The following is a 54,466-nucleotide window of genomic DNA, read 5'->3' as shown; positions in this document are numbered from 1 at the left end:
GCCGCCCGGCCCGCCCCCGCCCCCCCCGCCCGCGATTTCCTCGCGGCCCGCCCCCCCCCCGCCCCCCCCGGGGGGGGGGGGGGGGGGGGGGGGGGGGGCCACCCCCCGGGGGGGCCCCCCCCCCCCCCCCCACTACCGCCGAGCCAGGTCAGCCGGCCTGGTTCTTCTCGCTCCGCTTCTTCTCCGGGTCGGGGCGCCGGGCGACGTCCCGCTCGATCCAGTCGAGCAGGCCGTGGTCGGCGAAGTCGTCGAGAGCGAGGGCGTCCTTCCCCTGCTCCGGAATCGCGTGCAACGGCTCACGCAGTTTCTCCGGGTCGATGTAGCCGCACTCCTGCAGTTCCTTCTTCATGAAGATCTCGACAGCGGGCCACCACCGCATGTGCCATTCGGCCGCGCGGGTCGGTGGCGCCCCCTTCTCGTACGCCCAGTGCCAGTAGGCGCACAGCCACGTCAGCTGGATCCGCAGCTGCTGGTGGCGGTACCAGCATGGCCGCCAGACGTCCTGAGCGTAGACGGGGAGGAAGACCTTGTTGCACCAGGTGTTCAGCCAGTGCCACAGCTCCCGGCACTGCTCCTTGTCCAGCTCCGCCCAGTTCGGCGCGGTGCCCGGCCCCTCCCCTTCCTCCTCTTCGGCGTTGGCCTGCAGCTTCTCGACCGCTTCGGAGAGGTTGCCGAGCGCCTTCCGCAGCCCGGAGATCGCGTCGCCGTACTCGGCGGCCTCCAGGGTTTCCATCCGTTCGGCGAGGTTCTCCAGCCCGGAGGTGAGCGTGGTCCGTGTCTCCGAGAGGTCCCGTACCAGCGCGAGGAGCATCTCCCCCGGCTCCAGCTTCATCAGAAGGCCCCCATCTCGTCAGCGTCGCGCCGACGGCGGGTCGGCTGGGCGGGTCCGGCCGGCTTGCTCGGTCCGGCGGTGCCGGTGTCACGCAGCTGCTTGGGCTGCTCCTTCACCGCCGGCTGTTCGGCGGGGGCGGGCTGCTCCGGCACCAGGTGTGCGGTCGGCTTGAACGAGGGCTTCTCCGGCGTCGGCTGGGGGGCGGCCGGCTTGACGACCTCCCCGGGCAGGATCCGCAGGTGGTCGCGCGGGCCGGGGAACCCATCGGTGCTCCAGCCGCTTGCCGCCGGGTCGGAAGTCCAAGGACTGACCTCCGCCGCCGGGGCGGGCGGCGCCCAGGGCTCTTCGCGCCGGGGCCCCCACAGATCCGGTGCCGGAGCGGCCGTGGACGGGTTGTATGGCGGCGCGGTCGGCGCGCTGACGGGCTTGCGCTTGCGTGCCTTGAGTTCGGCCTTGGACACCTTCTTGCTGTCCCGGACGACGTTCTTGACGTCCTTGCGCTCCCACACCGGGGTGTAGGTGACCACGACCGGACCGCCGAGGTGCTTGCGGAACATCAAGATCTCGCCCCGGTCGAGGTACATGATGTCCGAGATCGTCATGGTCGGCTTCTCCACCCAGGTGTGCGAGGAGGAGCGGTTCGAGGTGGCGTTCAGTCCCCCCGAGTTCGACTCCGACTGGCTCTCCTGCCTGACCCGCTTCAAGCCGGTCAGCTTCGAGAGGTCTTCCAGGTGCTCGCCGTTACTCAGGCCGCCGAGGACCAGCTTTACGCAGTTGTCCCAGATGGTCTGATAGGCGAACTTCCCGTACCGTTCGTGGATCTGCGCAGGGGACTGGAACACGGCGTGGATCGTGATGCCGATGCCCCGGCTGTCAGCCGTCCACCGCTGCAACGGCACGCTGCAGATCAGCGCCGCCTCATCCAGCACGAACGTCATCGGCGGGTCCAGCCGGCCGCCGCGCGAGCGGGACGCCATCGTCCGCGCCCCCGCGTACACCTCGCTGGTCAGGCAGGTGAACAGCGGGCCCATCCCGCCGACGTCGCTGTCGTTGCCGAGCATGTAGAGCGTGTCCCGCGAGCGCAGGTAGGCTTCGGTGTCGAACTGCGCGTTGGGCCGGTGTGCCGACAGGATCACGTTCTGGATGTCCGGGGAGTCGAGGAACATGAAGGTCTGGGAGAGCGTGCCGAACACGTTCTCCAGCGTCGTCGCCTTGCCGTCGACCTTCTGCTGCTGCTCCAGGTCGTCCTGCCACCCGCGCGGCGCGATGTCCGCGTGCTTCTTGAAGATCTCGATCGCCTCGTAGCGATGCGGCTGCTTGCTCCACCGAGCCACGTCGATCAGGGACAAGCCCTCGATGTCAGCGGCCCACATGAACGCCTTGAGTACCCGGTACGAGCTGGAGGTCCAGAAGCTCCGGTTCTCCATGCCCTTGGTGAAGTCGGAGCCCTCCAACAGGGACTTGGCCCGCCGCTTCGAGCGCTCGATGCCGAGCTTCGGGTCCGAGCAGCCGATGACCGGGTCCCACGCGATGTTGGAGGGCCGGTCGGCCAGACCCTCCGGGTTCCAGATCAGGATGTTGCCGACCCGGGCCCTGATCGCTTCGGTCAGCTCGACGATGTCGTACTTCGTACTGGTGGCCAGCACGGCACCCACCGCGTCCAGCAGCCAGTTCCCCAGCTTCGCCGTCTTGCCCGCACCCATCGGGGCGAGCATCAGGGAAGACTCCTCGATCGCCGCGTACAGATGCAGGCCCGTCTTGCGGTCGCGTCCGATGTAGAAGCCCACGGCATCGGTCGGCACCCTCCGGGCGGGCACGTCCTTGAGGCTGGGGCGCAGGACATCGCGCTGCTTGACCAGCGCACGGCGGGTCATCTGGTTCTTGAGCCGCCTCCTGCCCGCGAATCCGTCGCTCTCGCGCCCGAAGTGCACGCTCGCCTTAACGTACATGCAGGTAGAGCCGGCCAGGCCGACCACGAGTCCGGCCGCCAGTAGCGGCTGTGTGGCGAAGAGTTGCCCGGCGCCGTCGATCAGACCGCCGAAGATCGTTCCGACCATGTCGCCCGGGTCTTCGGAGGGGTCGGCAGGAGTGATCTCCCCGGTCGCGAGGAAGGCGGCGGGCGGCACGCTGAGCGCCATGAGGCGTACGCCTGACTCGCGCCAGATGGGGGTCGCGCTGAACAGCGGGCTGCGCGGGACCGGCTGCTGGTGGTGTTCAGTCATCTCCGGGATGTCTGCCGGGAACGTCGAGTCGATGTGCGTGATGCCCTTACTGTTGTTCTCCACGAAGGTCTCCTTCGTCGGGGCCCCGGTGCTGCAGCCGCCAAGCTCAGCAAGCACCGGGGCCACTCCTGTCTGTATACGTCCCTGCACCGACATGTGCGGCATGGTTATCGCCGATCGTTACGGACCTACCGCGCACGGCTGCGCGGCTTCCCGCCGGACGGGATGACCTGGGCAGATCGCCCGCCAGAGTGGACGTTTCCGTGTTCGGCCCGCCCATCCCGCCGGTAGCGGTCACCGGTCCGTCGATCATGAAGAGCCGAGCCTGTGGACAGAGTCCGCCGGTCTCCGGGCTCACTTCTCGACGCCCTCGAACTCCCGCTCTTCCGTGCTCTCAGGTGACCGAGGGTGGGGCAGGCCCGCTGCCTCCGCGTCTTCTTGGTCGATGGCGCGCAGGTGGTTGCGGACCGCATCCAGGCCGAGCCCTACCTGGTCCATGAGCTGCGCGGCGATCTTCCGCTGCGACTGCTGCCGGTCTTCCGGGCTCATCTCGGCGAGCAGCTCACGGATGCGGTGACGGGTGTCCCCGCTCCCCGAGCCGATGCGGGCATCAACCCGGTTGGGATGCTGGGCGCGCGCCGGGACGCCGGCGATCGCCTGCTGGCGTTCGATCGTGGCCAGGCGCTCCTCCAGGCGCAGCTCGTTCTCGCGAGCTGCCCGGGCTTCCTTCTCCGCGCCGGCCGCCACGGTGGACAGCCGGTTGCGTTCGTCCACGAGCGTGTCCAGACGTTCGCGCAACGCCTTCTGCTCACCTTCCAGCCTCAGGACTTCTTCCCGGGCGTGGGCCGCCTCCTGCTTCAGGCTGCCAGTCGAGTCGGTCAGTCTCCGGCGCTCTTCCGTGAGGGATGTGAGCTGCGCGCGGGTGTCCTCTAGCTCTTTGACCGCCCGCTGGTAGAGCTGGCCGGCCGTGGCATCGCTGCTCTCCAGCAGGGCCCGCTCATCCCGGAGCGCCTTGAGGCGCTTCTCTTCGGTCTCCCGTTCGGCCGTCACCTGCTGCTGGGCCTCCTCCGCCTCCTCCTGGATCTGCTCCAGCTGCTCCTTGACGGCCGCGAGCTTGCGCGCGGCTTCCTCGACGGCCTTCTCAGCCTGGCGCCGGGTTTCCTCCGCCTCCTCCGCGGTCTTGCCCGCTTCGATCGCGCGCCTGTGGGACTTGAGGAAGTCAGCGTTCGCCGCGATGTTCAGCTGTTCCAACTTTTCCATCGCCGTACTCTCGGGTCCGTAGTCCAGCAGCGCGACTTCGTCGGCGTTTGTCAGCCACGCCATGCGCTGCATGAGCTGCAGCCCCTGCTCAGGGTCGTAGGTGTCCGCCATCTCCAGAGCGGTCTGCGCCTTCGGCCGGATCTTCTTTTCCAGGCCGCGGTCGAGAACGGCGAGGCGCTTCTTGGCGCGGCTGATGTCCGCCCTGGTCCCGCCCTCCGTGACGGCCTTCTCCAAGCGCTCCTTCTCATGCAGAGCCTGGCGTAGTGCGTAGGAGGCGTCCGCGGCGTCCCGGGCTCGCGCCCGGCGGACCATCTCGTCGGCGCGATCGTTGACGTCCAAGCCGAACAGGCCGAACACCGCAGCCCAGAGCTTCCGCCAGACCAGGCTGATCAGCAGGAACGGGCCCGGCTTGCGACCCTCGGGGCGCTGCTCCTCCAGAAGCTCAGCCTCGCCGAGCGCGCTGTGGAGGGGCACGTAGATGACCCAGGCCGCACCGATCGGCATGATCGCTAGGAAGGGAGCCGCCCACGGGGTCGGAGCGTGGACGACGTTGGCCACAGCCGAAGCGAACACGAGGCCCCACGCGGTGACCCGCAGCCACTTGAGAGACCGCGTCCACCTCCGGCGCGGGTCTGCGTTGGCCATCCTGAACATCTGGGAGAACAGCCGGATTTCCAACACATCGAACATCGACACAAAGCCGAGTGCGAAGAAGAACGACAGACCGACCTGATCCTGGGCGAAGTGCCACAAGCCGTTCAGGGACACCGCGAAGCCGCCGAGCAAGGGCTTCGTGTCCATGTACAGAGGCTTCGGAGGGATGGGCCTATCCCGCTGCTGGGCGAGATCGACAGCGGCCTGATGCTCCTTGTCCCGGCGCTCCTGGGCCTTCGCTGACCGGGAGAAGGCCACAAAGGCCGCGACCAGCAGCGTGACGAGCACGGCGCCGGCAACGACCAGCAGGATCCAGGTGGGCGCGTCGCTCAGGATGCTTTCAGCCTTCGCCCGCCAGTCCAGCTGACCGAACTCGGCTGCGGACCAGTACGGACCGGTGTCCATACCCTGGTCGTGGCGCATCTATCTCCAATCCTTGCGTCGGTGGTCGTCATTCATGCGTTGCGGCGAGCCAGGTATTCGTCCAGCGCGGCGTCGACCAGGTCCTGCAGGTTGACGTCGTGGCCAGCGGCGTAGACCTTCGCCCGCTTACGCACCGACACCCGGACGCGGGCGGAGAAGTTGACCCGGTCCTCGCCGGACGCCTGCTGGGGCTCCTGCGGTTCGCCCTGCGTCACTTTGGCTCCTGTTGCTGCTCGTTCCAGTGTTGCGAGCACCCTATGACCCCTCCGTTGGCTTCGTGGCTTGTGGACTTGCACGACAACTGTACTGCCAGCAATCCAGTTTGCCAACAATCCAGAAATCGGGGATCTATGATTGTTGACAATCTGGCCGAGGAAGAGGTTAATGGAAATGCGAGAGGGCCGGACCCCGGGATTGCCGCCCGGTGCCGACCCTCTCCGCCGGGGCTTGCCGGCCCCGGCGCACCACCCGGAACAGGCGCACGAACGCCGCCCGGGCCAGGACACCCCTAGTGGAAGGGATCTCCGTGAACCAGTCTCGCATCCTCCCCGGCATCACCCTCCAGGTCGACGACCTCCCCGCCTTGCGCCTCTCCCCCGAGGGCGAGCGCGCCCTGCCGGTCGTCGCCGGACCGCGCCGCCTGGCTGTCATCGGCCGCATCGACGCCCGGCCCTGCTCCAACTGCCGGGGATTCGAGCGCGTCGTCACCGGGACCGGCATTGCCGTCTGCGACAACGCCTCGCACAGCACAGCCAAGGACCCGCTGCCGATGCGCCCGACGCCGCACGAGCGGGACGGCCGCACCGAGCCGCAGCCGCAGCCCCTCCGCCCGCGCTCGCTGCTCGCCGGCTGACGTAGTCCCGGACCCCGCGAACACGCCGCGGAGGGCCAAGGCCCCACGCGTGCCGGACAGGCCGCTCCGTCGCCCCAGGTGACCGCCGGCCGCTGGCCCACCCCTGTTCGCCCCGGGCGGTTGAGGTACGGCCCCTGCCCGGGGCGGACGGCACCCCCTTCTTCTCCTTGCGGAGGCTGCTGTGCCCTCGAAGATCACCACGACGCTGGCGACGCTTCTGTTCGTCGCCCAGGCCCCCACCAGCGAGTTCGCCGCCAACCCGGGCCGGACCTGCGCGCTCATCCAGGAGACCGCCAACCGGCTGGGCGCGGACGCCGCTTCCCTCGCCGTCGCCAAGTACGCCTACTGGTATGGCCAGGACCCCGAGACCGCCGCCCCCTACATGCGGGCCTGCCTGGAGGCCGTCGAGCTGGCGAGCATCCACGCCCCGGTCCCCGCCCAGCGCACGGCGGTGACCCGATGAACGCCGCCTTCGCCGCCGAGGTCACGGTCGAGCGCGTGACCGCCTTGCTCGCCACCGTCGCCGGCGTCCTGGCCGCCGTCGTCGCCGTGAAGGTGGGCGCCGGGATCGGGAACGCCGCCGGAGCCGGGCTCCTCGCCTACGCCGCCGCCGTCGGCGGAATCGCCTGGAAGCGTCCGCTGCAGCTGGGCCGGGTTCTCGCCGCCACCAGCAGGGGAGCCCTGATCACCGCCGTGGTTACCGTCCTGGTCCTCATCGGCTTCTGGCGCGCCATCAAGGGGGCGTGATGGCAGCCAAGACGCGCAGGGGCACGGCCACCCACCGGCCGGCCGCCAGGCATCGGAGCTTCCGCCACGACGAGTACGTCGCCGTCGATCTCTTCAGCGGCTTCGGCGGGCTCACCAAGGGAATCGGGGACGCCGGATTCACCACGATCATGGCCGCGAACCACAACGCCTACAAGGTCGAGGTCCACGAGAGGAACCACCCCCACGCCGAGCACTGGATTGCCGACCTGGTCGACCCCGAGGCCGCCGACTACCACTCCGCCCGCGACCTCCCGCCGGCCGATCTCCTGGCCGCCGGGGTGAGCTGTGTGAACCACTCGCTCGCCAACACGGTCAGGGCATACGAGCAGGGCCTGACCCTGTTCGAGCTTGAGGACCCGGACTACGAGGCGCGGGTCACCCGGTCCGAGCGGGACCGGGCCACCGCCAACTGCGTCCTGCAGTACGCCGCCCAGCACCACCCGCGGCTGATCCTGGTCGAGTGCACCACCCAGCTCACGTCCTGGGGGCTGGCACTGCCCGGCCGCTCGTCGGTCGGGGACGGCTCGACCTACCGGTGGTGGCTCAAGCAGTTCGAGCTGCTCGGCTACCACCCCGCCAAGGTCCTGTACCTGAACAGCCAGTTTTTCGGGGTCCCGCAATCGCGGGACCGCGGCTACTGGGTGTTCGTCGACAAGGCCCTGCCGATGCCCGACCTGGAGCACCGCCCGGTGTCGCACTGCGGACGCTGCGACAAAGACGTCGAGGCAGTGTGGACCTGGAAGACCGGCATCCCGCCGTCCGGCACGGTGATGTACGGCAAGCAGTACGAGTACCGGTGCCCGTCCTGCCGCCGCCCGGTCATCCCGCCGATGACGCCGTCGCTGGCCGCCCTCGACCTGAGCAACCTGGGCACCCGCATCGGCGACAAGCCGATCAAGACGTTTAAGGACGGCTTCGTGGGACCGCTGGCCCGGTCGTCGATGGCGCGCGCCGAGCGGTGCCGCCAGCGGTTCGCCGACTTCCCCGCGATCCTCATGCCGGCCAAGGGCGTGCACGGCTCGGAGAGGCTCCTGCTGCAGCCGATGGCGACGCAGACCAGCCAGCAGGAGACCGCGCTGTTGTCGACCGGTCCGGTCGTCCAGCCGCTGTGGACACCGGACGCCGCCGGCGCACTGCCGCCGATGGCACTCGCCGTGGACAACTTCCAGGGGGCGGCGCGCGGCGCCGGGGACCCGCTGCCCACCCAGGTCGGCTCGGAGACCCTGGCCGTGCTGTCTTCCGGGGTCCTGCCGTACCGGAAGCACACGCTGCCCACGCTGCACGCCGAGGCGATGCCCACCTTCACCTCCGAACAGATTCCGGCGGTGCTGACGGCGGCCGGCTGGTACAAGCAGAACGGTTCCACCGGGACCGAGACCGCACCGCACCCGGTCACGGACCCGCTGGGCACCCTCACCTCGCGCGACACGACCGCGCTGCTCAGGGCCCAGTGGCAGGCGTCGCTCGCCGAGCTCCCGCTGGAGGACTGCTTCTACCGGATGATGGCGGCGCACGAGATCGGCCGCGGCTGCGGCTTCGACGTCGATTTCCACGACTACCGCGGCACCTTCACCGTCTGGGGATCGGCCCGCGACCAGGTCGACGGGTTCGGCAACGCGGTCTCCCCGCAGGTCGGCACCTGGATCGGATCCCGGCTGCGGGCCGTCCTGCACGGGGCGGAGGCGGCATGACCCGCGCCCCGTTCGACCCGGAGATGAACGGCGGGCTGCAACTTGGCCTCGACCTGGACCTGCCCGGGGCCCAGCAGGAAGACGCCGGACCGGTGGAGCCCGTGGCCCGGGCCGGCCGTGGTCCGGCCGAGGACGAGCCGGAAGCAGTCCAGTGACCCGGCGGACCCGGCGGGCCGAGGAAGCGCTGCTCGGGGCGATGCTCTTTCGCCCCGAGGCGCTGCCGGCGATGAGGTGGGTTCCCGCCGGCGCGTTCTCCAGCCCCGACCTGGGAGCCCTCTGGACAGCGCTACAGGACATCGACTTCCGTCAGGTGCCCACCGGCGAGGTGCCGTCCGCCGTCACCGCGGCCGTGGCCCGGATCGAAGGCCAGGGGTTACGGCAGTGCCTGAGCCCCTTGCGGATCGGGCAGCTGGCGGACGCCTGCCCCGACCCGCGCAACGCCGCCCTGTACGGCGGGATGACGGTGGAGGCCGCGATCCACCGGTCCGTCGAGCACGCGGGCAACAAGCTACGGCACACCGCGCAGCACGCTGAGGTCGACCAGGCCCGGCAGGCGCTGGACCAGATCGAGCGGACCGGGAACCGGCTCGCAGCCCTGGACAGCGCTTGGAAAGCGGCACCGGAGATGGTGCGCAACCTCCTCGACACCCCCACCGAGGAGCCGATCCAGATGGCGCCACGCACCGCACGGGCCCGCGTGGACCTGCAGGCCGAGGCGGAGACCGTCGCCTCCCTGCTGTGGCAGCCGAGGCAACTGCCCGAGGTCACCGGATGGCTCCGGCCCGCCGACTTCTCCGACAAACGGCTGGCCGCCGTCTACGAGGCGATGACCACCCTGCACGACCGGCACGCACCGATCGACAAGGTCACCGTCGCGTGGGAGGCAGCCCGGCGCCCGGGCGCCCAGCCCAGCAGCCAGGTCCTCGACGAACTGGAACGCGCTGGCATGGGCGGCACCGCCGCCTACACCGGCGAACACGTCCTGGGCGCCGCCGTGCTGGACCGGCTCGATGCCACCGGCCACCACATCCGCGACCTCGCCCTGCACCCCCAGCTCGCCCCCACCGCGCTCGTCGGCCGTGCCGGGCAGGCGATGCAGCCCTCCATCGCCGACCGCGAGCGGGTCCACCACGCCGAGCGCGAGCCGGAGCGGACCCGCGATGCGGAGCCCGCCCCAGCCGGACCCGCCCGCCCCCGACCTACAGCACCCGAGCATGAGATGGAGATCAACCTGTGACCGAGCCCGCCCGCTTCGATCCCGCCATGCACCTGCTCGCCCGCGAGCACCAGATCACCGCCCCCTACATCGCCTATGCCGAGCCGCTCCCCCCGGTGCGCTCCGCCGCCCGCGTGCTGTGGGAGCATTTCGGGCGCATTGCGCCCGGACTGGTCACCACGGCCGCCACCGGGCTGGCCTGGGCCTGGCACGACCGCCTGCCCGACGGCTCCACCGAGCCCCTCTGGATCACCGGCGCGCTGGCCGCGCTCGCCGCCGCAGCCGGGACCGTGTCGGCCGCCAAGCAGAACGGGGAGAGGGAGACCACCCGGTTCGCGTTCGCGGCGGGCGGCACCCTCGCCCTGCTCGGCATCACCGCCTGGACGCCCGACTGGCCGCTGCGCGCCCTGATGTGGCTGCTGGGCACCGCCGCCGTCTACGCCGTTGCCGCACCCCTATGGCGTGGCGACCGCCGCGCCGAGCGCGAGCAGCGCCACGAGCGGGTGATGGAGGAGAGCAAGGGCCGTACCCAGCAGGTCCTCGCCGTCATCGACGGACAGACCCGCGTCGCCGAGGCCCAGTGGAGGCACAGCACCGAAGTGGCCCGCGTCGAGGCCATCAGCCGGACAGTCGACGCCCTGGTCGCCGCCAGCCAGGCCCGAGACTCCCGCACCGTCGCCCCCGGCGACGAACTGTCGGTCGCCGCACTGCTCAAGGCCGCCGGCCACGACGCACCGCGCGAGCTGACGGCCGCCGAGCGAGAGGAGCGGACACGGTGAAGCCGACCGCCCCCCTGGGCCGGCTGATCCGACAGTGGCGCGGCCACATCGTCGAGGTCTCCGCCCGAGGGCTGGCCATCGACGGCCGCACCGTCGACCCCACCGCACTCACCGAACGCGACGCCGTACGCCCCGCCGACGACGTACGCACCCACCCCGCACTGCAGTTCCTCGACAGCGGCTCCCTGGTCTACCGGGGCCACGTCCAGGCGGAGCTGCAGTCCGGCGAGGTCACCGTGCACGGCCCGGACGGGCCCGCCTGGTCGCCCGAACGAGGCCGGAGCGAGCACGCCCGCAGCCCCTCCCGGCCCCACCCCGACGACGACTTCGACATCGAGCTGTAGCCCGTACCACCGACAAGGAAGGCACGACCATGTCCGACACCACAGAGCCCAGTCCCGAGGAGATCGCCCGCCAGACGGAGATCACCGGGATACTGCCGGTCCTCGCCCAGCTCGACCAGACGGCGGCCGAGCTGGAGCAGCTGGCCGCCGCAGGCAAAGAAGCCACCGCCGGGCAGATCGCCGCCTACCAGACGGAGGCCGCCCACGCCCGGCACCTGCTGCACGCCTCCGGAGCCACCACCCAGGAGATCACCGACGCCGAGCGGGACCACCGCGGCGACGGCGACCCCGGGTTCACGGCTCGCGCCCTCGACCACGCCGCCCACCCGCGGCACCTCCAGCCGATCCCGTCCGCTCCGCACCGGGACCACGAGCAGGACATCGACCTGTAGCATCCGTCCGCCCCGCGCTGCCCCTCCAACACGAAAGCTCCGGCGGAACTGTCCGCCGGAGCTTTTGCCTTGTGAGTACGGTGCAGACATGCAGATCAACGGGGCGGAGCAGCGAGGCCACGTACTACTGGTGGCCGGAGATCGAGCGGTCCGTCGCCGCGCCGTCCAGGTAGCACCCAGTGCCAACCTATCCGCGCTGTCCGCCGTGCCGGTGCCGGTCCTTCTCGGCAGTACCGTGCCGGCCGACGTCGTCCACCTCGATGGTGTCCGCGACCAGAACACCCTGCTGGTCCGACTGAGAAACGCCGCCGCGGCCCCCGGCCCGCTGCTGGTCTACCTCTCAGGCCGCCTCACCGTGGACCGCAAGGGACGCCGCCTCCACCTCGCCCAGGCGGGGACCAACGCCCTGACCGTCCGCTACACGGCCCTGCCCTGGGAGTGGCTCCACAACGAACTGCGGGCCCGGCCGGCCGGCTGGACGACCCTGCTCCTGGACCTCGCCGCCGACAAGGCCGCATGGGCCGAACTGCAGCACCACGAGAACCTCCAGGTAGGCAATGCGGCCGTCTACGGCGTCGTCAGCCCGCCGGGGTTCACCGGGTCCGCAGACGTCAGCCCCTACACCCACCACCTCATCGAGCAGCTGCGCCGCAACCCAAAGAGGCCGACCGCACCCCGGCTGCACGCCCTCACGGTTGCCGCGGCGGACCTGCCGCCGGGCGCCCTGGTCCTGCCCGCGACTCCCGCGATCGAGCCCGAGCACCCACCGGTGATGAGCAACCTGCAGCGCCTGCTCGCCGGGGACACCTCCGTCCTGTCCGAGCGCCGTCGCCGGCCCGAGACCCGGGACGTAGCACCAGGGCTGGACGTGCGCCCGGCCTCGCCGACCGCCGGATACCTGGACCAGGCTCCCTCCCCCGCGCGTCCGCCCGCCGCGCTGCCCAAGGAGTACCGGCCCCGCCCGCAGCAGCAGAGTGCTGCTCCACCGGCTGCCGGATCCTCTCAGGAGCAGCCCGTGCCGGAGCCGCACCCGGAGCTGCCCACCGCCAGGCGGCAGCCCGCCCTGATGCCCCTACCTGCTCCCCAGCCCACTCCCGGGATCCGGGTGCCTGCCGCGCCCCAGTCCCCGGCCGCCGCCCCGCCGTCGGCCCCCGTCCCAGGCCAGCAGGATCCCCGCCCGCACATCCACGCACTGGCTCAGCAGGGGCAGTTTCGCGAGGCCGCCCTGCTCGCCCAGGCCTGGGAGCAACACACCCTCCAGACCCAGGGCATCAACTCGCCCCAGGCCACCCAGTGGGTCGAGATCCGAGCCGACCTCGCCAAGTCGGAACGCAACTACCTGCTCGCCACCCAGCTGTGGATCGCCGCCGGCCGGACACGCCTCGCGCACCAGGCAGCCGACGCCCCCGAGGTCCTCGCCACCGCGAGCAGCGCCCACTACTGCTGGACCCAGCTGACCGACCCGGCACAGGCCCGCGCGTCCGCCCCCGAGCTGATCAGCCTCCTGCGCGCGCTCCCCGCACTCGACCGTCGGCATCTGTCGATGGCCCAGCAGCGCCTGGAGTACCTGAACAACGCGATCGCCGGACGCTGAGCCCGTGCGTCCTCTTATAGAAACGGGCCCTCCGATGAGGACGCCCCGGCCAGCTGTCCCGGCGACGGACCCAATCCGTACGATCACCCCATGAGCACCCAGCGCCGGCCGCTCGGCCGTGGTCCCCAAGCGCAGCACGATCAGCCGGCCCGGGCCCCGGAGGCCGCAGCTTCCCATCGCGTGCGCGCCGCCGAGGCCGACATCACCGCCCACTCCCTGCACCGCCCCGGAAGCATGGGCGACCTGGACCGTCTGCGCCAGCGTGGAGTCCTGGGCACCCCGCCCCGGCAGGGGCCCTGAATCCGCAGTCCCTGTGAGGCCCTGTCGCCTCTGCAGAGCCCGAGCGATAACAAGCCCTTTGGCCTGTCGTCGTCGCACGGCGAGTGGAACAGAGCAGCAGCAAGACGAGACGGCTATGGGGCGGTGCGCTCGCGTTCGTACTGCACGGCACGCCGCAATCGTTCCATCTTGAGCGGCAGCAGCTCCCGCAGTCCCTCGTATCGGAGTCGGCCGACCCGGTACGAGGTGATCAGCCCGTTCTCCTCCAGCGGCATCCCTGGGGGCCGGATCACCGCGGTGCCGTCAGAGTCGAGGACACCGTCGTGGTTCATCCAGAGCGACACCCACAGCCGTGACGTGCCATGAGCCCGCTGCATCATGTCTGCCCGAATGGGGAGCCAGCGCTGCAGCGCGGCCCGGGTCAGCGGCGAGATCTCCATCCACTCCCCCTCGCCCTCGGCCGGTCCGCCCTGGGGGCGCCGCTCGATGTACACCGCGGCCGAGTCCTCCGCCAGATGTCCCAGGCGCAGTGCGACGAGTTCACCGCTGCGGGCTGCGGTGTCCAGCTCGACCGCGAGCACGGCGGTCAGCCGGGTCTGCGCCGGGGACATGGCGCCGCCCAGGTACTGGTCGAGCTGGCGGTGGAGTGCTGCCAGGGTGGCGGCTTCCGGGGCGGGCTGCAGTGCGACCTCGCCGCCGCCCAGGTGCAGCGCGGGCAGGCCGAGCGCTTCCCGCAGCAGGTCGAGGCAGGTCCTCCGGACCGCGTTGGTGGGCGCGGAGGTGGGCGGGAAGGCGCCGCCGAGCTGCCGGTGCCGCAGGACGCCGGATTCGGCGAGCCGCAGGTACGGGACGAGCGTCGACTCCTCCAGGAGCCGCTGCAGACTGTGCCGGGCGCCAACCGGCAGCGCATCCCGGGCGAGCGCCCTCTCCAGTTCACCGCGGACCATGGAGAGCTGACGCCGGCGGGCCTCACCGACGTGGAGGTCATCGAGGAGACCGTCGAGGGCGCTGAGGGAATGGAAGGACGACACGGGGCCGATTCTCCCGTACCTCTACCGGGCCGGGGTGCTGTCAGTCCTCTGGCTGGTGCTCAGGAGGAGCCACTGCGAGCCGGACCAGCGCAGGCGCATCGTCATGGTGAAATCGCTGGTCATGGCTATCGGGTTGACGCCGGTGCGGCTCAGGACCCCGGTGCACTCGACCTCCACGGTCGCCTCGGACGCTGTGAACGCCGTCACGGTCGTCCGGGTGGGAGTGGTCCGGCTGACCACCGACTCACCCGCCGGCGGCTGGCCGGCCGGGTTGAGTCCCAGCGTGGCGAGAAAAGCGGGGGTGTACGCCGAGTCCTTCTCGCTCTGGAGCCGGGCGAGTGCGGAGGGGTGGGATATGGACTCCAGCAGCGAGTGCCGCGAGAGCGGGTTGAACATCGCCTCGCCGCCCAGCGCGGTGGCGTACCGACTGGCAGTATCGCGAGCACCCTCCTGGGTCGCACCACCCGCCCGTTCAAGGGGGACCGACAGGTCCGCCGGCGAGGAGACGGGCGGCCGGGAGGAGGGCTCGCCCGCCCTGGTCGCGACGACTATGGCACCGAGCAGTACCACCGGTACCGCCGCGACAGCCAGCAGCCGGGCCCGGCGGCGCTGAGGCCGCGCTGGCAGCTGAGCGGAGTTCGCCGCCCCTGCCACCGGGCCGTGTGTGTGACTGCACCCGTCGTTGATCTTCATGTCCCGCCCCCTCACCGTGGATCCCTCCCCCTACGCTTTCGGGCCGCCTTGAGCGGGCGGGCCCGGATTCCCGGTCCGGCTCTGGGCCTGCGGCGCCTGCTGGGCTCCGCTGTCCGTCCGCCGGGTCGAGTGGGCGCTCATGCCGGCGCCCGGCCCGCCGAGCCCGGACGACTGCGAGGAGGCGGAGGCGGTGGCCGGCCGCCGGTCCGAGTGGGCCGCCATGCCCTGGGCGATGCCCTGGGAGCTCGACCGGGGCGGTGCCGACCCCTGCTGACGGCGCGACATGGAGGAGACCAGGTCCCGCCGACTGCTGACGATGTCGTCGCCGAGGCCGGGAATAAACCGGTAGATCATGACACTGCCGATGATGCTCAGGATGATGATGCCGAGCCCCGACACCACCGCATTCAGAGCGTCCGGGTCGCTCCCCGGGGTGGCCGTGAGCGCGCCGGCCAGACCGAGCACGATCATGATGACGGGCTTGGTGAGGATGACGGCGCCCATGATTCCGGCCCACCGCCGCACGGCCTTCCACAAGTCCCGGTCGACGAGGCCGGAGTAGACGACGGTGCCCAGGACCGCTCCGACGTACAGGGCGGCCGCCCGGATGGCCAGCTCCAGCCACAGCACCCCGGCCGCGATGGCGGAGACGAACGCCAGGAGGATTTGCACGATCGGTCCGCCGCCGACGTCCTTGGAGGAACGGACGCTGGCCGCGAAGTCCTTGAAGAAATCCGCAGATCCGTCGCCGGTCAAGATGTCCGTCACCGAGTCGACCGCGCTGGTGACCACGTAGAGGACCAGGGGTGTGAAGGCGCAGGCCAGTACGGCCAGCCACAGCAGGCCGATGGCCTCACCGAACGCGGTGGCGACGCCGACGCCGCGGACGGCCCTCTTGCCGACAGCCACCAGCCACAGCACCAGGGTCAGGACCGTGGACCCGGCGAACACGATGGCGTACTGCTTGAGGAACCCAGTTGAGGTGAAATCCGTTTCACTGGTGGCCGCCACCGCGGACCCGAGCCGGTCGATTGTCCAGCCCGCCGCATTCGACATCGCGTCCGCCACGGCCTGCAGCCCGGCCGTCCCCAGCAGACCGGTCACACCGCGGTCCCCGCTCAGGCCGCTCGGCGGCCCGGGCTCCCCCGTGCAGTACTCATAGGCCGGAGTCCCCTTGAGCGACTCACACGGACCGTTGCTCGCCGAGGGGCTGGGATTGGGCGTCTTCTCCGCATCCCGGCAGTAGTCACCGGCCGGCCCGACCGGGCACGCCATCGGCACCAGCGCAGGCTGTGCCGGTACGGCCTGGCCTACAGCCATCGCGGGGCCGCCCAGCAGCACCATCGCGAGCACAGCAAACAGAACCGCGACTATTCGTGATCGCACGGACGCCCCCTCCTCAGCCGGAAGGACAAACGCTAGCGGACCCGTGTCGAACCGGTCACTCTCCGGCAGTAGTTACCGCTCGGCCCAGAGCCCCACCAGCACCCCTACGACCGTCGCGAGGACCGCAAGACGGAAGATCATCCGGATGCCCACTGCGTTCTCCACTCACTGGTCGCACCAGGCGCTACCCGCGCCCAGGACAGAGTGCCCCGGCCAGCGGCTCTCATCAACCCGCCCCAGGCCAGGGCGATGACTGAGGTGGCCAGCCCGAACCGCTCTCCTGCACGGCAAGGCCGGCCGAGTGTGTACCGCATCTGAGCATGGGCATGGTCTCCAGGCCGTCGGACGGACCGGCGGTGGGAGGGGACCATGAACACGTACCGCGAGGACAACGCCGAAACGCACGCCCGCAATGCGGTGATCGCAAACGACCAGGCTGAGGCCACCGGGGAGGGCCTGGCCGCGATTGCGTTCGCCCTGCTGGAGGTCGCGCAGGCGATCCGCGAAGCCGCAGCCGCTAAGGACTAACCGGCGACGCTTCGTCATGCGGTGCACGAGGAGGGGCTGTATCGGTGCGACCACCGGTACAGCCCCTCTCGTCTTGTGCAGTCCCCTACTGGCCGCCGTACATCGCGACCGGTTCCGCGACGTACGTTCCGTCCGCCAGCACTCCGTCGGTCAGCACGAACCTCTCGCTCCCAGACGGGCCGCTCCAGGTGATGCGGGTGCCAGCGGGGCGGCTGCTGGGCAGGTGCACCGGCTGGCCGTCGGCGGCGCGGGCCCCGATCAGGGTGTACGTGCGGACCGGCTGAACCCCTGCGGGGGCCGGGGTCGGGCTGGTGCGGGCAGCGTTCCGGCGACGGCGGAGCCTGTGCCAAGAGGCCGCGCCGACCAGGAGCGTGAAGCCGCCCAGGAATTCCGCGGTCCAGCCGGTGAGCACGTCGGTGAGCATGGTGGGTTTCCTCTACTGCGTCGTCTTGGGGCGGAGCATGCAGGGACGGCGGCGTTGATGGCGCGTCCTGAGCGGCACAGTGCGGAGTCGGGGGGCTAGCTCCGCAACTCCCGGTCGGGTGTGCCTGGCGGGCTACGCCCTGGAGGCTGGCCGGTATCGGGGAGGCCGCGCAGGCGCTGTGCGCCGGCATGCCACAGGGACCGCTGCCTGAGCAGACGTTGAACTTGGCCAAGACGGCGAGGAGGTGAACGCGGTAGAGTTCGACATGTCGTTTCCTTCGTGGAAGTGACGAGACGAAGTGAGAGCCACCGCCAGACCTTCAAGGTGTCCAGCCGATGAGGTCCGGCGGTGGCTCTCTGTATTTACTCTACCTTGGATTCCAAGGTGATTCGGTTCCACGACTGGAAGGTCGTACGGCCAGCGTGGAGAGGCGCCTTCGAATCAATGGCGGGGTGCGCTGCTCGTCTGCTTTTGGCGACCCGCGGTGACCGGAGTGGTTGCGGTAGGCGGGGTCTGTGCGCGCGACGCCGGTGATTCGTCGGTGAAATGTGATCCCCATCACGTGCGAGCCCGAAAGTGCGTGCGCATCAGGAAGGGTCGGGCGATGGGTGGTTCGGTCGAGTCGGCGCCTGCTTTAACTCGCTGGTCACGAGCGCCTGGCCCGCTAGTCCCTGGTGGTGGCAACCCGTCAGCCCATCGGGTTCCGCGCACTCCGGTCGAACACTTCATCACCGAGGCCGGTCGGTCCGCCCTCGCGGCAGGCCATCGGCCTACGTTGCCGAGCATGGCCACGGCGCATAGCTCTCCCTTGGGGTGCACCAGAGCGGCCGCTACGGAACCTGCGGCCGCTCCATGTATGCCATCTCGGGTTGTCGGCCCGTCCCGGTCACACCAGACGCAGAACCGGGCGGGAGTCGGGCATGCCCAGCAGCTCGCGGACTCGTGCCGGTGTCCAGGCCAGTTCCTTCGCAAGGGCGGGGATGGTCAGCGTGGCGTCCTGGCTTGCGAGGTCGAAGGCTTGGGAGAGCATGGTCGGCTGCTCGCCTGGGAAGCCGCTGACGGGTTCTGGTGAGAACCCGGGCTGGCCGGCCAGGCCCCGGAGCCGCTGGTATGTCCTGCTTGCGGTGGCGTCGGAGATGAGGCCCAGTTCACGGCAGCGGTAGACCAGAGAGTGCACCGATACGCCCCACGTCCGGCGGAGCCCGGCCAGCTGGCCGAGGTCCATGCGGTGGGGCAGCAGAGGTTGGATGGTGGCCGCCGGCGTAAGGAACTCCGCCGCGAAGGCGTCGGCTTCCCTCTCCTGCCGGCTGTCACCGGTTGCCTCGCCGTGCAGGACCAGATGCCCCAGTTCATGTGCTGCGGTGAAGCGGTGACGGAAGACATCGTTGGCGCGGTTGCGGGTGAGCACGACCAGTGGACGAGCGAGGCGGGAGGAGAACGCATCGACCGTGGCCGCTGTCATGTCCGTCTCGGAGGGCAGGACCACGACGATGCCGTGCGCCTCCATTCGCCGCACGAGATGGGTCACCGGGCCGTCTCCCAAGCCCCACAGCCGTCGGAGTCCCTGGGCTGCCGCACTCGGAGTATCGGGGAGGTCCACCCCTGGGTGGACCTCCCCGCCAGTGAAGCCGGGCAGGTCCACGTAGGGCAGTTGCACCCGCCGCTCAAGGGCGTGCGTGAGTTCCCAGACCTGCTCGGCGTAGGCCAGCGCTTTCTCGCGCTGGGCCTTCGGGGTGCTGCGCAGGCTGCGGAAGTTCGTCATCGAGGAGTCCAGCCGGCACCCCGGCCGCCCGGCGATGAAGAACTCAACCGGCACCTGCAGGACGCTCGCGAGCATCGGTACCAGTTCGGGCCGGGGACGGGAGATCCCTGTCTCGTACTGGCCTACAGCAGCCGGGGTGACGCCTACTTGCTCGGCGACATCCTTCTTGGTCAGGCCGGCCAGACGGCGGGCCTGCGTGAGCCGGGCAGGATCGAACGCATCGGTCACCGCGCGGGGCGTGACCGTGCGGTTCTCCATGCCCGGCAGAACCGGGTGCTCAGTTCTCATTGGTCTCGTTCGTCAGGGGAATCGTCGGTACAGCTTCGGTCGTAGGGGCCACACCGAGCTTCCGCTCCGCGGCCGGGCGGGGCGCCAGCGCGACCAGAGGCTCCTCCCCCTCATCGAAGCCCGGGTGGCCCACGGGCTGGTGGGGGATGACCGGGGTCTTGATGCTGGGGGCGTTCGGGACGGGCAGGGGCTCCGGGTCAATGATCCATTCGAGCTTGCCGTTCTCGTCGGCCAGGGCTGCCACGCCCCAATAGGGCTTCAGGAGACCGGCCGCATTGCATGCGAAGGGCACCAGGACCAGGCGCGTTCCTTCGGGGAGGGCGGCCAGCTTGGGGCGCAGCTCCACTGAGCTGGGGTCGAACCGCAGGTCGCCGAAGAGGTCAGGCTGCTGTGAGGCAGGGGCGAACGCGAACAGCTCGCGTATCACGGACCAGACGTTCTGGATCTTTGCGGCCTGCACGTTCGTGTTCTGCTTGGAGAAGCAGAACGGGTACAGAAGCCCGTGGCCTACGCGCACGAGGTCGAACTGGAAACCGTTCGGCTTCACCAGCTCGGCCCCGGGGATGGTGGCGAGCTGCGAGCTGAGTCGTTCGTATGACCCTCGGTACCGGGCGACCCCGTGTACCTGCGTGGACGTCACGTCTGCTTCGGTGTGCGAGGAGCGGGCGTTGGCCTGCATATCGACCAGGGCCTGGCCGATCCCGTCGCGGACAAGCCGCGCGGTCTCCTCGTCGGTGAACAGCTTGCTGGCCCACGCAGAGACGGGAACGTCCATGTGGTGGCCCACCCTTCAGGGAAGGTGCTTCATGCCGAGGCACTCCAGTAGTGCCCACACTTTAGTTGACAACTCCATTCTTGCGGTAGGGCTATCGTTGTGATGCAGGGTCAGCCCTTGCCACCCGGAGCGCCAGGTACTGGATGGGCGGTGCCGGCCCCGGAATTCGGGGCCGGCGGTGCCCCTACAGATAGCGGTCGAGAGGCTCGGCGGCGTACGTGCCGTCGTGGAGGAGGGCGTCGGTCAGCTCGTACCGTCCCGCCGCGGGGCCGGTGGGGCCCCAGGCGACGACGGTCCCGGCGGGCCGGCTGCTGGGCAGGTGGACGGGCTGGCCGTCGGCGGCCCGTGCGCCGAGCAGGGTGTAGGTGCGGACCGGCGCCGGTACCGCACCCGGCTCCGGGGCGGGCTGGGTGCGGCGGTGCTGCCGGCGGAGCCAGCCCCACGTGAAGACCACCGCCAGCACGGTGAGGCCGCCGAGGGTCTCCGCGGACCATCCGGTGAGCACGTCGTTGAGCTGGTCCGTGCCCAGGGCGAGGGAGCCGTTCACCGGGTCACCGCCGAGCTGACCGAGGGGGCCACGATGGCGCCGGTTTCGGCGAGACGGCGTGCGCGGCGCCGGACCCGGCTCAGACGTCGCTCGACGGCCTTCCGGGTAAGTCCCAGCTGCTGGGCGATCTCCTCCTGGGTGGCGCCCAGGCGCATCGCCTCACAGACGGCCCGCTCCTCCATCGAGGCCCCGTCCAAGATGGTGTTCAGGCTGTCCTGCACCATGCTCTGGGCCTCGGGGGCGGGCAGCGGGATCCGCACCCACTCCTCGTAGTCGGGGTGGTACACCGAGGTCGAGTCGGGTCCCAGGATTTCGCGCATCCGCTGCCGGTACTGGCCGGCCCACCGCCGGTAGGCGTCCCGGAAGACGTACATCGCCAGGTGCAGGAAGTAGCTGTTCAGGCTCCGCCCGCCGTCCGGATCCCAATTGGCCAGGTGGTGCTCCAGGAACTGGGGGACGGCGCGGCCCACGCAGTCGGCAGCGACGTCCAGCCGGTCGTCGTAACTGCGCTGCAGCGCCTCGATCTCGTAGTACGAGGCCTTGAAGTAGATCCGCTTCTCCCAGCACTTCGCGGCGGCGGTACCCTCCCGCATCCAGCCCAGGAACACGCCCCACCCGTACTTCCACAGCCGGTCCCGGAACAGTTCGTATCGGGCGCCCGTGAAACCCGCGTGCTGCAGCTGCGCGAAAAGTTGGCGGTCGGCCTCCCGTTGCGCGGCGTGCCGGTCCGGTGCGCTGGCGCCGTCGGCCGGGTCGGAGGTGTCGGGGGTCAGGTCGGTAAGCATGGGGACGCACTCCATCTCGTACAGGAAGTCATATCCCTGGTCCCTACGTAGCGAAGACGGTTTCATCCCCCTCGATTCATGAAGGAAGTTTTCCGAGCCGGTCGTCTGCCCCGCCGCGGCAGCGGGGAGGGCCAGGGGGGCGGCGCTCTGACTGGCGCCGCGCGCCGGACGGCAGGGTCCGGGACGGGTCGTCAAGCAGCCCCCCGGTGGAACGGGGCCACGCTGGTGGAACGGCCGCTCGTACCCGAGTACATCTACCGGTACAGAGGAGAGAACCGACGTCCGTGGTGGGTGTGGACCGGCGGGGGACCCGCAGCGTCCACGGCCCGCAAGGCCGCTTAACCCACGTTTTCGTGATCTTGGTCTCCGGGCCGGACCCGCACGCGCGGCGGGGGCCGGCGGCCCGCTTCCGTTCATCCGTCTCGCGGGCGGCCCTCTTAACCCGCGTTTTCGCCTGGCTGTGGCAGGGACGGCCTCTGGCTCTAAATAAGTTGCCTTATCAAGAGCCAGCGGCGGGCGGTGGGTTGGGGCGGAGCCCGGTCTGTCCCGGCCGGGTATAGACGTGGTGGACTGTCATATGCCAGTCCATGAAGGGGCCTTGTCGGGATGGTGAATGACAGGAGAAACTGTCGTAATGGATACCGACAAGGAAATCGACATCTGGGGCGACATCAACTCGATCCGGACCCCGGCCTACACCGAGCCGACCGAGGACGACATCGTCACCCTCCAGCTCGCCATCACCGAGGCCGCCGACGAGATGGCGTGGCAGATCTCCGCACGCGCCCAGGCCCACCGGGCCGCAGGCGGCACCGCCCCCGACCGCGTGGTGCTCTCCGGCGACTACCAGCTGGCCGTCCTCTACTCCCTCCGCATGGCGCTGTCCGCCGTCGAGCGCCGAGCCGAGTCCGCCGCGACCGTCGCCGGGCACCAGGGCGCCAGCTACACCCGGATCGGCGAGGCATGGGGCATCACCCGCCAGTCCGCCCGCCTGCGCTGGCCCGACGCCGTCCCCTCCCGCGCCGACCTCCCCCAGCCCCCGGTCACCGTCCAGCACGCCGGCGGCACCGCCGCCGTCCTCCACCAGAAGGCCACCGACCGCTGGATGTACACCGCACTCGGCGCCGACGGCACCCAGCACGTCGGCGAGCCCGAGTTCACCACCAGCACCGACGCCGCCGACGCCGCCCGCGCCTACCTGACCGAGCACAACACCGCGATGTGGACCTGCCAGCACTGCGCCGCCGACAACCCCACGGGCATCGGACCCATCTGCGGCTTCTGCAACCACCGGAGGAACACCTGATGTGGGCATCCGTCATCGCCGTTCTGGGCACCCTCGCCGGCGCCCTGACCGCCGGGGTCCTCCAACACCGCACCGCCCGCACCGCGCGGGCCGAACAGCGCACCGACGGCCACCGCCAGGACCAGCTCGCCGCCGTCACCGAGTTCGCGGCCGCCCTCGACGCCCACCGCTCGGCCATGTTCCACCGCGAACGCCTCACCCTCACCGCAGCCGGCCCGGAACTGGAACTGGAAGCCCAGACCCGCTCCCACGAGACCCGGGCCGCCATCACCGCGCCTCACATCCGCTTGCAGATCCTGGTCCCCGAACTGGCCGTCCCTGCCCAGCGTGCTGCCGACGCCACCTACGCACTCCGCATGGCTTCCGACCGCGCCGAGCTGGACACCCGACGTCACGCAGCCAAGGAGGCCGCCGCTGGCTTCGTCACCGCGGCTGCCGCGCATCTTCGCCTTCGCCCGGACTCCACCTGACGGGGGCGCCCCCGAGTACGCCAGGGTCTGGCGGCACGGACATGAGCGCCAACCTCCGGCACGGCCCGGTGGCACAACGAAGCCGGGACGGGAGACCGTCCCGGCTTCGCCATACGGGTCTGCTCAGGAGGAGGACGCTGGCTTGGCACCTGCACGGCGTGCTGCTCGTTGCTGTGCCATCTTGGCCCGCTCCGCCGGCTGAACGTAGATCACCACAACGGCCTCGTGAATCAGTTCGGCGATGTCCGCAATCTCCTCGGCCGAGTAGGCGAGCGCGTCATGCGCAGCGTCGTTCCCCACGAACCGGGCCTCTTGGAAGGCGTCCACGATGTCTTTCGGAACACCAGCCTCCCCCAGGGCCGTGATGCGCTTGTCCAGGTTATGGCCTGCAGCGCCCCTGTCCTTGGCGATCTGCTCTACCGCGGCGCGGTAGCCGATGCCCGCCAGCCTGTGCGCTCCGGCTGCTTCAGCCAGGGCTGCCTCAGCGAATACTGCCCGCACGATCTCCGGAGCCTCCGAAGGCAGTTCGCGAGGTGTGCGGGGAGGCCAGACCTGTTCGAGAGTGATCGTCTCGAAGACCTCACGCCTGCCTTGCGCCTCCGAGACGCTGGAGGTGAGCGCGTGTCGTAGGTAGACGCTGTCGTGCCTGCACCAACTGCACGTAAGGGTCACCAGGCAGCGCACCGAGGAAGGGCTGCCCTCGGATCCCTTCTCAACGGTGCCATCCAGCTTGGAGTGGAGTGCGACCCTCAGCGTGGTGAGGCGCTCGCAGTTCGGGCAGAGCCCGGAAACGTGGCCGAGCGTGGAGGTGTAGCCGTTGAGGTCGGGGAGTCCGTGCGTCATCTTCGGAAGGTAGCTGACCCTGCTGACAGATGAGCAGGCTTTCCGGGGCCCGAGAAGCACCTACCGGGCGTGTCTCGGACCACGCCGCAGTCACATGCAGCAGATTTCGGCGGCTGGGATCCATGGCTACGGCCCACGAGGCTGCCGCTGTTGCCACCTGCACGGCCCGGAACCCGCCGCCATCTCTTCAGCCTCCAGATAGGGGAGAATCGAGGCGGGCCAGATCCACGGGAGCGAGGGGGACGACCATGGGGGCCGCAGTACGCAGGATGTCCGCCGCAGCCGCCGCGGCCGCGCTCACCGCCACCGCCCTCGCCCGGCCCGCGACCGGCACGGTGGACACCGCCGCCGTTCCCCGCCAGGAACTCTCCGACGCCGCACGCGCCGCGACCGAGCGCGGCATCCCGGACGCCACCCGCCGCGGCTACAGCGGGGACTGGGCCCGCTTCGAGCAGTGGGCCGAGGTCCACGGATTCCGGGCCCTGCCGGCCACCGCCGAGACGCTGACCGAGTACGTCACCTGGTGCACCCTCACCCCCCGGCCCCGCACCGGCCGCCCCTACAAGCCGTCGAGCATTGACCGCGCCATGGCCTCCATCGCCGTGGCCCACCAAGCCGCAGGCCTCCCCCAACCCAGCCAGACCGGCGCCCGCCTGGTCCTGCGCGGCTACACCGCCCACCTCAAAGAGACCAAGAACCCGGCCGGCCGGACCCGGAAATCGGCCGCCGCGACGCCCCCGCTCCTCCGCGAGATGATCGCCCACACCGACACCACCACCCTGATCGGACTACGCGACGCCGCCGCCCTGGTCACCGGGTTCGCGCTCGCCGCCCGCAGCTCCGAGGCCGCCCTGCTCGACTGGGAGGACGTCACCGAGGCCGACGAGGACCAGGGACTCCTCTACGACCTCTACCGGCCGAAGGTCACCAACGACCAGCCCCTAGGCGTCCCCTACGGCAGCTACACCTCCACCTGCCCGGTCCGCTGCCTACGCGCCTACCGCCAGGCCCTGCTCGACCACGGCCACCAGCCCACCGGCCCGATGCTCCTCCGCATCGACCGCCACGGCCGGATCAACCCGGCCATGACCCGCCACGGCCGCCCCATCGGCGACCCCACCGGCCGCATGACCCCCGAAGGCGTCGCCGACATCGTCACCCGCGCCGCCCGCCGCGCCGGCCTCGGCCGTCCCGACGCCGTCCTCCCCGACGGCGCCCCCCGCTGGACCGGCCACGCACTCCGCCGCGGCTACGCCGAGGCCACCCGCCACGCCAAGAAGAACCAGCTGGAGTCCGCCCGGCACGGAGGCTGGGCCGACGGCAGCAGGGCGTTCGCCGGATACCACGACCGGGCCGCCGCATTCGACGAGGAATTCAACCCGCTGTACGGCATCGGTCTGTAGCCCCTGAATCTGCGTCGATTTCCTCGCAATTTCCGGGCGTATTTCAGAGAGAGATGCGAGGCTTCAGCGCGCTTCATTTCCCGTGTGCCATACGGAGTTGAAAACCGCCCGTGATATCATGGGTGATATCACCACGCGAGGGCGGGCCCCACGCTTGCCTGCCAAGCGTCGGCGCGGGACCCGCGGGCGTGACGATCCAGATGGGCTCACCCTCACGGGTGGGCCCATCGTCGTGTCAGGTCATCAGCAGCCACGTACGCACCGCGTAGTAGACCGCCTGCAGACCAGAACCCAGGACTCGCACCACATCACCGACACGTTGCACCCGGGTCCTCGCCGGCCCGGACCCCGAGGGGTCAGCACCGACGCTCACGCCTAACACCTCCTCCCTACAGAACCCGCCTGCACGCAGGCGGAACAAGGACGAAGCAAAAGGCACTTTACCATCAAGGCGCCCACCATTAACCCCCAGATGGCCTGTTGACGCCACATCAGGAGCTTTCCTTGTAGGTGGTCCCTTTCCGTCCGAGATGACGGAACGGGGGAATAGTTTTCTCGTTGCCTATTGGGCATACGCTATGCCCGCAGGTCAGGGCCGCGAAATGGGCTCTGAGAGCGACGGGTCGACCCGTCGGCCCCCCGGTCGGCCCCAGGCGGGTGAGGGCGGATCAGCCGAGGATCCGGGTAACCGTGACCACCCCAGGGGCCAGGGCGGAAACCCCAACGGCGCCGGGCACACTGGGCCCATGCCCCTGCATGATCCTGACGACGTCCTGTCCGGCTGGGTACCTGCACGGGACCCGGGCCCGGCCCCCGACCTCGCCCAGCTCGACACCACCGACCCGCTGACGGAGGAGTGGCTGCTGTCCGACCACCCTTGGGCGGTGTCCGAACGCGGCCGCCGACGCCAGGCCGAGCTCCAGCAGGCGATCGAGCACTCCGCCCCCGAGAGCCCGCCGTGGGTCCGGGAGCTGGAGATCGATTCGGCCGAGCCCGACCAGGCCTACGTCGCCCGGAGGCGCCGGTCCCTCGAAGCGCGGCGCCGGCTGCACAACCCCTCGTACGTTTACCCGCCCGCACTGATTGGCCCCGTGGGAGCACTCTGGGCTCCACCCAGCCACCCCGCCCACACCCCCGGTCTGCGACCCGGGGGATGGAGCGCCGAGGGGCGCTGATAACCCTGCTCGTACGGATCCGCGCGCCTGGGATCGCCCGCTGCCGGTCCCGGTGAGGCTGCGGGCGAAAGGCCGACCAGGGGGGCCGTGTTGAGGCCCGAGTCCCCGACCGCGGCTGCCCACCCGCAGCAGTCGCCAGACCCCGACCGGTCCGGTCGGGGTCTGGCCTTTTCTCATAGCAGGACGCGAGGGGGCCGCACCGAACGGTCGGCGCGGCCCCCTCGCGGTCACGAGCCGGGCGTAGGTGTCACGTACGTCAGGACGCCCAGGCCGAGCAGCGCGAGGGCGATGAAGACGCCGCCGCCGGTCTTTACGGCCGACAGGGCCGGGTCTCCCATGGCGAAGACCACGACACCAGCCGCGAGGCCTATGAAGCCTGCCAGCAGCAGGGCGAAGGCAACGCAGAGGTTCTTAGGCAATGTTCCGTTCCCCTTGTGAAGAGGGGGGTGGACAGACCGATGCCGAGGCAGCCGAGCCCGACCACCCCCGTTGGCATTGACAACAGGCGCGATCAACCCGAGTGCGGCCGACTCACACTCGAAAGGCGGTGGCTGCCTGCTCTCGTCGCCCCAACGCGGACATGCGCGGGTGCCTCGGATCCACAGGGAAACGCTTGCCTTGATCCCCATACGTCGGCGGGGAAGCACTTCCATGATATCAGGGGGGCTGTCAATGGCAGGGGTAATTTCGGTGCGCCCGGCCGCCGTTGACGCTGGTGGCAACGCCATGGGCAGGCGAGGGGACAAAGGAGCTGCAGGAACGCCTACCGTGGTCTTGTGTCCGCCAGCTTCGATCCGCCCTCCGTATGGCTCACCCTGCCCGACGGCCAAGAGGTGAGGGCAAGGCTGCACGCCAAGCGATGGACCCCCAGCGGGTGGCGGTACCGGGTAGGTATGCCGGTCTGGTCCGTGACCGACTCCCAGGGCGTGGAGCCGGTCGAGTACACGGTGTGGGTTCCCGCAGGCGACGGCGAGTACGTGCGGCCCGTCGAGGGGACCGACTACACCACCGTGCCGGTCGAACAGCGGCCGCCGTCCCATCCCTACCTCGCGCCGCCCCCTCCCGGAGCGAACATGAGCTGGGCCTGGACGGTGGAGCGGACCCGGGCCGGAGGCCCCGGCAGCCGGGCGACCGGCACCGTGGTCCACGAGCACGGATGCGAGCTGGCCCCCACCGATGGGCCCGAGCTGGACCTGGACGAGGCTCTTGCAGCCCTTGCCCGCCCAGGTGCCCGGGCGTGCCAGGAGTGCGCCGCGGCCGAGGTGCTCACCCGCCTGTAGAAGGACTGCCCTGCATGCTGACGGCCTCCTGTGCCGACGTTCCGATTCCAGCTACGACGGGCCCGGCCACGCCGAGCGGCCGCCGCCCCCTGCTGGCTGACGATCGGTCACCGCCTGGGCTGGGGCCGTGGGGGAGTTTTCCCCAGGCGGAACCCAGGTGTAGCCGCAGGCCGATAGCGTGAGCGGGTGGGAACAAGGATCTTCTACATCGATGACTCTGGTGCTGAGAGCACCGGGTACGTCGTCTACGGCTGGGCCGACATCGACATCGCCGAATGGAGCAGGGCCCTGCGCCGGCTGCTCGACTTCCGCAGGCAGCTCTACGCGGACACCGGCATCCCCGCCGACTACGAGCTGCACTCCACCCAGTTCATCGCCGGCCGCGGCACGCCGTCGACCCGTCGGGCGTGGAACCGGCAGAAGCACCGGCGCCAGCAGGTGGCTCAGGACAACCTTGCTGCGATCGCCGCGCTGCCGGGCACCAGGGTGGGCGCGGTATGGAGGCACACCACCGACAAGGGGCGCGCGTACTACGACCAGCGCTCCGCGGTATACGCGGCGATGCTCGCCGACATCGACCAGACACTGGAGCGGGACGGTGACCACGGGATCATCGTCATGGACGGCGACGGGACCGACGGCAGCTACCAGCGCGAGCACCGCAAGCTGAAGCTGGCCACCCGCCGGATCGTCGAGGACCCCTGGTTCATGGGCTCCCATCACAGCCAGCCCGTGCAGGCCGCCGACCTTCTCGCCTACACCGCCTACCAGGCGGTGCAGCGGCACCCGGGCAAGGGCTTCATGTGGGACTGGTGGAGCCGGAAGCTGCCGGCGGCCGGTTCGCCGAGGCGAATCTGAGAAACACGAAGGCCCGGCAACGAGGCCGGGCCTTGGAAAGCTAGACCCGGTGATCCCACGTACGTAGGCCAGGTCCGCACCGTCATTATGCCATATAGCATCCGTGCTTACCAGATGTCGATGTCCGAGTCCGCTGGCACAGCGCCGGCCCGGGTATGGGAGAGGGCACCCCACCAGTGGGGTGCCCTCTCCCATACCCGGGCTGTTCAGGGGTTGCCGAGCGGCTGGAACCTCTCGGCAGCGCTGGTCAGGTCGTTGCCGTCGCCGGGCGGCCGGGTGCAGTCGAGGAACCGGCCCAGGCCCCGGCCGGCCCGTGCGAGGAGTTCCGGTGAGGGGACACCGTAGGAGGCCGGGCCGGCCTGCAGGTCGGCGAGCGGGTGGAGGCGGACGGTTCCCTGGGCCGAGATGTGGGCCGGGCCGGTCAGCCGCATGTTCCCGTCGGGTGTGACCCGGACCTGCAGGCGGCCGCCGATGGCGTCGACGGTGTACTGGACCGCCTTCGTCTGGCGGGGCATCCGGTGCAGGGCCGCGGCCACAGCCGCGCACGCGCCCGTGCCGCAGGAGGGGGTCTCCCCCACACCGCGCTCGTGCACGCGCAGGACCAGGTGGGTCGAGCCGAGGTCGCGGACGAACTCGACGGTCGCCCCGTGGGGGTAGGCGCTGGCCGGCCGGACCTGGGGAGGTTCCGCCAGGGTGCCCGCGTGGTCGAGGTGGTCGACGAACACCACCGCGTGCGGGTTGCCGACATCGACGTGCAGGGCGGGCCAGCTGCGGGCGCCCACCGTGACCGTGATGGACGACGGTCCGGGGAAGGCGGGTCGGCCCATGGCCACGCTCACCTCTCCGTGCTGCGGGGTGTTGCCGACGGCGAGTCCGAGCAGGCGGACCCCGGCCCGGGTGGCGATGGCGAGCGGCCCCCCGGAGTGGCGGCCGGTGGAGGCGAGGTAGCGGGCCAGGACCCGGATGCCGTTGCCGCACATCGCGCCCAGGGAGCCGTCGGCGTTGCGGTAGTCCATGAACCACTCGGCGGCCGCGGCCATCGAGGAGCCCTCCGGCGTCGCAGCGCAGCGCACCAGGCGCAGGATGCCGTCAGCGCCGAGGCCGGTGCGCCGGTCGCACAGCCGCACGACGGTGGCGGGCGACAGGTCCAGGGTGTTGTCGGGGTCGTCGAGCACGATGAAGTCGTTGCCGCTGCCGTGCCCCTTGGCGAAGGGGAGGTGCAGGGGTGCATCACTCATGAGTGGGTGTCTCCACGTCGTCGATACGCAGCCAGACCATCCGTGTGCCGGCCGCGGTGGTGGTCATGCCGTAGGCGGCCGCTGCCTCCAGGACCTCGACCAGGTGGGGCCACTGCTCGGCGGAGACGCCGGAGGGGTCGGCCTGGAGGAGAAGGAAGCCGGGGTGCCGGGTGATGCGCGGTGCCTGGCCGGTGAGGCGCGTCAGGGCCGCCGCCGCAGCGGCTTTCAATGAGTCCATCCGCCATCCTCCGGTCACGCATAGCGCACCTAGTCACTAACTCTTAGCTAGTGACTAGGTTGGCAAATGGTGACCCCGGATGGGGCGGATTCCAGAGAATGAGCTGGCGTATCTCGGCAGCGGTGAAGGGGAGACATGTCGGACCGGATCAACCCTCCCTACCTGCGCGTCGCCCAGGAGTTCCGGGCCCTGATCGCGTCGGGAGAGTGGACCCCGGGCAGCCGCCTGCCCTCCCGCGACGTCCTCGGCGCCCGGCACAGCGCCGGTGAGAACGTGGTGCGACGGGCGCAGGAGCTGCTCATCACCGAGGGCCTGCTGGAGGGCCGGGCCGGATCCGGCACCTACGTCAGCCCGCACCAGCGGACGGTCATGCTCAGGTTCCCCGCCGCTCCGACCTCGCCGGCACCGGCCGGGGCCTCGACGTGGGACGCCGAGAGCGAGGCCAAACTCCCGGCGCCCGCCCCGGTGGCCGACCGGCTCCAGATCGCCGCCGGAGACCATGTCGTGCGGACGTCGTACGACTTCCTCGACGACGCCCGCCGTCCCGTCGCCACGGCCGTCAGCTGGGAGCCCATGGCGATCACGGGCGGCACCCCCGTGGTCCTGCCCGACGGAGGCCCCCTCGCCGGCCGCAGCGTGCCCGAGCGCATGGCCGAACTGGGCATCACCGTGGCCCAGGCCCACGAGCGCACCCGCCCCATCCAGGCCGACACCGACCAGGCCCACCGGCTCGGCATCGCCCCCGGCGCGCTCGCCACCCTGATCGAGCGCACCTACTACGACACCGACGGCCGCCCCGTGGAGACCGCTGACATCGTCGTCCCGGCCAGCCGCTGGACCGTCGACTACCGCCTGCCACTGGCCTGACCCACCGCCCGTCGGCCAACCAACCCGACGGGATCCCGCCACGGTTGAGGCCGCGGGCGCGGCTCGGGAATCATGACCCCCCAGGCCCGGACGGGCCGACCAGGGGGAGGGGTAGACACCATGTCCGACGCGCGCCCGGGAGCACTCACCAGAGCCACCTCGGTACTCGGCTCACCCGCGCTCGGGGCGGTGCTCAGCATCGCCGGACTGGCCGTCCCCGTGATCGGCTGGATGGCGGACCGGGTCAACCTCCACCTGCTGCTGGCCATACAGGCCGTCCTCATCCTCATACTCGCCGCAGGGCACTACTGGACCCGAAGGACCTACATCCACCTGCGCCGGGTCACTAACCTGCGTTCCATGGATGACGCCGCGTACTACGACCGTGTCCGCGCCCAGCTCGAAGCCGAACTCATCTCGGACTACGGCGAGATCGCCGACGGCCACCTGCGGGTGTACGCCGCCGAGGTCCCCCGCCTGTCCACCCTGCTGGTCAACACCGTCACCGAGGCCGGCGCCCAGCCGCAGCGGATCCTGGCCGCCGACCTGACCACCAACCCCGGCCTGCTGACCGGCCGCCGCGAGTACATCGCCGCGAACAGGCGGTTCACCGAGGCCGGCGGCCGCATCGACCGCCTGTTCATCGTCCACGCCGCCGACCTCGCCCAGCAGGAGTTCGCCACCTCCCTGCTCGCCCTCATCAACCAGCACCGCGAGCTGGGCGTCACCTGCGGACTCGCCGTCCGCGACCGCCTGCGCGCCGACCAGGCCGTCGATGTCGTGGTGTTCGCCAACGCCGCCGCCCTGGTCGAGGAGGAGCAGGGCGACGCCGACTACCAGCGCGGCCGCAGCAGCGTGTACTTCAAGGGCGTCCAGCGCTGGGCCGGCCGCTTCGAGTCCGTCTGGGGACACGGCGCGGACTCCGCCCCCCGCGTCCTGCAGACCTACGAGGCCACGGCCCGCCCCATGCTCGACGCCGGCGCCTGGGACCACGACCGGGCAGCCGCCACCGTCGCCAGCCTCTGACCCCTCCCCCGCACAGAACGCCAACGGCGGCCCACCGGCATGGTGAGCCGCCGTCTTCATGTCCAGAACCCCCCGTCAAAGTTAGTGACTAGAAGTACTTTAGGTGATCAATGGTGGGGGACGGCCCCGCCCTGGTCCCCGGGAACCGTCTTGCTCCTCGCCTTAGCCCTGATCGCGGCCGGAGTGCTCCTCCGCCAGCCCGACCGCCTCCACTTCCGCCGCGGCCGACCCCGCACCGCACCAGCCGCCCAGCTCATAGCCCACCAACGCCGCCGCGCCACCGACACGACCCCTGCGTTGCTACTGGCCGGACAGTGGGTACAGATCATCGGCTACTGGCTGCTCGCCCCCCACGGCCCACTCGCCGCCATCGCGGCCGCCATCGGTGTCGCCGTCCAGTTCCGCCACCTCCAGGAGATCAGCCACCACGCCGTCCACGGCGTACTGGCCCGCACCCGCACAGCCAACCTGCGGCTCGCCCGCTACGGGGCCCACCTCCCCCTCGGCCTCGGACCCGTCGCCGACCGGCGCCGCCGCCACGTCCGCGACCACCACCCCAGCGCGACCCTCGCCAGCGACCCCAACCTCGCCGACCTCGCCGCCGCAGGACTCCGCCCCGGCACCATCCTCGACCGCCGCGGCATGGTCCTGGCCGTCCTTCACCCGCTGACCCCCCTCGGCGTACGCACCACCGTGACCGGCCTGCTCGCCAACCTGCGCGCCCACCGGGGCCACCACCGCGCCACCGCGACGACCGCCCTCGCGGCCGCCGCCGGTGCCGCCTACGCCGCAGGCGGTTGGACGGCCGTCCTCGCCGGAGCCCTCGCCCCCCGCCTGCTCCTGTACCCCCTGCTCGCATGGTGGTCCCTGCTCGCCGAGCACACCTGGTTCGACCCCGACCACCGCACTGGGACCCCCGCCCAGATCGAGGCCGGCCGCTGCCTGCGCCTCTACCCCCGCACCCCCGTCCTGGCCGCCGCGGCCGCATCCACGTGGCTCCCCTACGGCGACCTCCACCACTACGCCCACTCCGCCCACCCAGGACTCCGCTGGAACTACCTCCCCGCCCTCGAACGCCACCTGCCCCCGCCCCACTTCACCCCCGATGCCCTGCTGGCCGGCCCCCGATCCGTCCTCCGACGGCATCAGGCGGCCCTCCGATCCCCGGCAGCCAAACCGCTGTAGGCGCACCGCAGACCGAGCCACACAGCAGGGCCCCGGCGGGAAACCGTCCGGGGCCCTTGTGGTTCTCAGTCCCCGCGCTCGTAGCGGACGGCGGCATCCAGCACGTCCCGCTCCAGGTAGTCGACCCACCCCGGCCCCCTGGTGGCGGGCGCTTTCCCCGACTCAAGCCCGGCCGCCTCCCGGCGCGAAGATGATGGGGGCCTGATCAACGAGCAGAGAGGCCGCCCATGCCCGCGACCGTTTGGATTCTGAACCCGTCCCACCGGGACGGCCCCTATCAACTCCTCCGCATGGGATGGGTCACGCACATCGGGCAGGACGACGCCGGACAGGTTGTCGTGCATGACAGCAGGGGCGACAAGCACTACCCGGTCCGCATGTCCAAGAGGGGAGAGACCCCTGCCGACTTCGGAATCCAGCTGCTCCAAGCGCTCGACCGCGCACGCCGGGCCGCGGCCGAGCTGGACAGCGACCGGATCGTCGCCGCCCGCAGTAGCGAGGGCGCCTGGTCATGGGAGGTCTACGCACCCGACGAGGTCCCGCCCGCGCAGAACGAGCCCCCGAAGCCGACGACCACACCGCCGGCGGGCTGGCAGCTGGGGCTCCTGCCTGCGCCCCTGGACGGCCCGAACGGCTCCTTCGTGCCGAACCCCCAGGGTGGTATGCCCCGGTGGGCGCCCAACGACCCGGCCCAGCCAGAAGCGAAGGCCGCCACCGAGTGACATAGAGATCCATCCGCACGCGGCGTCCGGACGGCGCCGACACCACCACCAACAGGGGGGACCAGAACATGGGTAAGACGACCAAGAAGGCCAGGCAGGCGCCACTGTCCGCCGACCGCGTCCGCACCGGCTGGCAGGGCCCGGCCGGCACCCGCATCCGCTTGGCCCGGCCGCAGGACGCCGACGCAGCCGACGCCTTGCTCGCCACCTCCGGCGAGGGCGTCGGGTTCCTGCCCGAACTGCGGACCGCCATCGAAAGCGGCACCGTGGCCTCCACCATGCTCGACGGCCTCGGCGGCCCGACGGCATACCGCCACACCGCCTCGCACACTTTCACCAGCCAGCCCATGACCGAGGCCCTGACCACCGTCTGCCTGCCGCTGGTCGCGGTCGACGAATCGGACCGCACCGTCGGCACGCTGTCCGCGACCGCCCCCGGAACGCTCATCGACATGGCCATGAAGAACGGCTTCGGCCCCGACAAGGCCATCGCCCTGAGCCTGTTCGTCGCCAAGGTCCACGGCCTCGCCGTCGCCGAGCATGCCCGCGGCCAGGGAATCGCCGGCATGCTGCTCAAGCGGACCTGGCAGGTCTACCAGCAGCTGGGCTACTACGTGGTGTACGGCTCATACGAGGCGGATCGCAATCTCGGCGCCTTCTACACCCACCACGGCTGGACCGTCCATGCCGCCGGGGAACCCTTCTCCCTCGACTCCATCGCCCTGCCCTTCCGGCTCGGCGCGGGCGACGACCAGTGCATGTTCACCCGCTGGCGGCCCCGCCGCTGACCGAAAGCGCACGGCTCGCCGGGGCCGGCAGCTCCCCAGCCCCGGCGGGCTTGCGGTGCCCCGTCGGGGCAGCTTGTGCCCGTCGGCGGCCGCGGACAGGTCCGGGGCCAGAAGAATGGGAGCAAGGGCTGGTCTGACCGGTGGTGCGGGTGGCCACTGCGGAACCGCACTCGGTCGCAGCTTCGCTGGGGCTGGCCCTCCGTGGCTCACGTTCCAGACCGGGACCTCTCGGGGCACAGCATGAGACTCGGCCGCAGGCTGTTGACCTGCGGAAAGGTACATTCGTGGAACCCGTGAGACCGTCCCACGCACGCGCAGGCGCGAGCGGGTCTCATCCGGCCCCTCGCCCCTACGAGCAGTGGTGGCCGGATGCTTCCCTCGACAGCGACGGGGAGGCGCTCCTTTGCGCGGGCCTTTCCGCCCGGCAGCGGCCGTCAGGCCGCCAGCTTCACCTGCTGCCCGCGTTCGTTCTTGGCGCTTTCCAGGCCGGCTCGGAGCACGTCGGCGACGCCGTAGCCCTTCGGAAGCTGACGCCGGACCAGGCTCCACACCGAGGTCATGTAGGCGACGAAGTGCGCGACGAAGGTGTGCGACACCACCGGCCTCCGGTCGCCCTCCCCGATCCCGAACAGGTGCAAGTGGGCATCCAGGTCCGCGCGGGCCGCATCCATCTCCCCGCGGCCGAGGACAACCTCTCCGTCGAGGATCTGCTGGACCGCACGGTCGAACATCCGGCGTCCGCCGTTCCCCACCAGCTCCATCAGCCCCCGCGACAGCAGCCACCCGGCGGCGCCGGCCCGGCCCATCTCCGTAGGCTCCTCCTCCCGCATCCCAAGAGCCGTGACCCACCGTTCGGTCTCGTCGGGATCCATGGGGGTCTCGCCGTCCATGTGCACCCAGGCCACGGTGAGCAGATCACGCAAGGGCTGCTCGGGAACCTCATACCCAGCAGCCCGCAGCCGTGCCTGCAGTTCCCTCTCCGTCGGGATGCGCTGCCGGACCGGGCTCGTCGTCGTCATCAGCCGCGCGACGATCTCAGCCGTCTCGAAGGCCGGCCCCAGCTCCATCCCCTCCGGGACGGGATGCGCCTCCCTCTCCCTGTCGATCAGATCCACGGACATCCGCAGCATCTCCCGCGTCGCCGCCCGGATTGCCCTGTTCAGCAGCGCATCCCGCACCGGCGCCCCGCTGTCCAACCAGGCCAGCAGAGCCAGGTCCACCCACCCCCGACCCCGCCGGGCGTGCCGCCCCAAAGCCGTGGCCAGCTCGACACTGCCCTCCGGTAAGGAACAGGTACTCCCGTACTTCCCCCGCCAGGCCTGACTCGCCCGGGGCAACAGCCCCACCTTCCGCCACCGCTCCAGCTGCGTGGCGCTCACCGTCACCCCCGCCGCGCTCACCGCGGCTATCAGATCCCGATCCGCCTTACTCGGCGCGCTCCTCGACATACCAACGACGGTACGGCGCCCCTCCCCCGCAAACAGCCCCAACAACGCGGGGGTGCAACCCGGTTCACGGCTGGACCCCCGCGAAGAGCACCCCGGTTCGCAACAGCCCCCCTTCCTACCTTCGGAGAACAGCCACAGCCGCCGCCGGCGGCCGGGCCCTCGAAGGGACACCCATGACCTACGTACGCCCGCACTACCGCGCCGGCCGACCCGTCCGCGGCTACCACCGCACCGGAATCCCCGCCCGGCACCGGGGCGCCAGCGCCGCCGGGGGTGGAGTCGGCGCGTTCCTCCTGCTGCTCCTCGGCCTCTACCTGCTGTCCGCAAGCCCGGACACCGACGGCAAGAACGGGCCCCGGGACACCCACCGCACGCCGCTCCTCACCATCACCCAGACCGCGAAACCGTCCCGCTGACACCCATCCCCCGCGCCTGGTTCCCCCGGCCGGCAAGACCTCCCGCATGGCGGACCAGGAGACACACCGCCGCCGGTCGGCGGACCGCCCCACGGGACCGGCCCTGATCTGCGAAAAGTGGTGCCCCCAAACCTGTAACGATGCCGAGGGCCGATCCGTCCATAGGAATGCAGGGCCGCAACCGAGCAGCACGAAAGGGGAAGTACGGATGACCGGATCGAGTGAATCCGCCGGCGGGCCTCTCCGCGCCCCCTTCGACCGGGCGCGCAAGGCATACGAACCTCTGACGTGCAGAGCCCTCCTGAGGAATCGTCACCGCTCCCCGGATTGGATCCAGCCAGAATCACATCAGCCCCACGAAAACCTCAGCGACACGCCCGATTCCGTAGTGAATAGCTCTCGGAGTGTGCAAGGATCTTCACTGTGACCACGAAGACTGGAAAAGACGGCAACGGACCGGGCTCCGGCCCGCCCCGCGGCCGCGAACAGCGGGGGCGCCGCGTGCAGTACGACGCGACGTCCGGTCAGAACTGGCGCACCGGCGTGGTCGTGACCCCCGACGAGGCTGTGAAAGCCATCGCAGCCGCCAGGGCGACCGGGCTGTCCTTCGCAGGACTGGTCAACGAGCTGATTCGGCGTATGCCGGTCGACGAGAAAGGCCGCCCCACGTGGGCGGACGAGCTGGACGAACAGAAGGCGCTCCCCATGACCGGGTAGCGCCTTCCGCAAGACCACGTGCGTACGCGCCAAAAAGCCCCGGCCAACTTCCCACCGGGGCGGCGCCCAACGACGTACAGGGGTCAGCTTCACTCCCCAGCGAGCTGAATCCCCAACTGATTCACATGTAGTTCCCACCCGGTCGACTTCCCAGTCGACCACCGTCCATCAGCGCCGCCAAGCGCTGCCAGGCCCAGAGCGACCCGGCTTCCAACCGAGTCCCTCGCCCCTACAAAGAACAGGAGGTGAGAAGAGCCCCACAGACGCTTTCCACGGCGACTGTCGGGCGGTGGTGCCCTGACCACATCTGCGTTGCAGCTGTGTAGCTGTAGTTCGGAGCAAGCCCTTGAGCGACCTGGTTGGCCGCGCTCGGAGCCCAACCGCCAGCAGGCGGGAGGGGGCTTCGACGTGCATTTGTAGTTAGGAGCACGACCATCGTAGCGGACCGCTACGGTGCCGGACAGCTCATGCCCGCCTCTGGTGTGTTTACCGGAGCGGGGGTGCACAGCCCGTCATCTGCCCAGATCCACAATCCTCATACCGGTGATCTCCCCGTCGAATCCCCCGCGCGGGTGGACTTCCAGGCCCTGTTCCTGGAGCTGTCCCCGCGCCCCGCGATCCGGGTAGACACCCGTTCTGGCGACGGCACCTGGCTGCACTCCTACAAGAACCAGAAGCTGACAGAGCCCCGGACCGCTCCATACGGCCGCCCGTACGCGGTCTACCTCGCCGACGAGCTGAACCGCTTCCAGTGGCTCCTGTTCGACCTCGACTCCAAGCGTGGCGATACCGGGCCCGACCTCGCAACTCTGCTGCGCTGGCTGGATGAAGCAGGACTGAACCACGTGGTCGCTGCCTCTGGATCCGCCGGCGGACGGCACGTGTGGGTCACCGCCGCCACCCCGCTCGACGCGATCCTGGTCTCCGCCATCGCCGAGGCCGCCGCGAAGCGCCTGCCGACGACCCTGGACCGAGGCCTGCTCACCAACCCGCGCACCGGCGCGGCCCGCCCGATCGGAGCCCCCCACCGTGCCGGGGGCCGCAGCGAACTGCAGGCGCCCCTCGACGAGGAACGCGCTGCGGCCCTGCTGGCCCCTGCAACCTGCCGCAACCCCTCCGAGGCGTTCATGCGCCTGCTGCTCATCATCGACGCGGTCCCGGCCCCGCCGACCGTCCCCGTCCGGATCATCCGCGACCACCACGTCCAGGTCCTCGACGACGAACTGGGCCCCCGCCTCCCCGGCCCCACCAACCCGGTGCTGGACGACGAGACCTACGCCCTGCTCACCCGCCGCCCCCCCGAGGACCGCATCAGCGAGACCCTCGCCTCGCTCCTCGACCGCCTCGCACTGCGCCGCTGGACGTGGGCCATGGTCGAACGCCTGCTGGACGACCGCCGCCACCGCGAAGGCGGACTCCTCCACGCCTGCACCAGGGTGACCGGTCACGGCGTCCTGCGCGCCGTTCTGCCGGAACGTCAGGCCCGCGAGAAACTGGCCCGCCAGTGGGCCCGATGCGTCGCGTACGCGGCCACCCTGCCCCTTACCGAGGACGCGCTGGAGTGGACCGAGACCATCGGCGACGTCATCGACTTGGTCGAGCAGGTTCAAGCGGCCGCTGACGCCTGCCCCGAGCGCTGGGCCACCGACGCCGGCCCCGCCGACCGGGCCGCCCTGGACCTGCGATGCCTACTCGCACTCCGTGCCGGCACCACCGTGCTCGACCTCGACGTCCGCCGCGCGGCCCTCGCCACCGGCACCGGCCGCTCCACCCAGCACCGCGCCCAGCACCGCCTCACCCTCGACGGCTGGCTCGCCCCCCACGACTCCGACGGCCCCGCCGGAACCCACGAACTCCTCCCGATCACCCCCGCCCACCCCGCATTTTCCCTGTCTGCACAGGGTGGGACACAAGGAACCCCGCCCCCCAAGGGGGACAGGCGGGCCACCCTGGTCGCACGTCTCCAGGAGCGTCTCACCGCAGGTCAGAACGACGTCTTCAGCTACGGCCGACCCACAGCCACCCACGCCGGAGGCCTAGGCCACCACGCCGGCAGGATCTTCCAGCAGCTGATCGACCACGCCGACCGCCCCCTGAGCGTGGCTCAGATCTGCCAGCTCACCGGATACCAACCCCGCACTGCCGTGAAGCACCTCCGCAGGATGCGGGACCTGATGATCGCCACCCGCGCGGTCATGACGGTCCACCACGAATGCCCTACCTGCCAAGCCACACCTGGAGAACGCTGCCGTGCTGCCGACGGGGCCGTCCTGCGCCGCCGTGGAGCCGATCAGCACGCTGCCCGCCAGGCACTCGCCGCGGACCGCTCCGGCACCCCGCACTACAGGTCCCGCCCCGGCTCTCTCACGGCCGCCGCCAAGGCCCTGGGCAGCCACGGGCGCCTCGCTTCCCGTGCCCGCCGGTACGCCGTCGAGATCGAGCTGTACCGCTGGTGGCAGCAAGAGGAGGCATGGATGAGGTCCCCGAAGGCCGGCATCCGTACAGGAGTCCAGACACACGCCGAACAGACCGATCTGGTCCTCACCACCCTCCCCCAGCAACCCCGCCGCCGATACCCCCGCACGGTCGACCGCCGGGGCGACCACGCAGCCGCCCGAGCCCGCATCGAGCGCCGCATCGCAACCGCCTGACCCCCCTGCGCAGCGGCCTTTCGGCTTGCGCCCCTCACGGCATCGCTGCCTCAGGGCTTGTTATCGCGCGATCTCTTGAGGGCAGTGCTGCGAGCGGCAGGCCAGAGCGACAAGCGCCTCCGGCGGGCCCGCTCTCCGAGGGGGCGGGGGAGCAATCGCGGCCGCCGGCCGGTGGGCGATGAGGTCAGGGTGGGGCGCGGAGCACTCCCTCGCCGGATGGGCCCCAGAGGGTGCCACGAACCCCGGGGGCCCTCCAAGGACGCCTCCGGCGCCCGCAAGCGGGTCGCGCAAGCGCGATCCTTTCCGCACCCCCGAGAACCGCGGCAGCGCTGCGCGCGCCCAACCGACGAGGGAGCACCCCGCTCAGGTCCGACGTACGGCGCGGGGCCGCCGGACAGCGTCTCCCCCCGGGACGCCACCGTCTCCCGCCCCGGGCCCGAACGCGCCAGCCACACATCCCATCCAGCCAGTTCACGCAAGTGCGTACCTTTGGTACGCACTGATGGGTACCATTGGTACATGCCCGCAGTTGAATACGACTCCCCCATCCGCAAGGTCCGCGACCAGCTCGCCGCCGTTGTGGACCGCGCCAAGGACGACGGCGCCATCACCTACGTCACCCGCCAAGGCGAGCGCGTCGCCGCCCTTGTCCCCCTGCCCGTCGCCGAGCGCGGTGTACGGCCCCCGGCCCAGGCATCGGTCGACTCGCGCGGGCGCCTGCTCCGGCCGTCCCCGTCCGCACCCGGCGGTCGCTTCGCCCCCGCCCCCGACAGCGGCGGCCTGGAGCCCTCCCCCGAGGAACTCCAGTGGACGCGCGCCGGCCTGGAGGGAATCCACGCGCACCTCACCACGGTCATCACCGGGGCCGCCGCCCTGCTCGGTGTTGTCGGCCAGGCCCTCGCCGCCACCAGCGACCGCCACATGGGCACCGTCGCGGAACTGCTCGACTCCCTCGACTCCCTCGACGACCGGTTCGCCGCCCAGGAAAACGCGCTCGAAGCCGCCCGCGAGGTGTTCCACGAGCTGGTCTCCCCCGACGACGCCCTGTGTGTCACCTGCCGCCAGCCGATCAGTCACTTCTACGGCCACGAGGGATTCCAGCACCACCGCCAGGTCCCCAACCCGCTGCTCGGCGGCACCAGCACCAAGGCGGAGATCTACGACCCCGAGGACGGACACGAGCCCCGGCCCACCTACGTCCCCCGCAACCGCCCCGGCATCACCGACGGCCGCATCGAGCACCCGAGCAGCCTGCCTCGCACCACCACCGATGAGGAGAAGTAACCAGTGACCACCACCGAGCCCCAGCCCGTCCGCACCGCCCAGCCGACCCCCGCCGACACGGCCGCCACGATGATCCGTACCGAACTCGCCCGCAGCGACGGCAAGGCGAGCCTGTTACTGGCCCTGACCGGCGCCGCCATCGCCGCCATCGTGTCCGCTGCCAAGGACCTCCAGATCCCCGGCCCCGCCCTCGCCGTCGGCGCGATCGGCGTGGCCGCGCTCTTCACCGCGACCGTCCTGCTGCTCCTGGCCGTCCGCCCCAGCCTCGGAGGGAGCGGCTGGCCCACCTGGAACCGACTCCCCGCCGACGAACTGCGTGCCCGCCTCACCAGCGGACACACCACCGACGAGATCCAGGTCCTAGTGACCATCGCCCGCGCCAAATTCCGCCGCATCCAGCACGCCGTCCACGCCGTGCTGGTCGCAGTCCCGACCCTCGCCCTCGCCGCCATCCTCACCGCCGCGCTCTGACCCGATCACCGACGCATCCGAGAACGAGGAGGTGCACCCATGAACATCCGCCAGCTGTTCCGCCGCCGCCCGCACGCCGCCGCCACGCGAACCGTCCACTACACCACCGACACCATCACCCTGACCGTCACCGAGGACCTGAAGGTGTTGCGCGCCGACGGCAGCACCTGGGACCCGTGCATGGGCGACCACAAATGCCGGACCACGGCACAGCTGCTGAACTGCCTGGTGTGGGAGAGCATCGCCTCCATCCCGCCCGCAGACCTGCAGGGCCTATGGGTCAAGCCGGCCTGCATCGTCCTGCCCGGCCTCCAGCCCGTCCTGGCCAGCCTCTACGGACCAGACGACGAATTCCCCAACGGGCGCACGCTCGACGAGACCGGCCAGCCCCTCTGCTGGCGCACGGTCGCCGAAACTGCCGGCGCCTCCGCCCACGACGCAAGCGAGTTCATCGACTGCCCCTCCTGCCAGCACCGGCGGAGCCGAGCACGGAACACCTCCCGACGTGGGCGCTGACCCAGTCCATACCGGTAGGGCTGCACCCTGACGCCCAGTCCGAGCGCAGGGTACAGCCCGCAATAGCCAATGAGGAGGGCCCAGACATGACCACCACGCCACCCCGCCGGACCGGCGCCGGAGCCAGCGCCCGCCAAGTCGACGAGGCGGGCCGCGCCGCCGAACGGACCGCCCAGCACCGCAGAGCCAAGCTCTTACTGCCCGTCGCCGCAGCCGTCGCCGCCTTAGTCGGATACGCCGCCACCGCGGTCACCACGTGGCCGGTCGGCCTGCTCCTCGCCGTGGGCATCGTGGCGTACGCCGCACAGAAGAACTACCGGCGCACGGCGACCAGCTGGGCCAAGGGCGCAGCCGGCGAGGAGGCAACCGCCCGCTTACTCGCTCCCCTTGCCCGGCGCGGCTACGCCGTACTGCACGACCGGGCCGTCCCCCTGTCGAAGGCGAACATCGACCACCTGGTCGCCGGAGTGTTCGGCGTGGCCCTGGTCGACAGCAAGAACTGGCGATCGAAGAAGTCCCGCCTCACCATCACCGGCGGGCTGCTGCGCTACGGCCGGTACGACCAGACCAAGGCGCTGGAGACCGTGGTGTGGGAAGCGCAGCAGGCCGCGAGGGCGCTGGGGGTACCGGTCCGTCCGATTCTCGCCGTGCACGGGGCGAGGGTTCCCGCGCCGCGCGGGCGCACCGAGTTGCACGGCGTCACCGTGATCGAGGCCAAGAGGCTGCGTGGGATGCTGGAGGGGCTGACCCCGCAGCCCGGATGGGACGCAGCCCGGGTCACCGCCGTCGAGCAGCTGATCGAACAGAGGCTTCCCCCCGCCTGAACCGAGCAGCTTCCCCCGGCCCCCGTCGCAGTCGCACGGGGGCCGTTCTTATGTGCGCGGCCCGCGTCGCACGGGATCCGTCACGGCTCACCGTGTATGCCGGAACACGCGAGGTCACGCGGAGTCCAGCAGGACGTCATCCCCGCCGAGGTCGAGGAGCACCGCCAAGTCCTCGCCGGCCGCCCAGCGCTGCAGCATCGAGCGGTCGACGAGCCGGACGTCGGTCCGGGCCGCCCACAGGACCCGTTCCCGGGCGAACGCCCCGGAACTGACGACCAGGTACAGCACGGGCGGTTCGTCGGCCGCCTCTTTCGCTCCCGGGGCCGCGCTGACCGACCGCAGGGCCGCCGCACTGCGCGGACCGTCCTGCCCGGCCCTTTCCAACCCCCGTTCGAAGGCAACACCGAGCCGCTGGCCGCCGGGGCGTTGGCCCACGAGGTGCACCACGCCCGCGTCGTTGACCCGCACGCCGCGTACGCCCACCCAGCCATCACGGACCAGGAGCCGCCCGACGATGCGGCGGAAGGTCCGATCGTCGGCCGCGTCGACCTGGTCGAGCGTGAAGCGCACCGCCCGCCGACGCTTGCGGACAAGAGCCGCCCGACGCCGGAGCACCGTGGCCCGCACCGCGTACACGAGCCCCGCCGCAGCTACCAGCGCAGCCCACCACCCCACACGGACCCACAACCAGACCAGGCCGTACAGGGGCAATCCGACCGCAATGCCGAGTGCGGCGAACGCGGGCGCGACCTCCCACCACTCCGGCCCGCACTCCCCTCGCAGGCGCAGCCGCAGTTCCTCCTGACGCCGATGTGCGCGTCGTGTCCCCTCTGGAGACCGGCGCAGCGACCACACGTCGCTCACCCCCACCCCCCCCGTGCCTGCCGATGACGACCCATGTCATATCTGCCCGCCCGGGTGCCCGTACAGCTACGACACCGCAGACCAGACACCAGACCGGCCCGGCTCCCCGAAGCGGAGCTAATAACAAGCCCTTGGGCGCCGCCGGTCACCCAAATTTGGGTGACCCGACCAGGCCCCGACATGCGGCCAATTTGGGTAACTCAGTTTTCAGTGAAGATTCGGTAACTAGGTTGTCGTCATGGGAAGTGACGACTACTACGACGACGCGTTTGCAGACGACATGGCCCGCGTCCGCGAACCTGCCTGGACCGACCCCGACCCGAAGCAGGCCGCGCAGATCCGCACCCAGGTCGCCAGCCTCGCCACCGAGATGGCCGACCAGCTCTCCACCCGCGTCCGGGCGTTGCCTGCCAGCGCTCCCGAGGACGCGCACCTGGTGGTGCGCGACGCCGGTGACTGGGTCCTCGCCCGGATGCGGGCGCTTCGCGAGATCAGGACGGCAGCCGAAGCGATGGCCGACGAGAGCGCCGGCGCCGCCGGAATCCGGGGCGCGGGCTACCCGCAGCTGGGAGACGCGTGGGCGATCACCCGGCAAGGCGCTCGCAAGAAATGGCCGCAGGCCGTCAGTGCGATGTCGCCGCCGCCAGCGGGCCAGGAAGTCCGGACCACGATCGAGGCGTTCGGCGGCACCGCCGATCTTTCCTGGCACGCCGACGAGGGCGGCTGGTGGTGGAGCGGCACAGCAGCCGACGGCACCGCAGGCAACGCCGGGGACTACGAGGGATCCACCTTCGACACCCGCGAGGAGGCCGCCGCACGCGCGGGCGCCTTCCTCCAGCAGCACAGCGTCCCCACCACGAACGGAGACACGAAGTAATGGTCGTCCTGGGCGCCCTGCTCGGCGCAGCTGCGACCATGCTCGGCTTAGCCGTCCCCCACCGGTACGCCGGCCCCGGGTCGCCGGCCCCGCAGGGCGAGTGCAACCCCGACCACGGGGACACCACGGTGACACTCACGTACAGCGATCGTCAGCCGGTGAGGGTGAACCTGCGGCCACGGGCCCGATTGGTGAGGGCAGACCCTGACACCGTCCCCACCACGAGCCGCCCCCTTCCCACCGGACTGGTGAGGTGGTGAGCGTGGCGTACTCACCAGGCCATGAGGAACGGCAGGCTCACCGCCCCGACGCTCACCAGCTATCTGGTGAGCGTTCCCACCCGGCCCTGCTCGGATCTGGTGACGAAGTCGCTTTGTCGTCACCAGCCAGGGTGGGGTGGGAACGGCTGCTGGCCGATGGTGAGACCGTCGCCCGCTACTGGAGCCACGTTCTGCGGCGCGGCCCGGATGACTGCTGGTGGTGGACGGGCGGACTGACCGACACCGCCCACGGCACGTACCGCGCTGGGTCGCACACCACCAGCACGAGCAGGGTCGTCCCCGCCCACCTGTTCGGCTACCGGCTCGCCCACGACTCGATCCCCGTCGGGTACGTCGTCCGCCACACCTGTGACGAGCCGCCGTGCCAACAGCCTCGCCACTGGATACTCGGCACCCGGGGCGACAACAACCGCGACGCCGCGGCTCGGCGACGGTTGGCCGGGCACGCGTTGGCCGACGTGCGCGGCGCGGCGGGGCGGGCGCGGGCGGTCCAGGCCGCCATCGCCGCAGCCGAGGGGCCGGAGCAGATTGAGGCCGCCATCGCCGCCGCGCTCGCCGCGGGCAATCCCAGCGGAGCCCTGCAGGCCCCGCTCTTCTGACCGACCGCTCACCGCCGGCCCTGGACCGATGTCCGGGGCCGGCCGCGTGCGGGGAGGGTGGGGAGCGAGGCTCACCGGTGACGAATTCGCGCGTCGCGCACCTGCTCCCCACTCACCAGACGGAGGCCCGCGCACTCCGCGCCGTGGCGGTGAGCGTCACCACCCTCCACCGCCGCGACTCCTCCGCGGGCTGGTGATGCTCACCGGCCCGCAGCCCGTCCGCGCCGCCCCGCGCGCGTCGCCACTCACCACCGCGCGATCCGCCGAGGATCACCACCAGGTGGGGAGAAGACCGGGGGCTGGTGACCGGGTCGCCCTCACCGGAGTGGTGAGCCGTCACCGCGACCGTGCCCGCTGCGGCGCGGTCGGCGCGCCGGGTACGTCACGCTCCGTCGACCGACAGACCCGTGGGGCGGTGAGCAGCCCCGGCCGGCGCGCTCGCGCAGAGGCCGGGCCGGGTGGGTTCGGTGCGGGATCCACCCTCGCGTTCGACCCCTGGTAACAGTCGACCCCCGTGCGGAGGTCCGCACGGGGGTCGACGATGTCGGGCCCGACCGTAGCGCACGAGTGCAGCCAGTGGCCAGCACGCCCGCGGCTTGTGGTCCTGAGGAGGCTGCGCCCCCTCAAACTCCCCGCCCGTGCGGCCTTCCGCGCCGCCCCGTTCCGGCGACGACAGCCCGGTGGAGACCCCCGCAGCGCGCCCCGAGTAGCGGGCGCAGACGCCAGCCGCCAAGCCGCATATTTCGGAACAACTCGCGCGCCACGCCAAGCCCGCCACAGCAGGCCGGAGGCCCATCAGCAGGAGCCTGGACAGCCCCATTCCCACCGTTGGACGACCCCTTTGCCCCCCGCAGGACGAGCTAATCGGAGCCCCCATCCTTCCTTGATCAACCAGACCGAATGCAGAACGTAAAACTAGATGCACAGACCACAAGCCCTCACACCTATGCATCACGATCCTATGGGTGTTAATGATCTTGAAAATCCCCTACTCTGAGTCGCGATGCTTTCAATCTCCGCAGGTTCAGACCCCGCCTACCTCACGCGTGAGGTAGCGGCTGGTGCTGAGCACTACTACGCCCGGAGCGTGGACCTGCAGGGGGAGCCGCCCGGCTACTGGCTCGGAGAGGGTGCGGCCGAGTTGGGGCTGACCGGAACGGTCGACAACGAGGTCTTCACGGACCTCTACAAGGACTGGATCGACCCCCGGAAGCGCGACGAGATGCTGGAGCGTCTCGCGGCGATCCCGCACGAGGAGGGCACGCCGGAGTACGCACAGGCCGAGAAGGCGATCCGTAAGGACGCCCGGCTGGGGAACGCCCCGAAGAACTACGAGAAGAGCTTCCAGCGGCGGTTCGAGGCCGCGCTGAGCGAGGCCCAGGCGAAGACGCCGGGGGTCGAGTTGACCCCGGAGCGGGTCAAGGCCATCGAGCTGGACACCCGGAAGCACTCACCGTCAGCGACGCTGTACTACGACGCCACCTTCAGCGCGCCGAAGAGCTGGAGCGTCTATCACGCGAGCCTGCAGGTGAAGGCCGCCGAGTGCCGCAAGGCCGGTGACCTGGAAGGCGCCGAGCGGTACGCCGCGAAGGCGGACCGGGTCTGGGACGCCTGGAAGGTCGGCGTCAAGGCCGGTCTGGAGCAGATGCAGGACGAGGCCGGCTACACCCGGCTGGGCCACCACGGGAAGAAGGTCGAGGGCCGTTCCACTGGCCGCTACGTCAAGGGCGAGGGGTTCATCGTCGCCGCCTGGGCGCAGCACACGAGTCGGGACGACGACCCTCAGCTCCACGTTCACGCCACGATCCTGAACAAGATCAAGGTCGTTGAGATCGACCCGGTGACCGGCGAGGAGCGCGTGACCTGGGGATCGGTCGATGGGCACGGCCTGTGGGTTCACAAGCAGGCCGTGGGCCACCTCGCCGAGCGGATCGCGGAGCAGGAGCTGGAGCGTACGGAGGGCGTGCGGTTCGCGACCCGTCCGGACGGCAAGGCCCGCGAGATCGTCGGCATCGACCAGGACTTGCGCGACGGGTTCTCCTCGCGTCGCGTCGCCATCAAGGCCGAGGTCGCCGAGGTCGCGAAGGCGTACGAGGAGCGGTACGGCACGGCCCCCTCCCCGTACGTGCTGGCCCGGATGTCCGAGGACGTCACCCTGCAGCAGCGCCAGGCGAAGAAGCACGACGCCGTCACCCGTGAGCAGCTGCTCGATCGGTGGGAGGCGTTCAGCCAGGAGCGGTTCCGCGACTCGCTGGCCAACGTCCCCGACCAGGTCGAGCACGAGTCCGCGCTGCACGACCTGCACCGCCCGTACAAGGAGTTCGACCCCGAGCGCATCCAGCAGCGCGCCATCGCCGCCGTCCAGGAGCAGAAGGCGACGTGGCGACGGGCAGACCTGATCGTCGAGCTGAACCGGCAGCTGCCGGACACGCTGGGCGGGATGGAGGCCCACGAGGTCCGCGACCTGCTCAACCGGCTTGCCGACGAGGCCCTGGACCCGACCAGCGACAACGGCGTGGTCTGCGCGACCGCGCCGCACCTGGTCGAGATCCCCGTCGAGCTGCAGCGCGCTGACGGCTCCTTCGTCTATGAGCCGGCCGACAACAACGTGAACCGGTACGCGACCGAACGGCACATCGCGACCGAGGAGCGGATGCGTACCTTCGCAGGCGAGCGCGGCGGCCCCACGGTCCCCAGCGAGCTGGTCGAGGAAGTCATCGCCCGCCGCGGCCTCAAGGGCAAGCAGGCTGACTTCGTCCGCAGCGCGGCGACGTCCGGCCGCAAGCTCGACCTGCTGATCGGCCCGGCCGGCGCGGGCAAGTCCTACACACTCGCCGCGCTCACCGAGGTGTGGGAGTCGCACGAAGGCCGCCAGGTCATCGGTCTGGCCAGCGGTGAGCGCGCCGCCCAGGTCCTCGCCGACGAGGGCCTGACCAACGTCGCCAACATCTCCATGCTGCTCAAGAAGCACGACGACATGGCCGCCGGGAAGAACGTGCCCGACGCGGACAGGTACCGCATCGCTCCCGGCACCCTGGTCATCGTCGACGAGGCGGGCATGACCAACACCCCGGACCTCGACCGCGTCCGTGCCCTGGTCGAGTCGTACGGCGCCAAGATGATCGGCTCCGGTGACCACCACCAGCTCACGGCCGTCGGCGCAGGCGGGATGTTCGGCCAGCTCGCCGAGGAGATGCCCGGAGTCCACACGCTCGAAGAGGTCCGCCGCTTCCGCGACGTCGACCCCGTCACCGGGGAGACGAAGGTCCGCGAGTGGGAGGCCAAGGCGTCGCTGCAGCTGCGCGAGGGTGACAGCGAGGCGCTGGCCCAGTACGAGCTGCACGCCCGGTTCCGGGGCGGCAGCGCCGAAGAGATGACGGAGCGCGCGTACCAGGAATGGATCAAGGACCAGCTGGCCGGGCGCAACCCGCTGCTGGTCGCGCCGGACAACGAGACGGCCGCCGAACTCTCCGCCCGCGCCCGCGCCGACCTGGTCCGTGCTGGCAAGGTCGACGAGGACGGTGTCGTACTGCGCACCGGGCAGCAGTACGGCGTCGAGACCAAGGCCGGCCGCGGCGACATCATCCAGATGCGCCGCAACGACCGGAAGATCGGGGGCGAGAACGGGCAGTTCGCAACCAATCGGCTGACCGCCACGGTCACCGGGATCAGCGACAGCGGCTCCCTGATGGTGCAGCTGGATGACGGCTCCCGGATGCACCTTCCCGCGGCCTACGTCCAGACCCACGTCGAGCTGGCCTACGCCAGCACCGTGCACGGCGCGCAGGGCCGCACGGTCGGGCCCTGCCACTCCCTGGTCGACGAGCAGACCACGCGCGAGGCTCTGTACGTCGGTCTCACCCGAGGCCAGGACGGGAACTGGGCCTACGTCATCACCCACCGGGACGGCCAGGGGGGCAAGGAGGAAGACGTTCCCCACTACCTCTCGGTCCTTGATCAGACGCTGCAGCGCTCCGGGACGCAGCAGACCGCCACCCAGGCCATCGCGGGCGAGCTGGAGCGCCGCGAGCACCTCGCCGCCATCCAGCCGGCGTGGGCCGGGGTCAAGGACCAGCACGCCGAGACGCGGTACGGCAAGGCCCTGCTCGACGCGCTGGGCCCGGAGGACTACGCCCGCGTCAGCACCGGTGAGGCGTACGGCTCCCTGATGAGGCTGGCCCGCACCGTCGAGGAGCGCGGTTTCGACGCCGAGGACCTGCTGGTGCGCACCGCCCGGTCGCGTGAGCTGGAGAGCGCCGACGACGCAAGCAAGGCCATGCACTACCGCCTCAAGCAGGCGCTTCACCTGGTCGAGCGCGACGAGATCCACGCGGAGAAGGCCGAGCAGCGTGAAGCGCTCGCCGCCCAGGAGCAGACGGTCGACGCCGCCATCGAGACCGGCCAGACGACCGCCAGCCCGGAGGAGTTGAAGCAGCTGATCGACGCGGCGGACGAGGCCGCCCGAGTGCACCCGCACCAGGACCACCTTCTGCAGCAGACCCTCGCCACCCAGATGGGGACCGAGGTGCTGGGCGCCGCAGCCGACGAGGAGATTCGCCAGCAGCAGGAGACCGCCGTCATTGAGGCCGCGACCGTGGAGCCCGTCGACCAGGACCAGCTGCAGCAGCTGCTCGACACCCGCGCGCCCGCACAGGACCAGGACCAGCTCAACATGGAGCTGCTGATGCGCCAGTCCTTCGCCTTCCAGGTCGAGGCCGACGTCCTGCACGCGGGACAGGACAACGAGGTCAAGCAGCGCCAGGCCGCCGAGCGGGAGGCGCAGATGGAGGCCATGGACTCCTACCGTGCCCGCACGCCGGAGATCGACGGCAACCTGGGCCGGTTCATGGGCGAGTGGGCCGAGTTGATGGACCAGCGCACCGTGCAGCTGGGCCAGCGTGTTGCCGAGCAGCAGCCGACATGGGCGATCGAGCGTCTGGGCCCGGTGCCCGAGGACCCGACCGAGCGCGCCGGCTGGGAGCTGCGCGCCGGCCGCGTCGAGCGGTACCGCGAGGCCCACTCCTTCGACAAGGAATCCGACGCCATCGGCCAGGCCCCGCCAGCCGGCGCTGTCGAGGCGCGCGCGGACTGGGAACGGGCCCGCCGCGCCCTCGGTGTGCCGGAGGAGCTGGCCGACATCTCCCGTGCGAGCGAGGAGAACCTGCGCCAGTCGATCGAGCGCGCCGAGCGCGAGGAGGAGTGGGCGCCGCCGTACGTCGCCGACGACATGCAGCGGTCGTTCAAGGCCGAGCGTGACTACGAGACCCAGGCCGTGCAGATGGAGCTGCGCGCCCAGGAGATGGCGGACAAGGAGGTCGCCGAGCACGAGGAGCGCATCAACAAGGCCTTGGAAGAGGTCTCGAAGGCGACCGGCCACAACGAGCACCAGCAGGCAGTTGCCCAGGCGATGGCGCTGCAGCAGGTCCCCACGCTCCAGGCGGACATCGAGCCCGGCGAGCTGGTGCGCGACACCCTCGACCGAGCCGAGACCAGCCGGAACATCGCGGAGACGATGGGCGACCGGGCACGTCAGTACCAGCAGGTTCACGAGACCCGCGAGAAGTGGTTCGCCGAGACGCAGCAGGTTCGCGAAGAGGCCGACTACGCCCGGATCGAGCTGGAGCGCCGCAACCCCGGCCTGGAACCGGAGACCGCAGAGACGGAGCCGGAATCGGCCCCCGCAGCCGTGCTGACCCCGCAGCCGTCCGTCGAGGAGCAGCTGCTGGCCGCGATGGAGCAGGTCCGCCAAGCGCAGCAGGTCCTCGAACAACGTGCCCGGGAGCGGGAGGAGGAAGCTCAGCGCGGGCGCGAGGCCCAGCCGAAGACCGAGGAGGTCGACCGCGAGCGCCGCGACGCAGGCATGCGCTTCGAAGATGAGTACGAGCGCCTGGGTCGCGAGATGGCCCGGATCGACTACGGCCAGGAACACGGTGTTGAGTCCGTGGGAGGCGTTCCGGCCGCACCGGAGCCGGAGCCCGCACCGGCTCCCGAGCCGCCCGCGCAGCCTGTTCCGGACATCGACATCGAGATCTAGGGCCACGGGACAGCGGTTGACCCGCCCGCTGTCCCGCCCCATTCCCCTGGTTCCGTGTCACACAGGGCCGCTACCTTGACGGACATGGCCGAGACATCGTGGTGGAACCGGGGCGGCCCGCAGCCGCCGGCCCAGCCGACCCAGGCGCCCGCGGCGCAGAACCTGCCGCCGCGCGTAGTGCGCTCGCGGGGCGAGCTGGAAAGGCTCCGCGACGACGCGCTGGCCTCTCAGGCGCTGCCGCCGGGCGACGCACGGATGATCTGGGTCTCGCCCGACGGTGTCGCCAGTGCACTGGAGGCCATCATCCACACCAGCCGGTGGCTGCTCGGTGAACGGGAATGGGCCCCTATCTCCCGGGAGCTGTACCACTATCCCGACCTGCCCGTGTTCCAGATCCGGACGCACGCCGAGGACGCGATCTTCGGCTACAAGTGGACCGACACCTCCGAGTGGTACGCCGGCGGCGTGAAGCGCACCGTGCAGTGGGCAACATCGACCGACGAGGAACGCCCCATCTTCGAGTGAGCATGGTTGCGGCAGCGCTCCGGACCTCTTCTCAAGCTGCGGCTTTGCCTACCAGGATGGTGTTGCGGACCGGAAGCTGGAGTCCGTGATGTGTTGTTCTCCGCTGTGCCCATAGGCTCGCGGCATGCTCATCGCGAACATGTCGCCCCGCACCATGGCCAAGACCACAGACACCGGGTGGCTATCGCATGCCCTGGTGGAGGATGAAGAAGGCTACGAGGTCGTCGGGTACGACGCCGACCACAGCAAGCAGTTCTGGGCCTGGAGCCAGCCGGAGAAGGGCAACTTCGTCTTTCCCGTGCACGCGATGGCCGACGCCAAGTTCCACACGAAGGTCGTGCCCCCGACGGGGAAGACCATCGCGATGGTGGACTGCGGACACAGCGAGAACCACCCCTTCGTCGCTGACTCAGTCCTCCGCGTCGCCGACCTGGTGATCCTGCACATGTCGCCGACCTCCGGCGACTGGGAGCGCATCGTCGAGCCGGAGACCGCGAAGCCGTTCAAGGACATCCTGGCGAGCAGCGCCCCGTTGCGGGCCTCCGGTAGGAAGCCCGAGACGTGGGTGCTGCTCAACAGGACCGTGGCGAACGCCACCTCGACCGGCTACTACCGCGACGAGATGATCCAGGAGGGATACCAGGTGTTCTCCACGGTCATCCCGCGCAGCGAGCGTTTCGGCGACTCCATCGGCGCACCGGTGGAAGGCGCTGCCAAGACGGCGTTCGGCGCGCTCGTGACGGAGATGAAGATGCGCGGGCTGCTGCCCGTCGGTAACCAGGAGGTCAGCCGGTGAGTCCCACCCGGCAGGAGATTCGAGACCAGCGTGCCGCTGCGGCAAAGGCACGCCGAGAGTCCGAGGAAGCCCAGGCGGAGGCGAGCGCCCCCTCCGGGGCGGCCCTCCCGGCCCCGGCTGGGGAGCGCGACCCGCTCGTGCCGGCCGTCGCGCTGGAGCCGTACCGCCCCCAGGCATTCACCCCGGACCTGATTCCCGAGCCCGTCGAGGTCGAGGCCGACGGCGAGCTGACGGCCCAGGAAGCAGACGACCTCGGATACTGCGAAGCCGCATTCGCCAACGGCAACCGGGCCGAGTGGATGAAGTGGAAGGCCGCCCACGCGATCCGCTCCCGCCGCCTGCACCGTCAAGGTGGACGGACGTGGTCCGACTACTGCCAGGACCAGCTCGGCGAGTCAGAGTCGGAGGTCAACCGCCGCATCCAGCAGTGGCCCGTCCTGAAGGCCATCACCGAACAGCAGGACCGGCCCCGCGTGATCCCCGACTCACACGTTCACCGGCTCCTGCCGATGGTCGAACAACACGGCCAGGACGTGACCGCGCGCGCGTACGTCGCACTGCGGGTGTGGGCCGCCGAGCAATCCCATCGGGTCACGGCCGAGGTGGTCGACGGCCTGGTCGCGCTGGCGCAGGCATCCGAGCCACTGGCGCTTACCACCACAGTGACCTTCCAGACCGTGATCGAGGCGAAGCCGAAGTCGAAGGCAGCGCGCTCCAGGAAGAAGGAGGCAGCCCCCGCCCCCGCAGGGGCGGACCCGACAGGAACCGGGCCCGGCTCCCAGGAGCAGGGCAGTCCTCAGACCGGAGGTCACCCAAATTTGGGTGACTCGACAGGTGGAGCCCCGGCAGTCGGGCGCGTGGACGGCGCCGGTGAGACCGTAGTCGAGGCGGAGATCGTGGACGAGCAGACTCCGCACCGGGCGATCGAGATTCGTGACCTACTGCAGGGAATGCTGGCCGGGGTCGAGGCGGGTGCCCTGAACGACGCACCGGCCGAAACGCTGAAGGACATCAGTACCTCGGCGTTGGGCCTCGCCTACGCGGTCGACGAGATCCTCAAGCACCGATAGCAGACCCGGGTAGTGGGGGGGGGGGGGGGGGGGGGGGGGGGGGGGGGGGGCCGGCGCCGCCCCCCCCCCCCCCCCCCCCCCCCCCCCCCCGCGCCCCCCCGCGGGGCCCCCCCCCCCCCCCCCCCGGCCCCGGGCGGCCCCCCCCCCGGCCGGGGGGGGCCCGGCCCG

General features: G+C 70.7%; 54 protein-coding genes. 36 read left to right on the top strand and 18 right to left on the bottom strand.

The window, feature by feature from the left end; all coding sequences use genetic code 11:
- Positions 1–148: 148 nt before the first annotated feature.
- From ACZ50K_RS34445 to ACZ50K_RS34430, 4 genes are all read right to left on the bottom strand, one after another.
- Positions 149–832, bottom strand: coding sequence for a hypothetical protein (locus ACZ50K_RS34445; RefSeq protein WP_468910719.1), 684 nt, complete (start codon positions 830–832; stop codon positions 149–151).
- Complete coding sequence (locus ACZ50K_RS34440; RefSeq protein WP_468910717.1) at positions 832–3,210, bottom strand: type IV secretory system conjugative DNA transfer family protein; 2,379 nt, start codon at positions 3,208–3,210, stop codon at positions 832–834. The genes ACZ50K_RS34445 and ACZ50K_RS34440 overlap by 1 nt, the downstream gene beginning before the upstream one ends.
- Before the next feature lie 198 nt (positions 3,211–3,408).
- Positions 3,409–5,391 (bottom strand): MFS transporter, encoded by a 1,983-nt coding sequence (locus ACZ50K_RS34435; RefSeq protein ID WP_468910714.1) that lies wholly within the window; start codon positions 5,389–5,391, stop codon positions 3,409–3,411.
- A gap of 32 nt (positions 5,392–5,423) precedes the next feature.
- The gene (locus tag ACZ50K_RS34430; RefSeq protein ID WP_468910712.1) at positions 5,424–5,606 is read right to left on the bottom strand and encodes a hypothetical protein; all 183 of its coding nucleotides are present in this window, start codon (positions 5,604–5,606) and stop codon (positions 5,424–5,426) included.
- A gap of 311 nt (positions 5,607–5,917) precedes the next feature.
- Here ACZ50K_RS34430 and ACZ50K_RS34425 point away from each other — a divergent pair, with 311 nt between their 5' ends.
- The 11 genes from ACZ50K_RS34425 to ACZ50K_RS34375 all read left to right on the top strand — a co-directional run bounded on the left by ACZ50K_RS34425 (position 5,918) and on the right by ACZ50K_RS34375 (position 13,328).
- A complete protein-coding gene (locus ACZ50K_RS34425) occupies positions 5,918–6,244 on the top strand; it encodes a hypothetical protein (protein WP_468910709.1) in 327 nt (108 codons plus the stop codon).
- A gap of 181 nt (positions 6,245–6,425) precedes the next feature.
- Positions 6,426–6,707: a hypothetical protein gene (locus tag ACZ50K_RS34420; protein WP_468910707.1), complete on the top strand. Its 282-nt coding sequence runs from the start codon at positions 6,426–6,428 to the stop codon at positions 6,705–6,707.
- Positions 6,704–6,991 (top strand): hypothetical protein, encoded by a 288-nt coding sequence (locus ACZ50K_RS34415; protein ID WP_468910704.1) that lies wholly within the window; start codon positions 6,704–6,706, stop codon positions 6,989–6,991. The genes ACZ50K_RS34420 and ACZ50K_RS34415 overlap by 4 nt, the downstream gene beginning before the upstream one ends.
- Positions 6,991–8,703: a DNA cytosine methyltransferase gene (locus tag ACZ50K_RS34410; protein WP_468910702.1), complete on the top strand. Its 1,713-nt coding sequence runs from the start codon at positions 6,991–6,993 to the stop codon at positions 8,701–8,703. The genes ACZ50K_RS34415 and ACZ50K_RS34410 overlap by 1 nt, the downstream gene beginning before the upstream one ends.
- A complete protein-coding gene (locus ACZ50K_RS34405; protein WP_468910699.1) occupies positions 8,700–8,858 on the top strand; it encodes a hypothetical protein in 159 nt (52 codons plus the stop codon). Before ACZ50K_RS34410 ends, ACZ50K_RS34405 begins: the two co-directional genes overlap by 4 nt.
- Positions 8,855–9,940, top strand: coding sequence for a DnaB-like helicase N-terminal domain-containing protein (locus ACZ50K_RS34400; protein ID WP_468910698.1), 1,086 nt, complete (start codon positions 8,855–8,857; stop codon positions 9,938–9,940). Before ACZ50K_RS34405 ends, ACZ50K_RS34400 begins: the two co-directional genes overlap by 4 nt.
- On the top strand, positions 9,937–10,698 hold the full coding sequence (locus ACZ50K_RS34395) for a hypothetical protein (RefSeq protein WP_468910695.1): 762 nt from the start codon (positions 9,937–9,939) through the stop codon (positions 10,696–10,698). The genes ACZ50K_RS34400 and ACZ50K_RS34395 overlap by 4 nt, the downstream gene beginning before the upstream one ends.
- Positions 10,695–11,042 (top strand): hypothetical protein, encoded by a 348-nt coding sequence (locus tag ACZ50K_RS34390; protein ID WP_468910692.1) that lies wholly within the window; start codon positions 10,695–10,697, stop codon positions 11,040–11,042. The genes ACZ50K_RS34395 and ACZ50K_RS34390 overlap by 4 nt, the downstream gene beginning before the upstream one ends.
- A gap of 29 nt (positions 11,043–11,071) precedes the next feature.
- A complete protein-coding gene (locus ACZ50K_RS34385) occupies positions 11,072–11,434 on the top strand; it encodes a hypothetical protein (protein WP_468910690.1) in 363 nt (120 codons plus the stop codon).
- Positions 11,435–11,522: 88 nt separating this feature from the next.
- Positions 11,523–13,028, top strand: coding sequence for a hypothetical protein (locus tag ACZ50K_RS34380; protein ID WP_468910689.1), 1,506 nt, complete (start codon positions 11,523–11,525; stop codon positions 13,026–13,028).
- Between the two features lie 90 nt (positions 13,029–13,118).
- Positions 13,119–13,328 carry a hypothetical protein gene (locus ACZ50K_RS34375; protein WP_468910687.1) on the top strand — a complete coding sequence of 70 codons (210 nt, stop codon included), beginning with the start codon at positions 13,119–13,121 and terminating at the stop codon, positions 13,326–13,328.
- Positions 13,329–13,441: 113 nt separating this feature from the next.
- On the opposite strand, the gene ACZ50K_RS34370 is transcribed toward ACZ50K_RS34375, so the two are convergent.
- From ACZ50K_RS34370 to ACZ50K_RS34360, 3 genes are all read right to left on the bottom strand, one after another.
- Positions 13,442–14,338, bottom strand: coding sequence for a hypothetical protein (locus tag ACZ50K_RS34370; RefSeq protein WP_468910685.1), 897 nt, complete (start codon positions 14,336–14,338; stop codon positions 13,442–13,444).
- A gap of 21 nt (positions 14,339–14,359) precedes the next feature.
- Positions 14,360–14,908 carry a hypothetical protein gene (locus ACZ50K_RS34365; RefSeq protein WP_468910683.1) on the bottom strand — a complete coding sequence of 183 codons (549 nt, stop codon included), beginning with the start codon at positions 14,906–14,908 and terminating at the stop codon, positions 14,360–14,362.
- Between the two features lie 153 nt (positions 14,909–15,061).
- Positions 15,062–16,135, bottom strand: coding sequence for a hypothetical protein (locus ACZ50K_RS34360; RefSeq protein ID WP_468910680.1), 1,074 nt, complete (start codon positions 16,133–16,135; stop codon positions 15,062–15,064).
- 651 nt (positions 16,136–16,786) lie between these two features.
- On the opposite strand from ACZ50K_RS34360, the gene ACZ50K_RS34355 reads away from it, so the two are divergent.
- Positions 16,787–16,945 carry a hypothetical protein gene (locus ACZ50K_RS34355; RefSeq protein WP_468910678.1) on the top strand — a complete coding sequence of 53 codons (159 nt, stop codon included), beginning with the start codon at positions 16,787–16,789 and terminating at the stop codon, positions 16,943–16,945.
- Between the two features lie 85 nt (positions 16,946–17,030).
- Here the strand turns inward: ACZ50K_RS34355 and ACZ50K_RS34350 are convergent, their stop codons facing one another.
- The 5 genes from ACZ50K_RS34350 to ACZ50K_RS34330 form a co-directional block, all read right to left on the bottom strand.
- Positions 17,031–17,369 (bottom strand): hypothetical protein, encoded by a 339-nt coding sequence (locus ACZ50K_RS34350; protein ID WP_468910676.1) that lies wholly within the window; start codon positions 17,367–17,369, stop codon positions 17,031–17,033.
- A gap of 886 nt (positions 17,370–18,255) precedes the next feature.
- Positions 18,256–19,389: a helix-turn-helix domain-containing protein gene (locus ACZ50K_RS34345; protein ID WP_468910675.1), complete on the bottom strand. Its 1,134-nt coding sequence runs from the start codon at positions 19,387–19,389 to the stop codon at positions 18,256–18,258.
- A gap of 19 nt (positions 19,390–19,408) precedes the next feature.
- Entirely contained in the window at positions 19,409–20,194 is a 786-nt protein-coding gene (locus ACZ50K_RS34340) for a hypothetical protein (RefSeq protein WP_468910673.1), read from the bottom strand.
- A 184-nt stretch (positions 20,195–20,378) separates the two neighbouring features.
- The gene (locus ACZ50K_RS34335) at positions 20,379–20,741 is read right to left on the bottom strand and encodes a hypothetical protein (RefSeq protein ID WP_468910671.1); all 363 of its coding nucleotides are present in this window, start codon (positions 20,739–20,741) and stop codon (positions 20,379–20,381) included.
- Positions 20,738–21,526: a hypothetical protein gene (locus ACZ50K_RS34330; RefSeq protein ID WP_468910670.1), complete on the bottom strand. Its 789-nt coding sequence runs from the start codon at positions 21,524–21,526 to the stop codon at positions 20,738–20,740. The genes ACZ50K_RS34335 and ACZ50K_RS34330 overlap by 4 nt, the downstream gene beginning before the upstream one ends.
- Positions 21,527–22,160: 634 nt before the next feature.
- Between ACZ50K_RS34330 and ACZ50K_RS34325 the strand changes: the two genes are divergently transcribed.
- Together ACZ50K_RS34325 and ACZ50K_RS34320 are read left to right on the top strand one after the other, a co-directional pair.
- A complete protein-coding gene (locus ACZ50K_RS34325; RefSeq protein WP_468910667.1) occupies positions 22,161–22,832 on the top strand; it encodes a hypothetical protein in 672 nt (223 codons plus the stop codon).
- Complete coding sequence (locus tag ACZ50K_RS34320; protein ID WP_468910664.1) at positions 22,832–23,302, top strand: protein kilB; 471 nt, start codon at positions 22,832–22,834, stop codon at positions 23,300–23,302. The genes ACZ50K_RS34325 and ACZ50K_RS34320 overlap by 1 nt, the downstream gene beginning before the upstream one ends.
- A 123-nt stretch (positions 23,303–23,425) precedes the next feature.
- Here ACZ50K_RS34320 and ACZ50K_RS34315 read toward each other — a convergent pair whose 3' ends face one another.
- On the bottom strand, positions 23,426–24,145 hold the full coding sequence (locus tag ACZ50K_RS34315; RefSeq protein ID WP_468910663.1) for a DUF4145 domain-containing protein: 720 nt from the start codon (positions 24,143–24,145) through the stop codon (positions 23,426–23,428).
- Between the two features lie 248 nt (positions 24,146–24,393).
- Here ACZ50K_RS34315 and ACZ50K_RS34310 point away from each other — a divergent pair, with 248 nt between their 5' ends.
- A complete protein-coding gene (locus tag ACZ50K_RS34310) occupies positions 24,394–25,548 on the top strand; it encodes a site-specific integrase (protein ID WP_468910661.1) in 1,155 nt (384 codons plus the stop codon).
- A 746-nt stretch (positions 25,549–26,294) separates the two neighbouring features.
- Positions 26,295–26,723, top strand: a complete 429-nt coding sequence (locus ACZ50K_RS34305) for a hypothetical protein (RefSeq protein WP_468910660.1) — start codon at positions 26,295–26,297, stop codon at positions 26,721–26,723.
- 227 nt (positions 26,724–26,950) lie between these two features.
- Here the strand turns inward: ACZ50K_RS34305 and ACZ50K_RS34300 are convergent, their stop codons facing one another.
- Positions 26,951–27,142: a hypothetical protein gene (locus ACZ50K_RS34300; protein WP_468910657.1), complete on the bottom strand. Its 192-nt coding sequence runs from the start codon at positions 27,140–27,142 to the stop codon at positions 26,951–26,953.
- 474 nt (positions 27,143–27,616) lie between these two features.
- Here ACZ50K_RS34300 and ACZ50K_RS34295 point away from each other — a divergent pair, with 474 nt between their 5' ends.
- The gene (locus tag ACZ50K_RS34295) at positions 27,617–28,003 is read left to right on the top strand and encodes a DUF6233 domain-containing protein (protein ID WP_468910654.1); all 387 of its coding nucleotides are present in this window, start codon (positions 27,617–27,619) and stop codon (positions 28,001–28,003) included.
- Positions 28,004–28,189: 186 nt separating this feature from the next.
- A complete protein-coding gene (locus tag ACZ50K_RS34290; protein WP_468910651.1) occupies positions 28,190–28,861 on the top strand; it encodes a DUF3800 domain-containing protein in 672 nt (223 codons plus the stop codon).
- A 206-nt stretch (positions 28,862–29,067) separates the two neighbouring features.
- Here ACZ50K_RS34290 and dapF read toward each other — a convergent pair whose 3' ends face one another.
- Positions 29,068–30,099 (bottom strand): diaminopimelate epimerase, encoded by a 1,032-nt coding sequence (gene dapF / locus ACZ50K_RS34285; protein WP_468910648.1) that lies wholly within the window; start codon positions 30,097–30,099, stop codon positions 29,068–29,070.
- Positions 30,092–30,337, bottom strand: coding sequence for a hypothetical protein (locus tag ACZ50K_RS34280; RefSeq protein ID WP_468910646.1), 246 nt, complete (start codon positions 30,335–30,337; stop codon positions 30,092–30,094). The genes dapF and ACZ50K_RS34280 overlap by 8 nt, the downstream gene beginning before the upstream one ends.
- A 135-nt stretch (positions 30,338–30,472) precedes the next feature.
- On the opposite strand from ACZ50K_RS34280, the gene ACZ50K_RS34275 reads away from it, so the two are divergent.
- The 5 genes from ACZ50K_RS34275 to ACZ50K_RS34255 all read left to right on the top strand — a co-directional run bounded on the left by ACZ50K_RS34275 (position 30,473) and on the right by ACZ50K_RS34255 (position 34,925).
- Complete coding sequence (locus ACZ50K_RS34275; protein WP_468910643.1) at positions 30,473–31,204, top strand: GntR family transcriptional regulator; 732 nt, start codon at positions 30,473–30,475, stop codon at positions 31,202–31,204.
- Positions 31,205–31,324: 120 nt separating this feature from the next.
- A complete protein-coding gene (locus ACZ50K_RS34270) occupies positions 31,325–32,230 on the top strand; it encodes a hypothetical protein (protein WP_468910640.1) in 906 nt (301 codons plus the stop codon).
- A 150-nt stretch (positions 32,231–32,380) separates the two neighbouring features.
- On the top strand, positions 32,381–33,415 hold the full coding sequence (locus ACZ50K_RS34265; RefSeq protein ID WP_468910638.1) for a fatty acid desaturase: 1,035 nt from the start codon (positions 32,381–32,383) through the stop codon (positions 33,413–33,415).
- A gap of 290 nt (positions 33,416–33,705) precedes the next feature.
- Complete coding sequence (locus tag ACZ50K_RS34260; RefSeq protein WP_468910635.1) at positions 33,706–34,137, top strand: hypothetical protein; 432 nt, start codon at positions 33,706–33,708, stop codon at positions 34,135–34,137.
- Between the two features lie 68 nt (positions 34,138–34,205).
- Complete coding sequence (locus ACZ50K_RS34255; protein ID WP_468910632.1) at positions 34,206–34,925, top strand: GNAT family N-acetyltransferase; 720 nt, start codon at positions 34,206–34,208, stop codon at positions 34,923–34,925.
- A 434-nt stretch (positions 34,926–35,359) separates the two neighbouring features.
- Here ACZ50K_RS34255 and ACZ50K_RS34250 read toward each other — a convergent pair whose 3' ends face one another.
- A complete protein-coding gene (locus ACZ50K_RS34250) occupies positions 35,360–36,145 on the bottom strand; it encodes a hypothetical protein (RefSeq protein ID WP_468910629.1) in 786 nt (261 codons plus the stop codon).
- A gap of 401 nt (positions 36,146–36,546) precedes the next feature.
- On the opposite strand from ACZ50K_RS34250, the gene ACZ50K_RS34245 reads away from it, so the two are divergent.
- From ACZ50K_RS34245 to ACZ50K_RS34215, 7 genes are all read left to right on the top strand, one after another.
- The gene (locus ACZ50K_RS34245) at positions 36,547–36,789 is read left to right on the top strand and encodes a hypothetical protein (RefSeq protein WP_468910628.1); all 243 of its coding nucleotides are present in this window, start codon (positions 36,547–36,549) and stop codon (positions 36,787–36,789) included.
- 423 nt (positions 36,790–37,212) lie between these two features.
- A complete protein-coding gene (locus ACZ50K_RS34240; protein ID WP_468910625.1) occupies positions 37,213–37,506 on the top strand; it encodes a hypothetical protein in 294 nt (97 codons plus the stop codon).
- Between the two features lie 572 nt (positions 37,507–38,078).
- Positions 38,079–40,157, top strand: coding sequence for a bifunctional DNA primase/polymerase (locus tag ACZ50K_RS34235; protein WP_468910624.1), 2,079 nt, complete (start codon positions 38,079–38,081; stop codon positions 40,155–40,157).
- 519 nt (positions 40,158–40,676) lie between these two features.
- Positions 40,677–41,441, top strand: a complete 765-nt coding sequence (locus ACZ50K_RS34230) for a hypothetical protein (protein ID WP_468910621.1) — start codon at positions 40,677–40,679, stop codon at positions 41,439–41,441.
- Positions 41,442–41,444: 3 nt separating this feature from the next.
- Positions 41,445–41,912, top strand: a complete 468-nt coding sequence (locus ACZ50K_RS34225) for a Pycsar system effector family protein (protein ID WP_468910619.1) — start codon at positions 41,445–41,447, stop codon at positions 41,910–41,912.
- 39 nt (positions 41,913–41,951) lie between these two features.
- Positions 41,952–42,428 (top strand): hypothetical protein, encoded by a 477-nt coding sequence (locus ACZ50K_RS34220; RefSeq protein ID WP_468910617.1) that lies wholly within the window; start codon positions 41,952–41,954, stop codon positions 42,426–42,428.
- Between the two features lie 86 nt (positions 42,429–42,514).
- Complete coding sequence (locus tag ACZ50K_RS34215; protein WP_468910614.1) at positions 42,515–43,252, top strand: nuclease-related domain-containing protein; 738 nt, start codon at positions 42,515–42,517, stop codon at positions 43,250–43,252.
- Positions 43,253–43,366: 114 nt separating this feature from the next.
- On the opposite strand, the gene ACZ50K_RS34210 is transcribed toward ACZ50K_RS34215, so the two are convergent.
- Positions 43,367–44,116 (bottom strand): hypothetical protein, encoded by a 750-nt coding sequence (locus ACZ50K_RS34210; RefSeq protein WP_468910612.1) that lies wholly within the window; start codon positions 44,114–44,116, stop codon positions 43,367–43,369.
- Between the two features lie 238 nt (positions 44,117–44,354).
- On the opposite strand from ACZ50K_RS34210, the gene ACZ50K_RS34205 reads away from it, so the two are divergent.
- From ACZ50K_RS34205 to ACZ50K_RS34180, 6 genes are all read left to right on the top strand, one after another.
- A complete protein-coding gene (locus ACZ50K_RS34205) occupies positions 44,355–44,993 on the top strand; it encodes a hypothetical protein (protein ID WP_468910609.1) in 639 nt (212 codons plus the stop codon).
- Between the two features lie 391 nt (positions 44,994–45,384).
- On the top strand, positions 45,385–45,873 hold the full coding sequence (locus ACZ50K_RS34200) for an HNH endonuclease (protein ID WP_468910606.1): 489 nt from the start codon (positions 45,385–45,387) through the stop codon (positions 45,871–45,873).
- A 1,003-nt stretch (positions 45,874–46,876) separates the two neighbouring features.
- On the top strand, positions 46,877–51,907 hold the full coding sequence (mobF, locus tag ACZ50K_RS34195; protein WP_468910603.1) for a MobF family relaxase: 5,031 nt from the start codon (positions 46,877–46,879) through the stop codon (positions 51,905–51,907).
- 84 nt (positions 51,908–51,991) lie between these two features.
- Positions 51,992–52,432, top strand: coding sequence for a hypothetical protein (locus ACZ50K_RS34190; protein WP_468910600.1), 441 nt, complete (start codon positions 51,992–51,994; stop codon positions 52,430–52,432).
- Between the two features lie 124 nt (positions 52,433–52,556).
- Complete coding sequence (locus ACZ50K_RS34185) at positions 52,557–53,228, top strand: ParA family protein (protein WP_468910597.1); 672 nt, start codon at positions 52,557–52,559, stop codon at positions 53,226–53,228.
- Positions 53,229–53,365: 137 nt separating this feature from the next.
- Positions 53,366–54,298 (top strand): hypothetical protein, encoded by a 933-nt coding sequence (locus ACZ50K_RS34180; RefSeq protein WP_468910594.1) that lies wholly within the window; start codon positions 53,366–53,368, stop codon positions 54,296–54,298.
- Positions 54,299–54,466: the final 168 nt, after the last annotated feature.

The organism is Streptomyces sp. NPDC033845, from assembly GCF_055576225.1.
Note: the sequence above shows the minus strand (reverse complement) of the source record. Positions and strands in the feature narration are given on the sequence as shown.

Bases quoted from the DNA above. Each gene is read 5' to 3' on its own strand.
- ACZ50K_RS34445 (WP_468910719.1), bottom strand. From the start codon at position 832: ATGAAGCTGGAGCCGGGGGAGATGCTCCTCGCGCTGGTACGGGACCTC.
- ACZ50K_RS34440 (WP_468910717.1), bottom strand. From the start codon at position 3,210: ATGTCGGTGCAGGGACGTATACAGACAGGAGTGGCCCCGGTGCTTGCT.
- ACZ50K_RS34435 (WP_468910714.1), bottom strand. From the start codon at position 5,391: ATGCGCCACGACCAGGGTATGGACACCGGTCCGTACTGGTCCGCAGCC.
- ACZ50K_RS34415 (WP_468910704.1), top strand. From the start codon at position 6,704: ATGAACGCCGCCTTCGCCGCCGAGGTCACGGTCGAGCGCGTGACCGCC.
- ACZ50K_RS34410 (WP_468910702.1), top strand. From the start codon at position 6,991: ATGGCAGCCAAGACGCGCAGGGGCACGGCCACCCACCGGCCGGCCGCC.
- ACZ50K_RS34405 (WP_468910699.1), top strand. From the start codon at position 8,700: ATGACCCGCGCCCCGTTCGACCCGGAGATGAACGGCGGGCTGCAACTT.
- ACZ50K_RS34385 (WP_468910690.1), top strand. From the start codon at position 11,072: ATGTCCGACACCACAGAGCCCAGTCCCGAGGAGATCGCCCGCCAGACG.
- ACZ50K_RS34380 (WP_468910689.1), top strand. From the start codon at position 11,523: ATGCAGATCAACGGGGCGGAGCAGCGAGGCCACGTACTACTGGTGGCC.
- ACZ50K_RS34375 (WP_468910687.1), top strand. From the start codon at position 13,119: ATGAGCACCCAGCGCCGGCCGCTCGGCCGTGGTCCCCAAGCGCAGCAC.
- ACZ50K_RS34355 (WP_468910678.1), top strand. From the start codon at position 16,787: ATGAACACGTACCGCGAGGACAACGCCGAAACGCACGCCCGCAATGCG.
- ACZ50K_RS34350 (WP_468910676.1), bottom strand. From the start codon at position 17,369: ATGCTCACCGACGTGCTCACCGGCTGGACCGCGGAATTCCTGGGCGGC.
- ACZ50K_RS34345 (WP_468910675.1), bottom strand. From the start codon at position 19,389: ATGGAGAACCGCACGGTCACGCCCCGCGCGGTGACCGATGCGTTCGAT.
- ACZ50K_RS34340 (WP_468910673.1), bottom strand. From the start codon at position 20,194: ATGGACGTTCCCGTCTCTGCGTGGGCCAGCAAGCTGTTCACCGACGAG.
- ACZ50K_RS34330 (WP_468910670.1), bottom strand. From the start codon at position 21,526: ATGCTTACCGACCTGACCCCCGACACCTCCGACCCGGCCGACGGCGCC.
- ACZ50K_RS34325 (WP_468910667.1), top strand. From the start codon at position 22,161: ATGGATACCGACAAGGAAATCGACATCTGGGGCGACATCAACTCGATC.
- ACZ50K_RS34320 (WP_468910664.1), top strand. From the start codon at position 22,832: ATGTGGGCATCCGTCATCGCCGTTCTGGGCACCCTCGCCGGCGCCCTG.
- ACZ50K_RS34315 (WP_468910663.1), bottom strand. From the start codon at position 24,145: ATGACGCACGGACTCCCCGACCTCAACGGCTACACCTCCACGCTCGGC.
- ACZ50K_RS34310 (WP_468910661.1), top strand. From the start codon at position 24,394: ATGGGGGCCGCAGTACGCAGGATGTCCGCCGCAGCCGCCGCGGCCGCG.
- ACZ50K_RS34305 (WP_468910660.1), top strand. From the start codon at position 26,295: ATGCCCCTGCATGATCCTGACGACGTCCTGTCCGGCTGGGTACCTGCA.
- ACZ50K_RS34295 (WP_468910654.1), top strand. From the start codon at position 27,617: ATGCCGGTCTGGTCCGTGACCGACTCCCAGGGCGTGGAGCCGGTCGAG.
- dapF (WP_468910648.1), bottom strand. From the start codon at position 30,099: ATGAGTGATGCACCCCTGCACCTCCCCTTCGCCAAGGGGCACGGCAGC.
- ACZ50K_RS34280 (WP_468910646.1), bottom strand. From the start codon at position 30,337: ATGGACTCATTGAAAGCCGCTGCGGCGGCGGCCCTGACGCGCCTCACC.
- ACZ50K_RS34275 (WP_468910643.1), top strand. From the start codon at position 30,473: ATGTCGGACCGGATCAACCCTCCCTACCTGCGCGTCGCCCAGGAGTTC.
- ACZ50K_RS34270 (WP_468910640.1), top strand. From the start codon at position 31,325: ATGTCCGACGCGCGCCCGGGAGCACTCACCAGAGCCACCTCGGTACTC.
- ACZ50K_RS34260 (WP_468910635.1), top strand. From the start codon at position 33,706: ATGGGATGGGTCACGCACATCGGGCAGGACGACGCCGGACAGGTTGTC.
- ACZ50K_RS34255 (WP_468910632.1), top strand. From the start codon at position 34,206: ATGGGTAAGACGACCAAGAAGGCCAGGCAGGCGCCACTGTCCGCCGAC.
- ACZ50K_RS34245 (WP_468910628.1), top strand. From the start codon at position 36,547: ATGACCTACGTACGCCCGCACTACCGCGCCGGCCGACCCGTCCGCGGC.
- ACZ50K_RS34230 (WP_468910621.1), top strand. From the start codon at position 40,677: ATGCCCGCAGTTGAATACGACTCCCCCATCCGCAAGGTCCGCGACCAG.
- ACZ50K_RS34220 (WP_468910617.1), top strand. From the start codon at position 41,952: ATGAACATCCGCCAGCTGTTCCGCCGCCGCCCGCACGCCGCCGCCACG.
- ACZ50K_RS34215 (WP_468910614.1), top strand. From the start codon at position 42,515: ATGACCACCACGCCACCCCGCCGGACCGGCGCCGGAGCCAGCGCCCGC.
- ACZ50K_RS34205 (WP_468910609.1), top strand. From the start codon at position 44,355: ATGGGAAGTGACGACTACTACGACGACGCGTTTGCAGACGACATGGCC.
- mobF (WP_468910603.1), top strand. From the start codon at position 46,877: ATGCTTTCAATCTCCGCAGGTTCAGACCCCGCCTACCTCACGCGTGAG.
- ACZ50K_RS34190 (WP_468910600.1), top strand. From the start codon at position 51,992: ATGGCCGAGACATCGTGGTGGAACCGGGGCGGCCCGCAGCCGCCGGCC.
- ACZ50K_RS34185 (WP_468910597.1), top strand. From the start codon at position 52,557: ATGCTCATCGCGAACATGTCGCCCCGCACCATGGCCAAGACCACAGAC.